The organism is Streptomyces sp. NPDC049597 (assembly GCF_040675505.1).
Taxonomy (GTDB): domain Bacteria; phylum Actinomycetota; class Actinomycetes; order Streptomycetales; family Streptomycetaceae; genus Streptomyces.
Genome location: NZ_JBFAOY010000005.1, coordinates 1 through 57,671, shown reverse-complemented (window position 1 = coordinate 57,671; position 57,671 = coordinate 1). Strand labels below are relative to the sequence as shown.

Annotated in this window: 52 protein-coding genes (1 of these 52 running past the window's edge); 21 read left to right on the top strand and 31 right to left on the bottom strand. The window is 72.5% G+C overall.

Going from position 1 to position 57,671, the window contains the following annotated elements; genetic code table 11:
- On the bottom strand, positions 1-2,155 hold the beginning of the coding sequence (gltB, locus tag AB0K02_RS08420; RefSeq protein WP_365991565.1) for a glutamate synthase large subunit. 2,405 nt of this gene lie to the left of the window's left edge; 2,155 of the gene's 4,560 nt are visible here — the first part of the coding sequence; the start codon lies at positions 2,153-2,155; the stop codon falls past the left edge of the window.
- Positions 2,156-2,574: 419 nt separating this feature from the next.
- Positions 2,575-3,303 (bottom strand): VIT1/CCC1 transporter family protein, encoded by a 729-nt coding sequence (locus AB0K02_RS08415; protein WP_365991564.1) that lies wholly within the window; start codon positions 3,301-3,303, stop codon positions 2,575-2,577.
- A 219-nt stretch (positions 3,304-3,522) separates the two neighbouring features.
- Here AB0K02_RS08415 and AB0K02_RS08410 point away from each other — a divergent pair, with 219 nt between their 5' ends.
- From AB0K02_RS08410 to AB0K02_RS08380, 7 genes are all read left to right on the top strand, one after another.
- A complete protein-coding gene (locus AB0K02_RS08410) occupies positions 3,523-4,575 on the top strand; it encodes an ADP-ribosylglycohydrolase family protein (RefSeq protein ID WP_365991563.1) in 1,053 nt (350 codons plus the stop codon).
- A 494-nt stretch (positions 4,576-5,069) separates the two neighbouring features.
- Positions 5,070-6,317 carry an ADP-ribosylglycohydrolase family protein gene (locus AB0K02_RS08405; protein ID WP_365991756.1) on the top strand — a complete coding sequence of 416 codons (1,248 nt, stop codon included), beginning with the start codon at positions 5,070-5,072 and terminating at the stop codon, positions 6,315-6,317.
- Between the two features lie 75 nt (positions 6,318-6,392).
- Positions 6,393-7,607 carry an ADP-ribosylglycohydrolase family protein gene (locus AB0K02_RS08400; RefSeq protein ID WP_365991562.1) on the top strand — a complete coding sequence of 405 codons (1,215 nt, stop codon included), beginning with the start codon at positions 6,393-6,395 and terminating at the stop codon, positions 7,605-7,607.
- Positions 7,604-9,124, top strand: a complete 1,521-nt coding sequence (locus AB0K02_RS08395) for an ADP-ribosylglycohydrolase family protein (protein WP_365991561.1) — start codon at positions 7,604-7,606, stop codon at positions 9,122-9,124. Before AB0K02_RS08400 ends, AB0K02_RS08395 begins: the two co-directional genes overlap by 4 nt.
- Entirely contained in the window at positions 9,121-10,008 is an 888-nt protein-coding gene (gene rbsK, locus AB0K02_RS08390) for a ribokinase (RefSeq protein WP_365991560.1), read from the top strand. The genes AB0K02_RS08395 and rbsK overlap by 4 nt, the downstream gene beginning before the upstream one ends.
- Positions 10,005-11,219: a CoA transferase gene (locus AB0K02_RS08385; protein WP_365991559.1), complete on the top strand. Its 1,215-nt coding sequence runs from the start codon at positions 10,005-10,007 to the stop codon at positions 11,217-11,219. Before rbsK ends, AB0K02_RS08385 begins: the two co-directional genes overlap by 4 nt.
- The gene (locus AB0K02_RS08380) at positions 11,216-12,019 is read left to right on the top strand and encodes an aldolase/citrate lyase family protein (protein WP_365991558.1); all 804 of its coding nucleotides are present in this window, start codon (positions 11,216-11,218) and stop codon (positions 12,017-12,019) included. Before AB0K02_RS08385 ends, AB0K02_RS08380 begins: the two co-directional genes overlap by 4 nt.
- A gap of 88 nt (positions 12,020-12,107) precedes the next feature.
- Here AB0K02_RS08380 and lgt read toward each other — a convergent pair whose 3' ends face one another.
- From lgt to hisI, 11 genes are all read right to left on the bottom strand, one after another.
- On the bottom strand, positions 12,108-13,115 hold the full coding sequence (gene lgt / locus AB0K02_RS08375; RefSeq protein WP_365991557.1) for a prolipoprotein diacylglyceryl transferase: 1,008 nt from the start codon (positions 13,113-13,115) through the stop codon (positions 12,108-12,110).
- Between the two features lie 108 nt (positions 13,116-13,223).
- On the bottom strand, positions 13,224-14,072 hold the full coding sequence (locus AB0K02_RS08370) for a thioredoxin domain-containing protein (protein WP_365991556.1): 849 nt from the start codon (positions 14,070-14,072) through the stop codon (positions 13,224-13,226).
- A gap of 63 nt (positions 14,073-14,135) precedes the next feature.
- Entirely contained in the window at positions 14,136-14,951 is an 816-nt protein-coding gene (gene trpA, locus AB0K02_RS08365) for a tryptophan synthase subunit alpha (protein ID WP_365991555.1), read from the bottom strand.
- A complete protein-coding gene (trpB, locus tag AB0K02_RS08360) occupies positions 14,948-16,240 on the bottom strand; it encodes a tryptophan synthase subunit beta (RefSeq protein WP_365991554.1) in 1,293 nt (430 codons plus the stop codon). The genes trpA and trpB overlap by 4 nt, the downstream gene beginning before the upstream one ends.
- A 248-nt stretch (positions 16,241-16,488) precedes the next feature.
- The gene (locus AB0K02_RS08355; protein WP_365991553.1) at positions 16,489-16,752 is read right to left on the bottom strand and encodes a hypothetical protein; all 264 of its coding nucleotides are present in this window, start codon (positions 16,750-16,752) and stop codon (positions 16,489-16,491) included.
- 7 nt (positions 16,753-16,759) lie between these two features.
- Positions 16,760-17,569, bottom strand: a complete 810-nt coding sequence (gene trpC / locus AB0K02_RS08350) for an indole-3-glycerol phosphate synthase TrpC (protein ID WP_365991552.1) — start codon at positions 17,567-17,569, stop codon at positions 16,760-16,762.
- Between the two features lie 112 nt (positions 17,570-17,681).
- The gene (locus AB0K02_RS08345; RefSeq protein ID WP_365991755.1) at positions 17,682-18,107 is read right to left on the bottom strand and encodes a DUF2752 domain-containing protein; all 426 of its coding nucleotides are present in this window, start codon (positions 18,105-18,107) and stop codon (positions 17,682-17,684) included.
- 621 nt (positions 18,108-18,728) lie between these two features.
- Entirely contained in the window at positions 18,729-18,983 is a 255-nt protein-coding gene (locus AB0K02_RS08340) for an HGxxPAAW family protein (protein WP_365991551.1), read from the bottom strand.
- A 103-nt stretch (positions 18,984-19,086) separates the two neighbouring features.
- Entirely contained in the window at positions 19,087-19,725 is a 639-nt protein-coding gene (locus AB0K02_RS08335; RefSeq protein ID WP_365991550.1) for a TIGR02234 family membrane protein, read from the bottom strand.
- Between the two features lie 14 nt (positions 19,726-19,739).
- Positions 19,740-21,236 (bottom strand): anthranilate synthase component I, encoded by a 1,497-nt coding sequence (locus tag AB0K02_RS08330; RefSeq protein ID WP_365991549.1) that lies wholly within the window; start codon positions 21,234-21,236, stop codon positions 19,740-19,742.
- An 11-nt stretch (positions 21,237-21,247) separates the two neighbouring features.
- Complete coding sequence (gene hisI, locus AB0K02_RS08325) at positions 21,248-21,613, bottom strand: phosphoribosyl-AMP cyclohydrolase (RefSeq protein WP_365991548.1); 366 nt, start codon at positions 21,611-21,613, stop codon at positions 21,248-21,250.
- Between the two features lie 83 nt (positions 21,614-21,696).
- On the opposite strand from hisI, the gene AB0K02_RS08320 reads away from it, so the two are divergent.
- A complete protein-coding gene (locus AB0K02_RS08320) occupies positions 21,697-22,329 on the top strand; it encodes a TIGR03085 family metal-binding protein (RefSeq protein WP_365991547.1) in 633 nt (210 codons plus the stop codon).
- A 123-nt stretch (positions 22,330-22,452) separates the two neighbouring features.
- On the opposite strand, the gene hisF is transcribed toward AB0K02_RS08320, so the two are convergent.
- The 8 genes from hisF to hisD are packed head-to-tail and all read right to left on the bottom strand — an operon-like array spanning position 22,453 to position 28,215.
- A complete protein-coding gene (gene hisF, locus AB0K02_RS08315; RefSeq protein WP_365991546.1) occupies positions 22,453-23,208 on the bottom strand; it encodes an imidazole glycerol phosphate synthase subunit HisF in 756 nt (251 codons plus the stop codon).
- Complete coding sequence (locus tag AB0K02_RS08310; protein WP_365991545.1) at positions 23,205-23,618, bottom strand: RidA family protein; 414 nt, start codon at positions 23,616-23,618, stop codon at positions 23,205-23,207. The genes hisF and AB0K02_RS08310 overlap by 4 nt, the downstream gene beginning before the upstream one ends.
- Positions 23,615-24,349: a bifunctional 1-(5-phosphoribosyl)-5-((5-phosphoribosylamino)methylideneamino)imidazole-4-carboxamide isomerase/phosphoribosylanthranilate isomerase PriA gene (gene priA / locus AB0K02_RS08305; RefSeq protein WP_365991544.1), complete on the bottom strand. Its 735-nt coding sequence runs from the start codon at positions 24,347-24,349 to the stop codon at positions 23,615-23,617. The genes AB0K02_RS08310 and priA overlap by 4 nt, the downstream gene beginning before the upstream one ends.
- On the bottom strand, positions 24,349-24,990 hold the full coding sequence (hisH, locus tag AB0K02_RS08300; RefSeq protein WP_365991543.1) for an imidazole glycerol phosphate synthase subunit HisH: 642 nt from the start codon (positions 24,988-24,990) through the stop codon (positions 24,349-24,351). The genes priA and hisH overlap by 1 nt, the downstream gene beginning before the upstream one ends.
- Positions 24,991-24,994: 4 nt before the next feature.
- Positions 24,995-25,162: a hypothetical protein gene (locus AB0K02_RS08295; RefSeq protein ID WP_365991542.1), complete on the bottom strand. Its 168-nt coding sequence runs from the start codon at positions 25,160-25,162 to the stop codon at positions 24,995-24,997.
- Between the two features lie 4 nt (positions 25,163-25,166).
- Entirely contained in the window at positions 25,167-25,760 is a 594-nt protein-coding gene (hisB, locus tag AB0K02_RS08290; RefSeq protein ID WP_177148749.1) for an imidazoleglycerol-phosphate dehydratase HisB, read from the bottom strand.
- On the bottom strand, positions 25,757-26,896 hold the full coding sequence (locus AB0K02_RS08285; RefSeq protein ID WP_365991541.1) for a histidinol-phosphate transaminase: 1,140 nt from the start codon (positions 26,894-26,896) through the stop codon (positions 25,757-25,759). Before AB0K02_RS08285 ends, hisB begins: the two co-directional genes overlap by 4 nt.
- Positions 26,893-28,215, bottom strand: coding sequence for a histidinol dehydrogenase (hisD, locus tag AB0K02_RS08280; RefSeq protein WP_365991540.1), 1,323 nt, complete (start codon positions 28,213-28,215; stop codon positions 26,893-26,895). Before hisD ends, AB0K02_RS08285 begins: the two co-directional genes overlap by 4 nt.
- Positions 28,216-28,418: 203 nt before the next feature.
- Between hisD and AB0K02_RS08275 the strand changes: the two genes are divergently transcribed.
- From AB0K02_RS08275 to ybaK, 4 genes are all read left to right on the top strand, one after another.
- Positions 28,419-30,020: an oxidoreductase gene (locus tag AB0K02_RS08275; RefSeq protein ID WP_365991538.1), complete on the top strand. Its 1,602-nt coding sequence runs from the start codon at positions 28,419-28,421 to the stop codon at positions 30,018-30,020.
- 111 nt (positions 30,021-30,131) lie between these two features.
- Positions 30,132-31,163 (top strand): hypothetical protein, encoded by a 1,032-nt coding sequence (locus AB0K02_RS08270; RefSeq protein ID WP_365991537.1) that lies wholly within the window; start codon positions 30,132-30,134, stop codon positions 31,161-31,163.
- A gap of 5 nt (positions 31,164-31,168) precedes the next feature.
- Positions 31,169-31,909 (top strand): LON peptidase substrate-binding domain-containing protein, encoded by a 741-nt coding sequence (locus AB0K02_RS08265; RefSeq protein WP_365991536.1) that lies wholly within the window; start codon positions 31,169-31,171, stop codon positions 31,907-31,909.
- A 17-nt stretch (positions 31,910-31,926) separates the two neighbouring features.
- Positions 31,927-32,433: a Cys-tRNA(Pro) deacylase gene (ybaK, locus tag AB0K02_RS08260; RefSeq protein WP_365991535.1), complete on the top strand. Its 507-nt coding sequence runs from the start codon at positions 31,927-31,929 to the stop codon at positions 32,431-32,433.
- Positions 32,434-33,176: 743 nt separating this feature from the next.
- Here the strand turns inward: ybaK and AB0K02_RS08255 are convergent.
- From AB0K02_RS08255 to AB0K02_RS08240, 4 genes are read right to left on the bottom strand one after another with little or no spacing between them, the layout of a single operon-like run.
- The gene (locus AB0K02_RS08255; protein ID WP_365991534.1) at positions 33,177-33,851 is read right to left on the bottom strand and encodes an ABC transporter permease; all 675 of its coding nucleotides are present in this window, start codon (positions 33,849-33,851) and stop codon (positions 33,177-33,179) included.
- Positions 33,852-33,885: 34 nt separating this feature from the next.
- Positions 33,886-34,671, bottom strand: a complete 786-nt coding sequence (locus AB0K02_RS08250) for an ABC transporter permease (protein WP_365991754.1) — start codon at positions 34,669-34,671, stop codon at positions 33,886-33,888.
- A 29-nt stretch (positions 34,672-34,700) separates the two neighbouring features.
- Complete coding sequence (locus AB0K02_RS08245) at positions 34,701-35,675, bottom strand: ABC transporter ATP-binding protein (RefSeq protein ID WP_365991753.1); 975 nt, start codon at positions 35,673-35,675, stop codon at positions 34,701-34,703.
- A gap of 20 nt (positions 35,676-35,695) precedes the next feature.
- The gene (locus tag AB0K02_RS08240) at positions 35,696-36,970 is read right to left on the bottom strand and encodes an NYN domain-containing protein (protein WP_365991533.1); all 1,275 of its coding nucleotides are present in this window, start codon (positions 36,968-36,970) and stop codon (positions 35,696-35,698) included.
- 313 nt (positions 36,971-37,283) lie between these two features.
- Here AB0K02_RS08240 and AB0K02_RS08235 point away from each other — a divergent pair, with 313 nt between their 5' ends.
- Positions 37,284-37,454 carry a hypothetical protein gene (locus tag AB0K02_RS08235; protein WP_365991532.1) on the top strand — a complete coding sequence of 57 codons (171 nt, stop codon included), beginning with the start codon at positions 37,284-37,286 and terminating at the stop codon, positions 37,452-37,454.
- Between the two features lie 70 nt (positions 37,455-37,524).
- Here AB0K02_RS08235 and dnaE read toward each other — a convergent pair whose 3' ends face one another.
- Entirely contained in the window at positions 37,525-41,064 is a 3,540-nt protein-coding gene (gene dnaE / locus AB0K02_RS08230; RefSeq protein ID WP_365991531.1) for a DNA polymerase III subunit alpha, read from the bottom strand.
- Between the two features lie 179 nt (positions 41,065-41,243).
- On the opposite strand from dnaE, the gene AB0K02_RS08225 reads away from it, so the two are divergent.
- The 5 genes from AB0K02_RS08225 (at position 41,244) to AB0K02_RS08205 (ending at position 47,258) form a co-directional block, all read left to right on the top strand.
- Entirely contained in the window at positions 41,244-42,602 is a 1,359-nt protein-coding gene (locus tag AB0K02_RS08225) for a DUF2252 domain-containing protein (RefSeq protein WP_365991530.1), read from the top strand.
- 37 nt (positions 42,603-42,639) lie between these two features.
- Complete coding sequence (locus AB0K02_RS08220) at positions 42,640-43,329, top strand: hypothetical protein (RefSeq protein WP_365991529.1); 690 nt, start codon at positions 42,640-42,642, stop codon at positions 43,327-43,329.
- A 62-nt stretch (positions 43,330-43,391) separates the two neighbouring features.
- On the top strand, positions 43,392-44,207 hold the full coding sequence (locus tag AB0K02_RS08215) for a DsbA family protein (RefSeq protein WP_365991528.1): 816 nt from the start codon (positions 43,392-43,394) through the stop codon (positions 44,205-44,207).
- A 101-nt stretch (positions 44,208-44,308) separates the two neighbouring features.
- A complete protein-coding gene (locus AB0K02_RS08210) occupies positions 44,309-45,955 on the top strand; it encodes an alkaline phosphatase D family protein (protein WP_365991527.1) in 1,647 nt (548 codons plus the stop codon).
- Positions 45,956-46,250: 295 nt separating this feature from the next.
- Positions 46,251-47,258 (top strand): zinc metalloprotease, encoded by a 1,008-nt coding sequence (locus tag AB0K02_RS08205; RefSeq protein WP_365991526.1) that lies wholly within the window; start codon positions 46,251-46,253, stop codon positions 47,256-47,258.
- 65 nt (positions 47,259-47,323) lie between these two features.
- Here the strand turns inward: AB0K02_RS08205 and AB0K02_RS08200 are convergent, their stop codons facing one another.
- Positions 47,324-47,893, bottom strand: coding sequence for a dienelactone hydrolase family protein (locus AB0K02_RS08200; protein WP_365991525.1), 570 nt, complete (start codon positions 47,891-47,893; stop codon positions 47,324-47,326).
- Positions 47,894-47,937: 44 nt separating this feature from the next.
- Between AB0K02_RS08200 and AB0K02_RS08195 the strand changes: the two genes are divergently transcribed.
- Entirely contained in the window at positions 47,938-49,071 is a 1,134-nt protein-coding gene (locus AB0K02_RS08195; RefSeq protein WP_365991524.1) for a mechanosensitive ion channel domain-containing protein, read from the top strand.
- A gap of 73 nt (positions 49,072-49,144) precedes the next feature.
- Positions 49,145-49,663, top strand: coding sequence for a class I SAM-dependent methyltransferase (locus AB0K02_RS08190; RefSeq protein WP_365991523.1), 519 nt, complete (start codon positions 49,145-49,147; stop codon positions 49,661-49,663).
- A gap of 127 nt (positions 49,664-49,790) precedes the next feature.
- Here AB0K02_RS08190 and AB0K02_RS08185 read toward each other — a convergent pair whose 3' ends face one another.
- The 4 genes from AB0K02_RS08185 to AB0K02_RS08170 all read right to left on the bottom strand — a co-directional run bounded on the left by AB0K02_RS08185 (position 49,791) and on the right by AB0K02_RS08170 (position 53,529).
- A complete protein-coding gene (locus AB0K02_RS08185; RefSeq protein WP_365991522.1) occupies positions 49,791-50,270 on the bottom strand; it encodes a GNAT family N-acetyltransferase in 480 nt (159 codons plus the stop codon).
- A complete protein-coding gene (locus AB0K02_RS08180; RefSeq protein ID WP_365991521.1) occupies positions 50,267-51,208 on the bottom strand; it encodes an RluA family pseudouridine synthase in 942 nt (313 codons plus the stop codon). The genes AB0K02_RS08185 and AB0K02_RS08180 overlap by 4 nt, the downstream gene beginning before the upstream one ends.
- Before the next feature lie 17 nt (positions 51,209-51,225).
- Positions 51,226-51,786 carry a signal peptidase II gene (lspA, locus tag AB0K02_RS08175; protein WP_365991520.1) on the bottom strand — a complete coding sequence of 187 codons (561 nt, stop codon included), beginning with the start codon at positions 51,784-51,786 and terminating at the stop codon, positions 51,226-51,228.
- Between the two features lie 72 nt (positions 51,787-51,858).
- Complete coding sequence (locus AB0K02_RS08170) at positions 51,859-53,529, bottom strand: TraR/DksA C4-type zinc finger protein (protein WP_365991519.1); 1,671 nt, start codon at positions 53,527-53,529, stop codon at positions 51,859-51,861.
- 550 nt (positions 53,530-54,079) lie between these two features.
- Between AB0K02_RS08170 and ileS the strand changes: the two genes are divergently transcribed.
- A complete protein-coding gene (gene ileS / locus AB0K02_RS08165) occupies positions 54,080-57,223 on the top strand; it encodes an isoleucine--tRNA ligase (RefSeq protein ID WP_365991518.1) in 3,144 nt (1,047 codons plus the stop codon).
- The last annotated feature ends 448 nt before the right edge of the window (positions 57,224-57,671 follow it).

Genomic DNA, 57,671 nt, shown 5'->3' with positions numbered 1-57,671 from the left:
GGGCGTAGATCAGGTTGCGGATGGCCTTCTCGGGCTCGATGCCCTCGATGAACGTACCGGCGCGCAGCAGGTCCTCGACGGACTCCATGGCCAGGTACGGGTTGACCGCGGCGGCGCCGTAGCCGATGAGCAGCGCGACGTGGTGCACCTCGCGGACGTCGCCGGCCTCGACCAGCAGGCCCACCTGGGTGCGCTGCTTGGTGCGGATGAGGTGGTGGTGCACGGCGGAGGTGAGCAGCAGCGACGGGATCGGCGCGTGCTCGGCGTCCGAGTGCCGGTCGGAGAGCACGATCAGGCGCGCGCCGTTCTCGATGGCGGCGTCCGCCTCGGCGCAGATCTCCTCGATCCGCGCGGCCAGCGCGTCGCCGCCGCCGGAGACCCGGTAGAGGCCGGCGAGCGTGGCGGCGGTCATGCCCGGCATGTCGCCGTCGGCGTTGATGTGGATGAGCTTGGCCAGCTCGTCGTTGTCGATCACCGGGAAGGGCAGGGTGACGCTGCGGCAGGACGCGGCGGTCGGCTCCAGCAGGTTGCCCTGGGGGCCGAGCGAGGAGTGCAGCGAGGTGACGAGCTCCTCGCGGATGGCGTCCAGCGGCGGGTTGGTGACCTGCGCGAACAGCTGGGTGAAGTAGTCGAACAGCAGCCGCGGGCGCTCGGAGAGAGCCGCGATCGGCGAGTCGGTGCCCATGGAGCCGATCGGCTCGGCGCCGGAGCGGGCCATCGGGGCGAGGAGGACGCGCAGCTCCTCCTCGGTGTAGCCGAAGGTCTGCTGGCGGCGGGTGACCGAGGCGTGGGTGTGGACGATGTGCTCGCGCTCGGGGAGGTCCTCGAGCTCGATCTCGCCGGCCTCCAGCCACTCGGCGTAGGGGGCCTCGGCGGCGAGGGCGGACTTGATCTCGTCGTCCTCGATGATGCGGTGCTCGGCGGTGTCGACGAGGAACATCCTGCCGGGCTGCAGGCGGCCCTTGCGGACGACCTTCGCGGGGTCGATGTCCAGCACGCCCACCTCGGACGACAGGACCACGAGTCCGTCGTCGGTGACCCAGTACCGTCCGGGGCGCAGACCGTTGCGGTCCAGCACGGCGCCCACCTGCGTGCCGTCGGTGAAGGTGACGCAGGCCGGTCCGTCCCAGGGCTCCATCATCGTGGAGTGGTACTGGTAGAAGGCGCGCCGGGCCGGGTCCATGGAGTCGTGGTTCTCCCACGCCTCGGGGACCATCATCAGCACGGAGTGCGGCAGCGAGCGCCCGCCGAGGTGGAGCAGCTCGAGGACCTCGTCGAACGAGGCGGAGTCGGAGGCGTCGGGGGTGCAGACCGGGAAGATCCGGTCCAGGGCGCCCTCGCCGAACAGGCCGGTCGCGAGCTGCGACTCACGGGCGCGCATCCAGTTGCGGTTGCCCTTGACCGTGTTGATCTCGCCGTTGTGCGCGACGAAGCGGTACGGGTGGGCCAGCGGCCAGCTCGGGAAGGTGTTGGTGGAGAACCGGGAGTGGACGAGCGCGACGGCGGTGGCGCAGCGCCGGTCGGACAGGTCCGGGAAGAAGGGCTCCAGCTGGCCGGTGGTCAGCATGCCCTTGTAGACGATCGTGCGGGCGGAGAGGGAGGGGAAGTACACCCCGGCCTCGCGCTCCGAGCGCTTGCGCAGCACGAAGGCCTTGCGGTCCAGCGCGATGCCGCTGCTGGTGCCGTCGGCGACGAAGAGCTGGCGGAAGGCGGGCATGGTGGCGCGGGCGCCGTTGCCGAGGAGGTCGGGCGTGACGGGGACCTCACGCCAGCCGAGGACGTTCAGGCCCTCTTCGGCGGCGATCGTCTCGATCCGCGAGACGGCCTGTGCGGAGCCGTCGGCGGGGAGGAAGGCGATGCCGACGGCGTAGGAGCCGGCCTCGGGGAGGTCGAATCCCGCGACCTCGCGCAGGAAGGCGTCCGGGACCTGCATCAGGATGCCCGCGCCGTCGCCGGAGTCCGGCTCGGATCCGGTGGCGCCGCGGTGCTCGAGGTTCCGCAGTACGGTCAGCGCCTGCTCGACCAGCTCATGGCTGGCTACACCGGTGAGGGTGGCCACGAACCCGACACCGCAGGCGTCGTGTTCGTTACGGGGGTCGTACATCCCCTGGGGGGCGGGGCGACCGTCCATGGGCGACCAGGCGTCGGAACGCATCGGCTCTCCCGTCGTCGTCGTGGCATGTGCAGTGCCGAGGGACGACGTTGGCCCTCCGCGAAATTTCGTGCAGGTTACATGATGGAGTGCTTCTCGGAAAGCGGATAGGTCATTCCAGCATGCGGACACCGCGCCAAGCGGTGAGGGGTGGGTCACAGCCGAATGGACCGGACAGATCGGGATTCGGAGGACCATCGCAAAAGCGGGCTTCGTTGCCCGCAGCGCCTACGGCTCATGCCCCGGGATTACGACATCGAAACCACCGGGTAACGGCTACTTATGTGCTGCCATGCATAGTGTCTCACCCCGAGCCCCGTTCGAGGAGAGGACATACGTCACAGGGTCCGCGACGGAGCCCGAAAATGCCACCGCACCGGCCCTTGACTTGGGCCGGTGCGGATGCTTCCGCGCGGGCGGGGTCAGACCGCGCCGCCGATGAGCATGCCCAGACCGTACGTGACGGCCGCGGCGGCGCCGCCCAGTGCGAGCTGGCGCAGCCCGCTGTACCACCAGCTGCGTGCGGTGACCCGGGCGACCAGCGCGCCGCAGGCGAAGAGCCCCACGAGGGCGACGAGCACCGCCGGCCACAGGGCGCTCGCACCGAGCAGGTACGGCAGGACCGGCAGCAGCGCGCCGAGCGCGAACGAGCCGAAGGACGAGACGGCGGCGACGGCGGGCGAGGGCAGGTCGTCGGGGTCGATGCCCAGCTCCTCGCGGGCGTGGATCTCCAGGGCCTGGTCGGGGTCCCGGGAGAGCTGCATCGCCACCTCGCGGGCGAGTGCGGGCTCGACGCCGCGGGCGACGTAGAGCGCGGCGAGCTCTTCCATCTCGTCGATCGGGTGCTTGCGCAACTCCCGCCGTTCCACGTCGAGTTCGGCCTGGACGAGCTCCCGCTGCGAGGCGACGGAGGTGTACTCGCCGGCGGCCATCGAGAACGCTCCCGCCGCGAGTCCGGCCAGCCCCGTGATGACGATGGTCTGCTGCGAGACCGCTCCGCCCGCGACGCCGGTCATCAGGGCGAGGTTGGACACGAGCCCGTCCATCGCGCCGAACACCGCCGGGCGCAGCCAGCCGCCGTTCACGTCACGGTGCGTGTGGTTGTCACGGTGCGCCTCGTGAAGTGCGGCCTCGGTTTCGATGATGGACACAGCTCTCCCCTCTCCGGCAGCGGACCCGGCGGACCCGCGCCCCCTGAAGTCCCTCGAAAATACGCACGATGTAAGGGGCGCGCCAGCAAGGCAGGCTTTACTAACCTGGGCCGGGAGAGTGCGGCAAGCCGGGTGACAGAAACGTTTCTCTGGCTGTTTCACGGGCCGCGCGTGGCAGACATCCGGGAACAGGCTCGCGCGCGCGAAAGGGCCCCTTCCATGGAGTTGCTGACCGAGTCGTATACGGCCGCCCCGGCGGCCACGGGCGAGGCGGCCGCCGCCGCTGCTCCCGCGGCGGACCTGCACGACCGGGCACGGGGCGCACTGCTCGGTCTCGCGGTCGGCGACGCGCTCGGCGCGCCCGCCGAGAATCTGCGGCCCTCCGAGATCCGCCGCCGCTGGGGCCGGATCGAGGGCTTCGTCAGCGACGACCCCGCGGGCACGGACGACACCGAGTACGCGATCTTCTCGGGCCTGCTCCTCGCCCGGCACGGCTCGGAGCTGACCGTCGCGCACGTCGAGTCGGCCTGGCACGAGTGGATCGCGGACCTGGACGAGGGCCCCTTCCGCGGGGCCGGCTTCAGCGAGCGGGGCACGCTGGAGAACCTCCGCCGCGGCCTCGCCGCTCCGATCTCGGCACAGCACCGGCACGCGTGGAGCGACGGGCTGGCGATGCGGGCGGCGCCGTTCGGCGTCTTCGCCGCGGGGCAGCCCGAGGAGGCGGCCCGGCTGGTGACGATCGACGGCAGCGTCAGCCACGACGGCGAAGGCATCTACGGCGGCCGGGCGGTCGCGGCCGGGGTCGCGGCGGCGATGGGCGGGGCGGGCCCGGCCGGGGTGATCGGGGCGGCGCTCTCGGTGGTCCCCATGGATTCGTGGACGGCCCGCTCGATGCGCCGCGCGGTGGTGGCGGCGGGCCGCGCGTACCCGGACGTGCTGTCCATGGAACGGGCGATCCGCTCGACGGTGGTGATCGGCGGCTACCCCTGGACCGACCTGGCCCCGGAGGCGGTGGGCCTGGCCTTCGGCGCGTTCGCGGCGGCGCGGGGGGACTTCCGCCGCTCGGTGCTCACGGCGGTGAACATGGGCCGCGACGCGGACACGACGGCGGCGGTCGCGGGCGCGCTGGCGGGAGCGGTCGCCGGAGCCGGGGCGATCCCGGAAGCGTGGTCGTCGGCGATCGGCCCGGTCCGCGGCACCTGCCTCCCCTCGATGCGCGGCCACCACGTCCTGGACGTGGCAACGCTCCTGACCCCGCCCCCGGCCCGATGAACCCCCGGCCCGACAGCCCACCCGGCACACGACGGGCCCGGGCCCCCGGGGACCGTATGGGCGAGGACGGCGCGTCGGCCACCAACCCCCTGGCCCCTGGGAGCCCTCTCGGCACGGACGCGCCACGAGCGGCGGACGCGGCACACGAGCCACGAGCGACCGACAACGCGCCGCCGACCACACAGACCGCACATCCGGGCGCCGGGCACCGGCTCAACACGGACACGCCACCACCGGCAGACGCGGCACACGAGCCACGAGCGACCGACAACGCGCCGCCGACCACACACACCACGCGCCCAGGGGCCGGGCACCGGCTCAGCACGGACACGCCACCACCGGCGGACGCGGCACACGAGCCACGAGCGACCGACAACGCGCCGCCGACGACACAGACCGCACATCCGGGCGCCGGGCGCCGGCCCGGTGAGGGCCCGGCGGGGAGGCAGCGGGCATCCGGCGGCTCCCTCGACACGCACGCGGCCGAAGGCACGCTGCCGGCCGCGCACCGAGCGCACGACCTGGTGCCCACGGGCCCGCTCGGTGCGGGCCCGGCGGGGCGGCAACGGGGGACCGGGGGCTCGCCTCCGGTTCCGGGAAGGGACCAGGTGGGGGAAAGCCGCGCGACACCGCACGCCACCAGCACCTCCCCGCGCCCCGTCGAAGGGCTGCTCCTCGGGCTCGCCGCCGGTGACGCCGCCGGCTGGCCCGCCGCCCGGCACCGCGCCGGCCGCATGCCCGAGTGGACTCGCCGGCTCACCCGCGAGCTCGACACCTTCGCCGAGCACAACGCCACCACCACCCTCCCCGTCCCCATCGCCCTCAACCAGCCCCCCGAGCCCCTGCGGCTCGGCCCCTCCGACGACGCCGAGTGGGCCGCCTTCGCCGCTGGGACCGTGCTCACCGCCCGCGGTGACCGCTTCCGCGGGCTCGCCCCCGGCCGCCGCCTGCGCGCCGCCGTGGACCTGGCCTGGAACGCCCTCGCCGGCCAGGTCGCCGCCGCAGCCGAGCGCGCCCCCGAGGTCGAGTCCGCCGTGCTCCCCCTGCGCGCCCGGATCTCCGTACGCGCCGGACTGGGCAACCTCGCGACCGGACTGCGCCCGCCCGCCACCGGTCACGACAACCCGCACTACTTCGACGACGCGGCCTGCGTACGGGCCGCCGTACTGGCCGTCGTGCACCCCGGCGACCCGGTCGCGGCCGCCGAGCTCGCCGAGTTCGACGCCCGCTACACCCAGGACGGCGACGGCGTGCACGGCGCCCGCGCCATGGCCGCCGCCGTCGCCGCGGCGCTCGGCGGCGCGTGCGTCGACGACACGGTCGGGGCCGCACTCGCCCAGCTACCAGAGTCCACCGAGATCGGCCGCAACGCGCGCCACGCGGTGGGACTCGCCCACGAGACCTGCGGCGCGTTCGAGCTCGTACCGCTGTTGGAGCATCAGATCGTCGACCATGTCTACAGCTACGGCATCGCCGCGGCCGAGACCGTGCCCGTCGCGCTCGCCGTCACCACCGCCTCCCGCGGCCGGGTGGCCGAGGCCGTGCCAGCCGCGGCCTGTCTCTCCCGCGTGGCCGACTCCGCCCCCGCCCTGGCCGGCGCGCTCACCGGAGTGCTCGGCGGCGGCGACTGCGTACCCGGCACGTGGCGCGACACCTGCCGCACCCTGGCGGGCTGCGCCCTGCCGTACCTCGCCGGCACCGACCTCGTCGAACTCGCCGGCCGGCTCGACGACGTGCTGTAGGGCAGCCGAGGGGCCACGGCCGCATCCGGGCGCGCGGTGCTCCGCCAACCGCCGCACCAGGTGGACAATCCCGACATGACGACAGCGACGGCGAACACGACGACCGCGACGAGCGCGACCCCGGCAGACCGGACGACTCCCCCGCCCCCCTCACTCGACGACCGGTTCACGGGCAGCCTCGTCGGCGCCGCTGTCGGCGACGCGCTCGGCGGCGCCGTCGAGGGCTACAGCCCCGAGCAGATCGTCGAACGCCACGGCGGCCGCGTCGAGGGCATCGTCGGCCCCTGGAACGGCGACGAGTGGCGCACCGCCCGCCCGCTCGCCCCGTACCACAAGGGCAACGGCCACATCACCGACGACACGTTGATGACCCACGCCCTGGTCCGCGTCTACGCCACCGTCCGCGACCATCTCGACGCCTACGCCGTCGCCGACCACCTCGTCCCGGACCTGATCTCCCACACCCGCTGGATTCCCGAACTCGAAGCCGAGACCCTCCCCCTGCACCGGGTCTTCCTCGCCGAGAAGTGGATCGTCCACCGCCTGCACTACGGGCACAACGACCCGCGCGAGGCGGGCGTCGGCAACATCGTCAACTGCGGCGCCGCGATGTACATGGCCCCCGTCGGCCTCGTGAACGCCGCCGATCCGACGGCGGCTTACCACGAGGCCCTCGACATCGCCGGCGCGCACCAGTCCTCGTACGGCCGCGAGGCGGCGGGGGTCTTCGCGGCGGCGGTCGCCGCGGCCTGCCTGCCGGAGGCGACACCCGCCACGGTGGTCGACGCGGCGCTCGCCCTCGCCAAGGACGGCACCCAGGCCGCCATCGAGGCGGTCGCCGAAACCGCCGCCGGGCACTCGGACTTCGAGTCGGCGCTCGGCCCTCTGCGGGCGGCGGTGGCTCCGTTCGACACCGTCGGCCCCGACTACCGCTCCCCCTCCCTGGGCGCCCGGAGGCCGTCTCGTCTGCACGCGATCGAGGAGCTGCCGATCGCCCTCGGCATGCTGCTGGTCTGCGACGGCGACGTCCGCCGTACGGTCCTGGCCTGCGTCAACTACGGCCGCGACTGCGACTCCACCGCGACCATGGCGGGCGCGATCGCGGGCGCGCTGCACGGCGAGGCGGCGGTGCCGCGGGAGTGGGCGGAGCGGGTCGCCGAGGCCAGCCGCGTGGACCTGCACGCCCCCGCCCTGGAGCTGACGGCCGTGGCCCGTGAGATCCACCGCCGGGACCTGGCACGCCGTCGTGCCCACGAGGCGGCGTTCGCCGAGCTGACGGACGCGCGATGACCGGTCTGCTGCGTCTGACCTGGGTGCAGCCCGAGGACCTCGTCGGGCACGAGCTGCGGCAGGCGGAACAGGACGGCCGTGACGCGACGGCCGTCCGCGACCGCTGGCTGGCCGCCGGCGGCATGCTCGCCCCGCCCCGCGCGGGCGCCTCCCCGGCCCCGCGCCCGGAACTGCGGACGCTCGCGGAAGCGCTGCTCGACGAACTGGCCTTGCTCCCCTCGCCGTTGGCGGACGACGAGCCGACGGACTGGCCCTCGATCGTCGCGGCCTGCCCGGACTGGCCCGCATCCCAGCCACGAGGCCCCGCGTCCCCTCCGTCAGGTTCCGCACCCCGCCCGGCAGGCCCCGCGTTCCCTCCGTCAGGTTCCGCACCCCACCCGGCAGACTCCGCAACCCACCCGGCGGGCCCTTCGGCACGCGGCACCGACGGGCCCACGTCCGCCGGGGCAGCGCGCACGGCCGTGAACGAGCACGCCCTGCACGCCGCCTGGCTCGGCCGGGCCGTCGGATGCCTGCTGGGAAAACCGGTCGAGAAGCTGCCCCTGCACGCCATCCGCGCCATCGGCCGCGCCACCGGCAACTGGCCGCTCACCACCTGGTTCACCGCCAGGGGCCTGCCCGCCGAACTCGCCGCCGCTCACCCGTGGAACCGGCGCAGCGCCGCCACCTCACTCGCCGAGAACATCGACGGCATGCCCGAGGACGACGACCTGAACCACCCCCTCCTCGCGCTGGTGCTCCTGCGGCGCCACGGCCGTGCGTTCACCACGGCGCAGCTCGGCACCCTGTGGCTGGACGAGCTGCCCGCCGGCCGGACCTTCACCGCCGAGCGCGTCGCCTACCGCAATCTGCTCTCCGGCATCGAGCCCCCGCTCACCGCGACCTTCCGCAACCCCTTCCGCGAATGGATCGGCGCCGCGATCCGGGCCGACGCGCACGGCTGGACCAACCCCGGCGATCCCGCCGCCGCGGCCGAGCAGGTCTACCGCGACGCCGTCCTCACCCACACCGCGAACGGCGTGTACAGCGCGATGTTCGTCGCCGCCGCCATCGCCGCGGCAGCGGGCGGCACCGCCGACGTGCACGAGGCGATCGCCACCGGCCTGACCGTCGTCCCGCCCCGCTCCCGACTCGCGCACGCCGTACGGTTCGGCGTCCGGGCAGCCCGTGCGGAAGCCGACTTCGACCGTGCCGTCGACCTCGTCCACGCCGCCTACGGCTCGTACCACTGGGTGCACGCCCTGCCCAACGCGGCTCTGCTCGCCGCCGCCCTCACCCACGCCGACGGCGACTTCACCGGCTCCGTCTGCCGTGCCGTCTCCGGCGGGCTCGACACCGACTCGAACGGTGCGACGGCCGGCTCCCTCACCGGGCTGCTCACCGGTCACCCCGACCGGCTGCCGCACCGCTGGACGGCCCCGCTGAAGAACCGGCTGTCCACGTCCGTCCCCGGATTCGACGGCATCGGCTTCGACACCCTCGCCCGTCTCACGCTGAAGGAGGCACTCCGCCCATGACCGGCATCGTGGTTCTCGGCAGCACCAACATGGACCTCGTGGCCTACGTCGCGCAGGCCCCGAAGCGTGGAGAGACCGTCACGGGACGGGAGTTCCGTACGATCCCCGGCGGCAAGGGGGCGAACCAGGCCGTGGCCGCCGCCCGCGCGGGCGGCGACGTCAGCATGATCGGCGCCGTGGGCTCCGACGAGTTCGGCGCGGTGCTCCGTCACACCCTCGACGCGTCCGGCGTCGACATCGACCTGCTGCGCACTGCCGAGGGCCCCTCCGGCACCGCGCACATCGTCGTCGACGACGACGGCGGGAACTCCATCGTCGTCATCCCCGGCGCCAACGGCACCGTGACCGGTCTCACCCCGGGCGACGAAGCCCTCATCGCCACCGCCGGCATCCTCCTCCTGCAACTCGAACTTCCGCTCAGCGCCGTGCTCGACGGCGCCGAGGCCGCTCACCGGCATGCCGTACGCACCGTGCTCACCCCCTCTCCCGTACAGCCGCTGCCGCCCGGACTCCTCGCCGCCACCGATCTGCTGGTCCCCAACGAACACGAGGCGGCCCGGCTCACCGGAGTCACGGACCCGCGCGGGGCCGCGAAGGCCCTGCTGCGGCAGGTCCCCGAGGTCGTCATCACCCTCGGCCCGGCGGGCTGCCTGTACGCCGCCCGCGACGCCGAACCCGTCATCGTCCCCGCACCGCAGGTCGCCGCCGTGGACACCACCGCGGCGGGCGACACCTTCGTCGGCGCCCTCGCCGTCGCCCTCGGGGAAGGCAAACCGGTCCCCGAGGCCCTGGCGTGGGCCTCCTCTGCCGCCGCCCTGTCCGTCCAACGCCCAGGAGCGTCCACCTCCATGCCGTACCGCCCCGAGATCGACGCCGCCTCATGACCCCGCCCCCCACCCAGGACACGCCACCCGCCCCCCTGACCGGCCTCCGCGTCCTCGACCTGGCCACCCTCTTCGCCGGTCCGCTGTGCGCCACCCTGCTCGGCGACTTCGGCGCCGAGGTCATCAAGGTCGAGCACCCCACCCGCCCCGATCCCTCCCGCGGCCACGGTCCCGCCAAGGACGGCGTCGGGCTGTGGTGGAAGGTCCTCGGCCGCAACAAGCGCAACGTCACCCTCGACCTGTCCACCGCCGGCGGGCGGGCCACGCTGCTGCGGCTCGCGAGGACCGCCGACGTGGTCGTCGAGAACTTCCGGCCGGGCACCCTGGAGAAGTGGGGCCTCGGCTGGGAGGAACTGAACGAGGCCAACCCCCGTCTCGTCCTGACCCGGGTCACGGGCTTCGGCCAGTTCGGGCCATACTCCCGCCGGCCCGGCTTCGGAACGCTCGCGGAGGCGATGAGCGGGTTCGCCGCCGCCACGGGCGAGCCCGACGGCCCGCCCACCCTGCCGCCCTTCGGCCTCGCCGACTCGGTCGCCGCGCTCGCCACCGCCTACGCCGTGATGACCGCGCTCGCCGCCCGCACCACCACCGGCCGTGGCCAGGTCGTCGACATGGCCATCATCGAACCGATCCTCGCCGTGCTCGGACCCCAGCTGCTCTGGTACGACCAACTCGGCTACGTCCAGCCGCGCACCGGCAACCGCTCCCGCAACAACGCGCCCCGCAACATCTACCGCACGGCCGACGGCAGTTGGCTCGCCGTCTCGACCTCCGCCCAGTCCGTCGCCGAACGGGTCATGCACCTGGTCGGCCGTCCCGAGCTGATCGACGCGCCCTGGTTCGCCACGGGCAGCGGCCGAGCCGAGCACGCCGATGTGCTGGACGCGGCGGTCGGCGGATGGATCGCCCAGCACACCCGCGCCGACGCCGTGGCCGCCTTCGAGAAGGCCGAGGCGGCGATCGCCCCGGTCTACGACATCCGCGACATCGTGGCCGACCCGCAGTACCAGGCGCTCGGGACGATCACCGAGGTCCCCGACCCGGAACTCGGCCCGCTGCGTATGCAGAACGTCCTCTTCCGGCTCTCCGACACCCCCGGCGCCATCCGCTGGGCCGGCCGGCCGCACGGCGCCGACACCGAGGAGGTCCTCGCCGAACTGGGCCTCACCCCGGCCGACATCACCGCACTCCGCACCGAAGGAGCGCTATGACCTTCCCCCTGACCTGGCTGTATGCCCCCGGTGACCGCCCCGACGTCGTCCACAAGGCCATCGCCTCCGGCGCGGACGTCGTCATCGTCGACCTCGAGGACGCGGTGGCCCAGGGCCGCAAGGACTACGCCCTCGCCGCCACGGCCGAACTGCTCGCCTCCCACCTGCCCCTGCCTGTCCATGTCCGCATCAACTCCCCCCTGGACGTCGAGGCCCTCGCAGGGCTGCCTGGTCTGACAGCTCTGCGTGTCCCCAAGGTCGCATACGCCACTGACATCCAGCAGATCGCGGCCGCGGCACCGGGCGTTCCCCTGTACGCGCTGCTGGAGTCGGCGCTCGCCGTCGAGCACGCGTACGCCATCGCCACGGCCCACGACGCGGTCCGGGGCATCGCGCTCGGCGAGTCCGATCTCCGCGCCGACCTCGGCGTACGCGGTGACACCGGCCTGGACTGGCCGCGCACCCGTGCGGTGGTCGCGGCCCGGGCGGCCGGGCTCGCGCCGCCGACGCAGTCCGTGTTCCCGGACATCCTCGACCTCGACGCGCTGCACGCCTCGTGCGCCCACGGCCGTTCCATCGGCTTCCTGGGGCGCGCGGCCATCCATCCCCGTCAGCTGCCGGTCATCGAGCGCGCGTACCGGCCGACGCCCCAGGAGATCGAGGCAGCCGAGGAGATCGTGAAGGCTGCCGCGTCGGACGAGGGCGCGATGGCCCTGCCGGACGGACGGTTCGTCGACGCGGCGGTCGTGGCGGCGGCGCAGCGCACGCTCGACCTCGCGGCACGTGACTGGGAGTTCTGACGGCCCGCGCCACGGTCCGGCCGGCAGCCGGGGAACGCGAAGACCGCCGGAGGCGTCGCCTCCGGCGGTCTTCGTCATGGGTCGGTCGTCAGCCCTTGCCGGCCGACTTGGCGTCCGCGTCCGCACTCGCGGGGTCCTCGCCGTCCGGCGCCTCGGCGGCGTCCGTGGGCGTGTCCTGCACCGCGTCGTCGGTGGCGTCGTGCGCCTGCGAGTCGTCGGCTCCCGACGCGTCGGCGTGCGCGGACTCGGGACCGGCGTCCGCCGACGGCTTGGCCAGGTCCACCGCGCCCGGCTCCACGATCTCCTCGCGGCCCGGGCGCAGCCGGGCCGAGACCACCATGTAGACGACGGCCAGCAGGAAGACCACGATCGAGGTCCACACGTTGAGCCGCAGACCCAGCACGTGGTGCGCCTCGTCGACCCGCATGTACTCGATCCAGCCGCGGCCCACGCAGTACGAGGCGACGTAGAGCGCGAACGCCCGGCCGTGGCCCAGCTTGAAGCGGCGGTCGGCCCAGATGACGAGCAGCGCGACGCCGACGCACCACAGGGACTCGTAGAGGAACGTCGGGTGGTAGAGGCCGGCCTCGCGGTTCGGCCCCTCGGTGATCTTCAGGGCCCAGGGGACGTCGGTCTTCCTGCCGTACAGCTCCTGGTTGAACCAGTTGCCCCAGCGGCCGATGGCCTGCGCGAAGGCGATCGCGGGTGCGAGGGCGTCGGCCCACGCCGGAAGCGGGATGCCCCGGCGGCGGCAGCCGATCCAGGCGCCGACGGCGCCGAGCGCGATCGCGCCCCAGATCCCGAGGCCGCCTTCCCAGATCTTGAAGGCGTCGACCCAGTTCTCACCCTCGCTGAAGTACAGCTGGTAGTCGGTGATCACGTGGTAGAGCCGGCCGCCGACGAGGCCGAAGGGCACGGCCCACACGGCGATGTCGGCGACGGTGCCGGCCTTGCCGCCCCGGGCGATCCAGCGCTTGTTGCCGAACCAGACGGCTACGAAGACGCCGATGATGATGCAGAAGGCATAGCCGCGTAGCGGAAGCGGTCCGAGATGGATCACTCCGGTCGACGGGCTGGGAATGTAGGCGATGTCCATGGCAGCACCGACGCTACCGTGCCGGGTGGGACGTACGGCAACCCACCCGGCAACGTCTGGGTAACGAGCGCGCGCCTCCGCTTGTGCGCACGGGCCCGACGGAGGCGGTCAGGAGGCCGACGCGCCGGGGGACGCGCCCGTGGGCGCCGTGGGCCGCTGGGTGCCGGGCTTCTTGCCCTCGTTGGCCTCCTCGACCCACTTCTTGAAGTTGGCCACGGAGATCTGCTCCTTGCCCTTCGTCGGGAAGATCGACTCCCCGTTGAGCTGCACGGTGGGTGTGCCGCGGAAGCCGCCCTTCTGGAAGGCCTCGTTGGACTTGCGGACCCAGCTGTCGTGCTTGCCGTCCTCCACGCAGCTGCGGAAGGCGGGCGTGTCCAGGCCCCGGACCTTGTCGGCGAGCTCGATGAGCCTCTCGTTCTGCGCGAAGGCGTCGTCCGGCTCCGGCGGCTGGTTGACGAACAGCACGTCGTGGTAGGCGGTGAACTTCCCGGCGTCCTGGGCGCAGGCCGCCGCGTTCGCCGCGCGCAGCGAGCCACTGCCGCCCATGTTGCCGTCGATGAGGGTGGCGAGGTGGTACTCGACTCTGATCTCGCCGGCCTTCTCCAGCTCGTGGATCGTGTCGCGAAGGGCGTTCTCGAACTGGGCGCAGGCCGGGCAGCGGAAGTCCTCCCACACCGTCAGCGTGGAGGGCGCGTCGCTCGCGCCGACCGGGATCGCGAGCTGCTCCTCGCCCTGCGCACCGCTCGGCGCGGAGAGCGGACCGGTCTCCGCCGAGCCGCCCTCGTCCTTGCCGCTGTTCGCCGCGATCAGGCCGACGACGGCGGCCAGGCCGAGGACCCCGACCACGGCCGCGGCCACGATCAAGGTCCGCCTGCGCCTGTCGCGCGCCCGGTCCCGTGCCCGTTCCTGCTGGAGCCGCTCGCGTGCGGTCCGCTTACGTTCTTGGTTCTCGCTCACACACCGCAAACGAACCGGGGAGGCGTCGGCTCGCCTCCCCGGTCCCACATCCACCCGTACGAGCTACGCGCTGCCGCGGACTCCCCGGGCGAGCTCGCCCGCCAGTTCCCGCACGGCGTCGACGGCCGCCGTCTCGTCCGGCGCGTCGAGCATGCGCTTGACGAAGGCGGAGCCGACGATCACTCCGTCGGCGAAGGAGGCGACCTCGGCGGCCTGCTGCGGGTTGGAGACGCCCAGTCCCACGCAGACGGGCAGGTCCGTGGTGGCGCGGGTGCGTGTCACCAGGTCCTGGGCCTGGGCGCCGACCGACTCACGGGTGCCCGTGACGCCCATCAGGGAGGCCGCGTAGACGAAGCCGGAACCGGCCGAAGTGATCTTGGCGAGGCGCTCGTCCTTGCTGCTCGGCGCGACGACGAAGACGGTGGCGAGGCCGTGCTTCTCGGCGTGCTCCCTCCACAGGCCCGCCTCCTCGAACGGCAGGTCGGGCAGGATGCACCCGGCGCCGCCCGCCTCGGCGAGCTCGGCGGTGAACCGCTCCACGCCGTACCGGTCGATCGGGTTCCAGTACGTCATCACGAGCACCGGCTTGCCCGTGGCGGCGTGGGCCTCGCGGACCGTGCGCATCACGTCGGCGATCCGGACCCCGCCGCGCAGGGCGATGTCGTCGGCGGTCTGGATGACCGGCCCGTCGAGGACCGGGTCGCTGTGCGGCAGGCCGACCTCGACGACGTCGGCGCCGCCGTCGAACGCGGCCTTGACCGCCTCGATGCCGATGTCGACGGTCGGGAAGCCGGCGGGCAGGTACGCGATGAGCGCCGCCCGGTTCTCGTTCCTCGCCGCCGCGAGCGTGTCGCTCAGAAGCCGGATGTTGCCGCTCACTTCGCGTCCCCCTGGATCTCGGCGGCGCCGTTGTCGGCGGAGGCGTCGGCCTCGACCTGGGCGTCGGTGTCGTACAGCCCGAAGTAACGGGCGGCGGTGTCCATGTCCTTGTCGCCGCGGCCGGACAGGTTGACCACGATCAGTCCGTCCTTGCCGAGTTCGCGGCCGACCTCGAGGGCGCCGGCCAGCGCGTGCGCCGACTCGATGGCCGGGATGATGCCCTCGGTGCGGGACAGCAGCCGCAGCGCCTGCATGGCGGCGTCGTCCGTGACCGCGCGGTACTCGCCGCGGCCGGTGTCCTTGAGGTACGAGTGCTCGGGGCCGATCCCCGGGTAGTCGAGCCCGGCCGAGATCGAGTACGGCTCGGTGATCTGGCCCTCGTCGTCCTGGAGGACGTAGGAGCGGGAGCCGTGCAGGATGCCGGGCTCGCCCGCGGTGAGGGTGGCCGCGTGCTCCCCGGTCTCGATGCCGTGCCCGGCGGGCTCGCAGCCGATCAGGCGGACGTCCGCGTCGGGGATGAAGGCGTGGAAGAGGCCGATGGCGTTCGACCCGCCGCCGACGCAGGCGACCGCGGCGTCGGGGAGGCGGCCGGCGCGCTGAAGGATCTGGCGCCGGGTCTCGACACCGATGACCCGGTGGAAGTCGCGCACCATCGCCGGGAAGGGGTGCGGGCCCGCGACGGTGCCGAAGAGGTAGTGGGTGTGGTCGACGTTGGCGACCCAGTCGCGGAACGCCTCGTTGATGGCGTCCTTGAGGGTGCGGCTGCCGGACTTCACGGCGACGACCTCGGCGCCGAGCATCCGCATGCGGGCGACGTTGAGCGCCTGCCGCCGGGTGTCGATCTCGCCCATGTAGATGGTGCACTCGAGCCCGAACAGCGCACACGCGGTGGCCGTGGCCACCCCGTGCTGACCGGCGCCGGTCTCGGCGATGACGCGGGTCTTGCCCATGCGCCGGGTGAGCAGGGCCTGACCCAGCACGTTGTTGATCTTGTGCGAGCCGGTGTGGTTGAGGTCCTCGCGCTTGAGGAAGACGCGCGCGCCGCCGGCGTGCTCGGCGAAGCGCGGCACCTCGGTGAGGGCGCTGGGGCGGCCGGTGTAGTTGACCATGAGTTCGCCGAGCTCGGCGGCGAAGGCGGGGTCGGACTTGGCCTTCTCGTACTCGACCGCGACCTCGTCGACGGCGGCGACGAGGGCCTCGGGGATGAACTTCCCGCCGAAGTCGCCGAAGTAGCCGGCGGGGCTGGGGACGTGACCCTCGGGGTCGGGGATGAAGTAGTCGCTGGACATGGCGACGCTGCTCCTTGTTTCGGGGCGTTTCGGGGCGCGCGGCCCCGGGACGTGTCGGGTGGGATGCGGCTGCGTGGCGCTGCGGCGGGCCGTGTCCCTCCCCGCCCTTCCCGACCGGGGCAGGCCCCGGACCCCGTACCGCGCTCGGCGCGGCGTCCTCGATGTCCCCGGGGCTCGCCCTGGGGACCCCCGGACGGACTGCACGGCAGCCCCGTCCGAGGCGCGGGATCAGGGGGCGGCGCCCCCGGTCAGCGGGAAGGGGCGGGGACGGGAAGGGAACCCCGCCCACGCGCCCCGCGCCATCGCATCCCGTTGACCTGACCGGGCTCGTCGCCGATGACGTACCGCACCCGCCGTCCGTGCACCCGCCGCGCCGGTGCCCGGCAGCCGCGCGGCCGGCAGCCGCGGGCCAGGCGCGCGTACGGGCCGCACGCCGGTGTCGCCGCCGCGGGCAGGCCGACGGCGCCCGGACGCGGGCCCGGGGTCGAACGGCGGTGGCGGACGGCGGTCATCGGGCGGTCAGCCCCGCCCGTGCCGCAGCGCGGGGTGGGCGCCCGCGGCCACCAGGTCGGCGACGGCCGACTTGGGGTCGCGGCCGGTGACCAGGGACTCGCCGACGAGGACGGCGTCCGCGCCCGCGTTGGCGTAGGCGATCAGGTCGTGCGGACCGCGCACGCCCGACTCGGCGACCTTGACGATGTGCGCCGGAATCTCGGGGGCGACCCGCTCGAAGGTGGAACGGTCGACCTTCAGCGTCTTCAGGTCGCGGGCGTTGACACCGATGATCTTGGCGCCGGCGTCGACGGCACGCTCGACCTCTTCCTCGTCGTGCACCTCGACCAGCGGCGTGAGGCCGATGGACTCGGCACGCTCGATCAGGGAGACCAGCGCCTCCTGCTCCAGCGCGGCCACGATCAGCAGCGCCAGGTCGGCGCCGTACGCCCGGGCCTCCCACAGCTGGTACGCGGTGACGATGAAGTCCTTGCGCAGCACCGGGATGTCGACCTTGGCCCGCACGGCCTCCAGGTCGGCGAGCGATCCGCCGAAGCGGCGCTGCTCGGTGAGCACGGAAATGACGGCGGCGCCGCCCGCCTCGTAGTCCGCGGCGAGTCCCGCCGGGTCGGCGATCGCGGCGAGCGCGCCCTTGGAGGGGCTGGAGCGCTTGACCTCGCAGATCACCTTGACGCCCTCACCGCGCAGGGCGGCGACGCCGTCCTTGGCCGCCGGAGCCTTGGCGGCGCGCTCCTTGAGCTCGTCGAGGCTGACACGCGCCTGCCGCTCGGCCATGTCGGCGCGCACACCTTCGATGATCTCGTCGAGCACACTCACGCGAGCGGCCCCCTTCCGGGACGGTGATGGTTGAGGATCAGCCAACTCGATGGTATCCGCAGGAGCGCCCGGGGTCCTCATCCGGTCGGCCGCTGTCCCACTACCTGGGACTTCATGGGGCGAGCGCCGATCCGAACGGCAGGTTCCGCACGACGCTGAAGATCAGCAGGACCCCGCCGATGACCCACCACCAACCGGGGGCGAGACCGATCCGCAGCGGCCTGCCCTGAACGGCGCGGACCAGCCACAGGACCCATACGACGGCGAAGACGGCGTAGCCGACGACGGCGGCGGCGTTGGCGCCGAGGGCGGTGCCCAGATCGCCGTGGACGAAGGCGTGGGCGCTGCGCAGACCGCCGCAGCCGGGGCAGTAGAGGCCGGTGAAGCGGAGGAGGGGGCAGACGGGGTAGTGACCGGGCTCGTTGGGGTCGACGGTGCCGACGTAGGCGAAGGCGGCGGCGGCGCCGGTGAGCACCGCGAGGGGCACGGCCACGCGCCGCGCCGTCCCGCGCGGTGCGGGACGGCCGCCCGCGGGCACCGCGCCCGGTCCCCAGTGCGCCGCACCGGCCCCCGCGCGCTCGGGCCAGGTGCCGGGCGCGGTCGCGTACCCGTGCGCGGCACGGCCCCCGGCGCCCGTGGCCGGTGCGGCGGTTCCCGACTGTGCGACCGCCCCGTGGCCGGGGGCGGGAAGGACTCCGGCCCCCGCATGCGGTGCGTCCGGTCCCGACGGGGCGTGGCCATCGGGTGCCGTCACCGGCGGCCGGCCCGCGAGCCCCGCCGCATCCCGCTCCGGCATCCGCCCGTCCGCGGCATCCGCGCGCCCGGCAGAACACACCGATGCGTCCGGGCCTGAAGGGGCATGGCCATCGTGTGCCGTCACCGGCGGCCGGCCCGCGAGCCCCGCCGCATCCCGCTCCGGCATCCGCCCGTCCGCGGCATCCGCGCGCCCGGCAGAACACACCGGTGCGTCCGGGCCGTGGCCGGCCGGCGACGCGCCGGCGGCCGCGGATGCGTCGCCCGTCGGTGCCTGGGGAGCCGGGCGGGGCAGGGGGCCGGGGGACGGGGGCGTCGGGGTCATCTGGTGATTCTCGCCGTTCCAGCACAACGGCGCAGCCCGGTCGTGCCGTGCTGCGCCGTTTCCTCCCGGATCGTCACCGCGTCACGCGGTCGCCCTCTCCTGCGCGGCGGCGCGGGCGCGGGCCTGGACCACCTCGTCCGGCTCCTGCGGCGTGCCGAGGCCGGCCATCTTCATGGCGCCGCCCGCGATCGCGCCGAGCGCGATGAGGGCCGAACCGGCCCAGAAGCCGACCGGGTTGTCCGCCACCATGAAGACGCCTGCGACGCAGAAGCCGATGAAGGAGATGGTGACGCCGGTCCAGGCGGCCGGGGTGTGTCCGTGGCTGCTGCCCGCCATGAGTTGCTCCTCGTTTGTGATGCGCTGTCGTGAGCTGGTGCTCGTGCTGAGCCGGACGCTCGCAGTCATTGTCCCGTACGACAACACGCGCGGTGAGCTGGGGTCACCCTTCGCGCGTCGGGTCCTCGCCGCGGTCCAGGGCCTTCCAGAGGTCCTCGGGCCGGTCGGGGTCCACGGCGGCCGCCTTGCGGGGACGCGGTGTGCCGTCGCGCTCGTAGCGGCCGGACATGGCGGGCCACCGCCTGCCGTACCGCAGCGCCAGGACACCGGCGAGCAGGATCAGCAGGCCGCCGGCCGCGGTCACGTAGGGCCAGGCCGTGTGGGTGAGCGCGTCGACCGTCGCGGCGGCGTCGCCCGTGGTGCGCGCCGCCTTCTCGTCGAGCGCGTCGCGATCGGACGCGCCCAGCAGCGACGCCAGCGCCGCACCCGCGCCGCTGAGCGCCAGGAGCCCGGAGACGACGAAGCGGCCTGCGCCACGGACGGCGAACACGGCGACGAGGGCGGCGAGTCCGACGATCGCGAGCGCGGTGGGCACGCCCGTGACGTCCCCGCCGTCGGCGTCGAGCGCAACGGTCCCGCCGCCGACCGAGGCGCGGCCCTCCGCCCAGATCCGCCCGGCGGCGAGCAGGACGACGGTCGCGCCGACGGCGCCGAGGAGCAGGGCCGCGGCGAGGCTGCGGCGGCTGCCGCTGGTGGCGGCCGCCGCGGCGGCGCGTGGCTGGGGTACGGGTACGGCACTCACGCGTCCACTATCCCTTACCGCCCCGACGCGCCGTTCAGCCGGTTGGCGGTGTGGACGGCGCGCAGCACGGCCGCCGCCTTGTTGCGGCACTCGGTGTCCTCGGCGACCGGGTCGGAGTCGGCGACGACACCCGCTCCGGCCTGGACGTACGCCGTGCCGTCGCGCAGCAGCGCGGTCCTGATGGCGATGGCGGTGTCGGAGTCGCCCGCGAAGTCCAGGTAGCCGACGGCGCCGCCGTACAGCCCGCGGCGCGAGGGCTCCAGCTCGTCGATGATCTGCATGGCGCGGGGCTTGGGCGCCCCGGACAGGGTGCCCGCGGGGAAGCAGGCGGTGAGGACGTCGAAGGCGGTACGGCCCTCGGCGACCCTGCCGGTCACGGTGGAGACGATGTGCATGACGTGGGAGTACCGCTCGATCGACATGAAGTCGACGACCTCGACGCTGCCGGGCGCGCAGACGCGGCCCAGGTCGTTGCGGCCGAGGTCCACGAGCATCAGGTGCTCGGCGCGCTCCTTGGGGTCGGCGAGCAACTCCTCGGCGAGGTCGTGGTCCTCCTGCGGGGTGGCGCCGCGCGGGCGGGTGCCGGCGATCGGGTGGAGCATGGCGTGCCCGTCCTCGACCTTGACCAGCGCCTCGGGGCTGGAGCCGACGACGTCGAACCCCTCGAAGCGGAAGAGGTACATGTACGGCGACGGGTTGGTGGCCCGCAGGACCCGGTAGACGTCCAGCGCGCTCGCGGCGCACGGCGTCTCGAACCGCTGGGAGGGCACGACCTGGAACGCCTCGCCGGCCCGGATGCGCTCCTTGATGTCCTCGACGGCGTCCTGGTAGTCCCGGCCTCCCCACAGCGCCGAGAACTCGGGCAGCTCCGAGGGCGGCAGGGCGGCGGGCGCGGAGGCGAGCGGCCGGGCGAGGTCGGCCTCCATGGCGTCGAGGCGGGCGACGGCGTTCGCGTACGCCTCGTCGACCCCGGTGGCGAGGCAGTTGTGGTTGATGGCGTTGGCGATCAGCAGGACGCTGCCGTCCCAGTGGTCCATGACCGCGAGGTCCGAGGTGAGCAGCATGGTCAGCTCGGGCAGCTTCAGGTCGTCGCGCTCACCGGGGCCGATCTTCTCGAGCCTGCGCACGATGTCGTAGCCGAGGTAGCCGACCATGCCGCCGGTGAAGGGGGGCATGCCCGACGCGAGGTCGCGCGGGGTGTGGAGCGTCTGCACGGTCTCGCGCAGGGCGGCGAGCGGGTCGCCGTCCGTGGGGACGCCGACGGGCGGGACGCCGAGCCAGTGCGCCTGGCCGTCGCGGACGGTGAGCGTGGCGTCGGAGCGTACGCCGATGAACGAGTAGCGCGACCAGGAGCGGCCGTTCTCCGCGGACTCCAGGAGGAACGTGCCGGGACGCTCGGCGGCGAGCTTGCGGTAGAGCCCGACGGGTGTGTCGCCGTCCGCGAGCAGGCGACGGCTGACGGGGATGACACGGCGGTCGGCGGCCAGCTTGCGGAAGGTCTCGAGATCCATGGCGGCAGACCCTACTCGCCGAGGGGCAGGACGTCGGCGTCGAAGCAGGTCCGGGCGCCGGTGTGGCAGGCGGCGCCGACCTGGTCGACCTTGACGAGCACGGTGTCGGCGTCGCAGTCCAGGGCGACGGACTTCACGTGCTGCACGTGGCCGGACGTGTCGCCCTTGACCCAGTACTCCCGGCGGCTGCGGGACCAGTAGGTGCAGCGGCCGGTGGTCAGGGTTCGGTGCAGTGCCTCGTCGTCCATCCAGCCGAGCATCAGCACCTCACCGGTGTCGTACTGCTGGGCGATGGCGGGGAGGAGGCCGTCGGCGCTGCGCTTGAGGCGGGCGGCGATGGCGGGGTCGAGGCCACTGGCGGGGACACTGCTGGTCATGGGCCCATTGTGCCGTGCCGCGGGGCGGCCCGGACGGTGCGTCCACTGGGCGGACCCGGCGGGACGGCCGTACGCTGGCGGGCATGTCGACCCATGCGAAGCGCGAACGACTTCTGCTCGCCGATGTGTTGGAGGCGGCGGGGCCGGAGGCCGCGACCCTGTGCCACGGCTGGACGACACGGGAGCTGGCGGCGCACGTGGTGATGCGCGAGCGCAGGCCGGACGCCGCCGGCGGAATCCTGATCAAGGCGCTCAAGGACCGTGCGGAGCGGATCCTGGCGGAGTTCGCGGCCAAGCCGTACGACGAGCTGGTCCAGCTGATCCGTACGGGACCGCCGCGGATGTCGCCGTACGCCATCAAGCCGGTCGACGAGGCGGCGAACACGATCGAGTTCTTCGTCCACGCCGAGGACGTGCGGCGGGCGCAGCCGGACTGGGCGCCGCGCGATCTGGACAAGGTCTTCGAGAACGTGCTGTGGTCGCGCCTGGAGAAGGGCGCGCGGCTGCTCGGGCGCAGGTCGCCGGTGGGGCTGGTGCTGCGCCGGCCGGACGGTCAGACGGCGGTGGCGCATCGCGGTACGCCCGTGGTGACGGTGACCGGGGAGCCCGGCGAGCTGACGCTGTTCGCCTTCGGCCGCCAGGACGCGACGCGGGTGGACCTGGAGGGCGACAAGGACGCGATCGCGCGGGTCCGCGAGGCGCAGCTCGGGGTCTAGACCCCGGAAGCGGTTGTGGTGCGCGTCCGGCCCGCCGCGGAGCCACAGCACGTACCGGAGCGCAGTGACGCAGACATGCCGAAGGGGTCCCGGGACGTTCTCCCGGGACCCCTTCGGTCGGGGTCAGCGGACCGGGTGGCCCGCCGCCCGCAGGGTGTCCTTGACCTGGGAGATCCGCAGGTCTCCGAAGTGGAACACGGAGGCGGCGAGCACCGCGTCCGCGCCCGCGTCGACGGCCGGAGCGAAGTCGGCCAGCTTGCCGGCGCCGCCGGACGCGATCACCGGGACCGTGACGTGCTTCCGCACGGCCGCGATCATCTCGGTGTCGTAGCCGTCCTTGGTGCCGTCGGCGTCCATCGAGTTGAGCAGGATCTCACCGGCGCCCAGTTCGGCGGCCCGGTGCGCCCACTCGACGGCGTCGATGCCGGTGCCCTTGCGGCCGCCGTGCGTGGTGACCTCGAACGTCCCCGCCGCGGTCCGCCGCGCGTCGACGGACAGCACCAGCACCTGGCGGCCGAACCGCTCGGCGATCTCGCGGATCAGCTCCGGGCGGGCGATCGCCGCGGTGTTGACGCCGACCTTGTCCGCGCCCGCGCGCAGCAGCTTGTCGACGTCATCGGCGCTGCGCACGCCGCCGCCGACGGTGAGCGGGATGAAGACCTGTTCGGCGGTGCGGCGCACCACGTCGTAGGTGGTCTCCCGGTTTCCGGACGAGGCCGTGATGTCGAGGAAGGTGAGCTCGTCGGCGCCTTCGGCGTCGTACAGCTTGGCCATCTCGACGGGGTCGCCCGCGTCGCGCAGGTTCTGGAAGTTGACGCCCTTGACGACCCGGCCGGCGTCGACGTCCAGGCAGGGGATCACGCGGACCGCGAGGGTCATGCGGCACCTCCTTCGGTGGTGGTGGGCCGGTACGCCTCGACCTCGACCTCGACGACCAGCGAGGGGTCGACGAAGCCGGAGACGATGAGCATCGACGCGGCCGGACGGACCGCGCCGAACAGCTCCTTGTGCGCGCGGCCCACTTCGTCCACGTCCCGGGCGTGGGTGATGTACATACGGGTGCGCACGACGTCCTCGGCGCCGAGGCCGAGTTCCTTCAGGGCGTCGAGCGCCACCCCGAACGCGGTCATCGTCTGCTCGAACGGTCCGCCCGCGGAGATCTCGCCGCCGGCGACGGAGGTGCAGCCGGAGACGAGGACCAGGCCGTTCGGCAGCTGGACGGCGCGGGAGTAGCCGAAGGACTCCTCCCACGGCCCACCCGAGCCGATCCGGCGTACGGCTTGCGTCATGCGGACACCGCCGCCAGCGCTTCTTCCAGCGTGAACGCCTTGGCGTACAGCGCCTTTCCGACGATCGCGCCCTCGACGCCCTCGGGCACCAGCGACGCGAGCGCGCGCAGGTCGTCGAGGGAGGAGACACCGCCCGAGGCGACGACGGGCTTGTCGGTCGCGGCGCAGACGTTCCGCAGCAGCTCCAGGTTGGGGCCCTGGAGCGTGCCGTCCTTGGCGATGTCGGTGACCACGTACCGGGCGCAGCCCTCGGAGTCGAGGCGGGCCAGGGTCTCGTAGAGGTCGCCGCCGTCGCGGGTCCAGCCGCGGCCGCGCAGGGTGGTGCCCCGCACGTCGAGGCCCACCGCGATCCTGTCGCCGTGCTCGGCGATGACCTTGGCGACCCATTCCGGGGTCTCCAGCGCGGCGGTGCCCAGGTTGACGCGCCGGCAGCCGGTGGCGAGCGCGGCCGCGAGGGAGGCGTCGTCGCGGATGCCGCCGGACAGCTCGACCTTGACGCCGTGAGCCGACAGGCTCCCTGCGACCTCGGCGATCAGGTCGCGGTTGTCGCCGGTGCCGAAGGCGGCGTCCAGGTCGACGAGGTGCAGCCACTCGGCGCCCGCGCGCTGCCAGGCCAGGGCGGCCTCCAGCGGGGAGCCGTAGGAGGTCTCCGTACCGGACTCGCCATGGACGAGGCGGACGGCCTGGCCGTCGCGGACGTCGACTGCGGGGAGGAGTTCAAGCTTCGGCATCAGAGCGTCTCGATCCAATTGGTCAGCAGCTGGGCACCGGCGTCGCCGGACTTCTCGGGGTGGAACTGGGTGGCCCACAGCGCGCCGTTCTCGACGGCGGCGACGAAGGGCTCGCCGTGCGTGGCCCAGGTGACCTTGGGCGCGCGCATGGCGGCGTTGGCGGCCTCGAAGTTCCACTCGTGCACCGCGTAGGAGTGCACGAAGTAGAACCGCGCGTCGTCCTCGACTCCGGCGAAGAGCTCGCTGTCCGCGGGCGCCTCGACGGTGTTCCAGCCCATGTGGGGCACGACCGGGGCCTTCAGCGGTCCGACGGTGCCGGGCCACTCGTCGAGGCCGTCGGTCTCGACGCCGTGCTCGATGCCGCGCGCGAACAGGATCTGCATGCCGACGCAGATGCCCATGACGGGCCGGCCGCCGGAGAGCCGTCGGTCGACGATCCAGTGGCCGCGGGCCTGGGTCAGGCCCTCCATGCAGGCGGCGAAGGCGCCGACGCCCGGGACGAGGAGCCCTTCGGCGTTCATGGCCTTGTCGTAGTCACGGGTGATCTCGACGTCCGCGCCGACGCGCGCGAGCGCGCGCTCGGCGGAACGGACGTTGCCGAAGCCGTAGTCGAAGACGACGACCTTCTTCTGTGCGCTCACGCTGCTACCCCCAGATTCCCTGAATCCGCAGAACGCCGGCGACCAGGCACATCGCGGAGGCCGCGGTCAGCAGCACGATGGGGCCCTTGGGCATCTTCTGTTTGGAGAAGGAGTAGACGCCGCCGGCGAGGAACAGCCCGACGACGATGAGGATGGTGGACAGACCGGTCATCTTCTTAGAGCGCGCCCTTCGTGGAGGGAAGGATGCCGGCGGCGCGCGGGTCGCGCTCCGAGGCGTAGCGCAGCGCACGGGCGAGGGCCTTGAACTGGCACTCGACGATGTGGTGCGCGTTGCGCCCGTACGGGACGTGGACGTGCAGGGCGATCTGCGCCTGGGCGACGAAGGACTCCAGGATGTGCCGGGTCATCGTCGTGTCGTAGGTGCCGATCATCGGCGCCATGTTCTCCGGCTCGGTGTGCACCAGGTACGGGCGGCCCGAGAGGTCCACGGTGACCTGCGCGAGGGACTCGTCCAGCGGCACGGTGCAGTTGCCGAAGCGGTAGATGCCGACCTTGTCGCCGAGGGCCTGCTTGAAGGCGGCGCCGAGGGCGAGGGCGGTGTCCTCGATGGTGTGGTGGGTGTCGATGTGCAGGTCGCCGTCGGTCTTGACGGTCAGGTCGAACAGGCCGTGCCTGCCGAGCTGGTCGAGCATGTGGTCGAAGAAGCCGACGCCGGTGGCGACGTCGACCTTGCCGGTGCCGTCGAGGTCTATCTCGACGACGACCGAGGTCTCCTTGGTGGTGCGCTCGACCCGTCCAGTGCGGCTCATGAGCTCTGCTCCTTCTTCAGTGCGCGAACCGCATCGAGGAACGCGTCGTTCTCTTCGGGCGTACCGGCGGTGACCCGCAGTCGCCCCGGTACGCCGTTGTCACGGACCAGCACGCCGTGGTCGAGGATCTTCTGCCACATCGCCTGCGCGCCGCCCTCGCCGTCGAAGCGCCCGAACTGCACGAAGTTGGCGTCGGATTCGGTGACTTCGTAGCCGATGGCGCGCAGCTCCGCGACCAGCCGGTCCCGCTCGGTCTTCAGCTGCTCGACGTACCCGAGGAGCGTATCGGTGTGCTCCAGGGCGGCCAGCGCGGTGGCCTGGGTGACGGCCGACAGGTGGTAGGGCAGGCGCACCAGCTGGACGGCGTCGACCACCGCGGGGTGCGCGGCGAGGTAGCCGAGGCGCAGCCCGGCCGCGCCGAACGCCTTCGACATGGTGCGCGAGACGACCAGGTTCGGCCGGCCCTCGATGAGCGGCAGCAGCGAGGGGTGGTGGCTGAACTCCACGTACGCCTCGTCCACCACGACGAGGGAGGGCTTGGCCTCCTGCGCGGCCTCGTACAGCGCGAGGACGGTGTCGGCGTCGACAGCGGTGCCGGTGGGGTTGTTGGGCGTGGTGACGAAGACGACGTCCGGCCGGTGCTCGGCGATGGCGGCCCGCGCCCTGCCGACGTCGATGGTGAAGTCCTCGCTGCGGGGGCCGGAGATCCAGCCCGTGCCCGTGCCGCGGGAGATCAGCTCGTGCATGGAGTACGACGGCTCGAAGCCGATGGCGACCCGCCCCGGACCGGCGAAGGTCTGCAGCAGCTGCTGGATGACCTCGTTGGAGCCGTTGGCTGCCCACACGTTGGCGAGCGCGACCTCGTGGCCGGTCGTGCGGGTGAGGTAGCGCGCCAGCTCGGTGCGCAGCTCGACCGCGTCCCGGTCGGGGTAGCGGTTCAGCCCGCGTGCGGCCTCGCGCACCCGCTCGGCGATCCGCTCGACGAGCGGCTCGGGGAGCGGGTAGGGGTTCTCGTTGGTGTTCAGCCGGACGGGGACGTCGAGCTGGGGCGCGCCGTAGGGGGACTTGCCGCGCAGCTCGTCCCGGATCGGCAGGTCGTCCCAGGGGGACGAGGAGGTGTTTGCGATGTCGGTCACTGTCCCGGCACCTTCCAGTCGAACCTCGCCTTGAGGGCGGCGCCGTGCGCGGGCAGGTCCTCCGCCTCGGCCAGCGTCACCACGTGGTGGGCGACCTCGGCGAGCGCGTCGCGCGTGTAGTCCACGATGTGGATGCCGCGCAGGAACGACTGCACGGACAGGCCCGAGGAGTGGCAGGCGCAGCCGCCGGTGGGCAGGACGTGGTTGGAGCCGGCGGCGTAGTCGCCGAGCGACACGGGCGCCCACGGGCCGACGAAGATCGCGCCCGCGTTGCGGACACGGGCCGCGACGTCGGCGGCGCCGGCGGTCTGGATCTCCAGGTGCTCGGCGCCGTACGCGTCGACGACCTTGAGGCCGTCCTCGACCGAGGAGACGAGGACGATCGCGGACTGCCTGCCGGCCAGCGCGGGCCTGATCCGGTCCTCGACGTGCTTGGTGGCGGCGACCTGCGGCTCCAGCTCGCGCTCGACCGCGGCGGCGAGCTCCTCGGAGTCGGTGACGAGCACGGCCGCGGCCAGCGGGTCGTGCTCGGCCTGGCTGATCAGGTCGGCGGCGACGTGCGCCGGGTCGGCGGTCGAGTCGGCGAGGATCGCGATCTCGGTGGGACCGGCCTCGGCGTCGATGCCGATGCGGCCGGTGAAGTACCGCTTGGCCGCGGCGACCCAGATGTTGCCGGGGCCGGTCACCATGTTGGCCGCGGGGCAGGACTCGGTGCCGTACGCGAACATCGCGACGGCGGTGGCGCCGCCCGCCGCGTAGACCTCGTCGACGCCGAGCAGCGCGCAGGCCGCGAGGATGGTGGGGTGCGGAAGGCCGCCGAACTCCTTCTGCGCGGGGGACGCCAGCGCGAGGGACGGGACGCCGGCCTCCTGCGCGGGCACCACGTTCATGATCACGGAGGAGGGGTAGACGGACCGGCCGCCGGGGGCGTAGAGCCCGACGCGGTCGACGGGGACCCACTTCTCGGTGACGGTGCCGCCGGGGACGACCTGCGTGGTGTGGTCCTTGCGGCGCTGGGCGCGGTGGACGATCCTGGCGCGCCGGATCGACTCCTCCAGGGCGGCCCTGACCTCGGGGTCGAGCTCGGCCAGCGCCCGGGTGAGGGCGGCGGCCGGCACGCGCACCTGGTCGAGGACGACCCCGTCGAACCTCTCCGCGTACTCGATCAGCGCCGCGTCGCCCCGATGATGCACGTCCTCGCAGATCGGCCGCACCTTCTCCAGGGCGGCTTCCACGTCGAAATCGGCACGGGGCAGCAGGTCGCGCAGAGCGCCGCCCTCCGGGAGGGCGTCGCCGCGCAGATCGATTCGAGAGATCACGGAACCAATTCTCTCAGACCGGATCCGGCGGTTGTTTTCCGTATCAGTCACTGATACGGGTGCGCCCGTCACCGCGCCCCCACCGTTCCCGTAGGCCGAAAACAGCCACCCCAGCTCATCTCCGGCCGACCCTCACCACTAGCGTTCAGGCCGTCACTGAGCGGGAAGAACAGCTGTACGAGCCAACGAGCGGAGGAGCGGCAGTGACCGAGCCGCTTGACGACGGGCCCCCGGAGGGACTGAGCCCGACCGAGCAGAACATGTGGAACGCCTTCAGGAACGGCAGCGCCTACGACCTCAGCGACACCGATCCCCTGCTGAACGACCCGTTCTCGCCGCACCCCTGGGGCCCCGAGCGCAGCGTGCGCGCGTCCGTCGTGGCGCGGCTGCTGCTGAGCGGTCCGTCCGCGCGGCCGGGCCGGGTCGCCGCGCTCAAGCTGCGCGGCGTCCAGATCACCGGCACGCTCAAGCTCGCCGGCGGCAGCATCGGCCCCTACGTCGAGCTCAACGGCTGCCGCTTCGAGAACGAGCTGCTGATGCCCGAGGCGCACTTCACCACCGTGCGCCTGGTCGGCTGCGCGATCCCGCGCATCGAGGCGGCCCGGCTGCGCACGGAGGGCGATCTGCACATGCCGCGCTGCCGGGTGGAGCACGGCATCCGGCTCACCGACGCGCAGATCGGCACGGACCTGCTGCTCAACCAGATCCATGTGCGCCCGGACCGCCGCGGGCGTGCCATCACCGCGGACGGTTTGTCGGTCGCCCAGGACTTACAGGCCGAACTGATCGAGACCTACGGGGAGTTCAGCCTGCGCGGCGCGAAGATCGGCGTCTCGCTCAGTCTGCGCGGCAGCCGGCTGCGGGCGGCCGCCGAGCGGCGCGCGCTGAACGCCCCGCAGCTGAGCGTCGAGCGCACGCTGTACATGACGGGCGCCTGGGTGAGCCTCGCCACCGGCAACCAGGGCGCCACTCCCCCGTTCGGGATCAACACCGCGGGCGCGGCGGTGCGCGGCTCGCGGCTGCAGCCCTTCGAGTGCTACGGCGGGGTGCGCCTGGACGACGGGCGGTTCGGCGACGCGGTCGACCTGAACCGCGCGCGGTTCGTGCTGAGCCCGCACGAGGAGCTGTCACTGCGCCGGATCACGACGCCGGAGCTGCGGTTCAACGCGGAGCGCCCCGAGGAGGGCCGGGTCGTGCTGAACGGCGCCAAGGTGGTGACGCTGATCGACCTGGCGGCGAGCTGGCCGGGGCCCGGCGGTCTGGCGATGGGCGGCTTCGTCTACGAAAACCTCGTCCCCTACGAGGAGTTCCCGCTGTCGCGCCGGCTGGAGTGGGTGACCTCGGCGACACCGGAGTACTCCCCGGAGCCGTACGAACGGCTCGCGACCGTGCTGCGCAACAGCGGCGAGGACGCGGACGCCCGCGAGGTGCTGCTCGCCAAGCAGCGCCGGCGGCGGGAGACGCTGCCGCTGGCCGCGAAGCTGTGGGGCTACCTCCAGGACTGGACGGTGGCGTACGGCTACCGGCCCGGCCGGGCGGCGCTGTGGATGGCGGTGCTGTGGGCGGCCGGCGCAATCGCCTTCGCGCACGTGGCCCCGGATCCGATCAAGAAGGAGGAGCACCCGGAATGGAATCCGGCTCTGTATGCGCTGGATCTGCTCATTCCGGTGATCAATCTCGGCCAGGACGGCTATTGGAGACTTGACGAGCGCTGGCAATGGGCTTCGGCGGCACTGGTGCTTCTCGGGTGGATTCTGGCGACCACGGTGGCGGCGGGAGCCTCCCGTCTGCTGCGGCGCGGATAAAGCCCGGAGCAGCGTTTCTTTACCCTGTCTTGACCGGCTCCCGGGCAACCTTTCCGCCGCTACCAAAGATTCACAGGCGTGCTCTGGCGCGGCGCTCACCTGCGGTTTTCAATGGTCCGCACCATGTCATTCCTTCGCGCCCTGACCCGCACCGCGCGCGTGATCCGTCATACGCCCGGACTGTCCGACGGCCTCGTGTCCGACGACGCGGTACTGCTCGACGCCCCCGACGAGCGGCTCGCTCCCGCGCTCGTCGCGGCCGCCGAGGGCGAGTACGAAGGGGCCGCGAAGCTGCTCGCGACCACACGGGAATCGGCCGAATGGGAGAACCGCGACCGGTACGTGTCGCGGCTCGCCGCGTTCGCCAGGAACCGGGACGAATGGCTCGGCAGCTGGCTGGGCGCGTGCCCCCGCGACGCGGACGCCCTGCTCGTGAAGGCGCAGCTCGCGGTCGCACGGGCGTGGGAGTCGCCGGCCCGCGCCGAGCGGCTGCGCGAGGTCGGCCCGCTGATCGACGCGGCGGCGGACGCCGAACCGAACGACCCCGTGCCGTGGCGCATCGCGCTGGACCACGCCCGCGGGACGCACGCGACGCACACGGCGTTCGAGTCCCTGTGGGAGCGGGCCATCCGCCGGTCGTCGCACCACTACGGCTGCCATGTGGCGGCGCTGCAGTACCTGTCCGCCCAGTGGTACGGCTCGCACCGCGAGTGCTTCGACTTCGCCGAGGACGCGGCGGCCGACGCGCTGCCGGGTTCGCTGGTCCAGGCGCTGCCGGTCCGGGCGGCGTTCGCCCAGCTGCTGACCGGCGAGCCGACCACGTCGGTCCAGGACGACCGGATCGACGCGGCGGCGGACCTCGCCATCGCGCTGTCCGCCGGCTACGCGGCCGGGGACCCGTGGCCCGCCGAGGTCCGCAACCTGCTCACCTACGTGCTCGTGGCGCGCGGGCGGTGGGCGGACGCGCTGGCGCAGTTCCGGCTGATCGGCCCCTGCGCGACCTCCTTCCCCTGGACGTCGGTGACGGACGATCCGCTGGGGCAGTTCCTGCGGGCGCGGGACGGGGTGCGGATCGAAGTCGCGTCCACGATGCCGCTGCGCGGGCGGGGGCGCGGGGCCCGCACGCGCGCCCATTACTCTTGACCGCTGTGACCACCGTTCGCCTCCCCCTCTTCCCGCTGAACTCGGTGCTTTTCCCTGGGCTCGTGCTGCCCCTGAACGTCTTCGAGGAGCGTTATCGCGCCATGATGCGCGAACTGCTGAAGACGGACGAGGAGGAGCCGAGGCGTTTCGCCGTCGTCGCGATCCGGGACGGGCGGGAGGTCGCGCCGACGGCGCCCGGCATGCCCGACCCCACGACGGTCCTCGAGCGCGGACCCGCGGCCGGTTTCGGGTCCGACCCGATCCAGGCGTTCCACCGGGTGGGCTGCGTCGCGGACGCGGCGACGATCCGGGAGCGGGAGGACGGCAGCTTCGAGGTCCTGGCGACCGGTACCACCCGCGTGCGGCTGCTGTCGGTGGACGCGAGCGGTCCGTTCCTGACGGCGGAGCTGGAGGAACTCCCCGAGGAGCCGGGGGAGGGCGCCGGCGCGCTCGCGGAGGGCGTGCTGCGGGCCTTCCGCAACTACCAGCAGCGGCTGGCGGGTGCGCGTGAGCGGACGCTCTCGACGGGGGCGGAGCTGCCGGACGAGCCCTCGGTGGTGTCGTACCTGGTCGCCGCGGCGGCCGTGCTGGACACGCCCACCAAGCAGCGGCTGCTCCAGGCGCCGGACACGGCGACGCGGCTGCGCGAGGAACTGAAGCTGCTGCGGGGGGAGACGGCGGTGCTGCGGCACCTTCCGTCGTTGCCGATGGTGGACCTCACGAGGCAGCCGACGAGCCCCAACTGACGGGAGGGACCACCCAGGTGGCGAAGAAGCAGAAGAAGCAGTCGGGCGGCACGGGTGGCACTCCGGCGACGGTCGCCCTGACGGCCGCGGGCACGCCGTTCACGCTCCACGCGTACGACCACGACCCGTCGACGCCGTCGTACGGCGAGGAGGCGGCTCAGGCGCTCGGTGTCGCGGCCGACCGCGTGTTCAAGACCCTCGTCGCGGACGTGGACGGCGCCCTGACGGTGGCGGTGGTCCCGGTCGCGGGCCAGCTCGACCTGAAGGCCCTGGCGGCGGCGGTGGGCGGCAAGCGCGCGACGATGGCGGACCCGGCGGCGGCGGAACGCACGACCGGATACGTGCGCGGCGGCATCTCGCCCCTGGGCCAGCGCAAGCGCCTCCCGACGGTCCTGGACGCGTCGGCATCGTCCCACGAGACGATCTGCATCTCGGCGGGCCGCCGCGGGCTGGAGGTCGAGCTGTCCCCCAAGGCGCTGGCCGACCTGACGTCGGCGACCGTGGCCCCGATCGGGCGCGCGTAGGCTTCTCGGAGCCTTGCACCCCTCTCGTCGGGGCTCCGCCCCGAACCCCGCGCCTCAATCGCCGGCGGGGCTGGGTTTCCCGCCCCGGGCGGCCACGGTCAGCGGGGGCGGATTTCGCTGCGCGTCAGCCCGTGCGCGGCCCTGTGCACCGGCCGGTTCCGTCCCGAGGGGCGCCGGAGGCGGGGACGGGGCCGCTCGGACCAGGGCGGGGGCGGGGCCAAGCCCCCGAGGCCCTGCCCGCGCGGGCAGGATGCCCGGTCCATGCCGAAAGCCAGCCGGTGCTCGCATGGCGCAGGCCCGCCCGACGGGGCGGAAGATGCGCCCGCGCCCGTCAGGGCGCCGGATGCCGGGGTCCGAGGCGAAGCCCCGAGCACGTCCCCGGCTCGGACGCAGACCACCCTGCACGGGCGCGGAACGAAGCCCGAGCCCCCACCCACCCGGGCAGCCGAAGCCCAGCCGCGCCGACAGGGCGCAGGCCGCCCGGACGAGGCACAGGGCAGGTCCGGGCGGATGCGCCACGGCCGCCAGGGCGCCGGGCGACGGGTCGGGGGTGGAACCCCCCGGTTCGAGAAGGGACGGCCGCCGCGCCCGCCAGGGCGCCGGGCGACGAGGCCGGGGGTGGAACCCCCGGTTCGAGAAGGGACGGCCGCCACCGCCGCCAGCGAGCCGGGCGACGGGTCGGGGGTAGAACCCCCGAGTTCGGGAGGGGCGGACGCCGCGCCCGCCAAGGCGCCGCGGGGAACTCAGTCCGAGCTCGGCCACGCCCCGTGCGGGTGCTCCGGCTCCGGGTCATGCGGTGCGAAAAGGCTCGTCAGCCCCAGGTGCACCGCCATCGCCGCCAACGGCCACGCCAGCAGCGCGTTCTTCGCGCCCAGTTGCAGATACGCCTCGAAGGTCACGCCCTCGCCCACCTGGCGCGCGTGTTCCACCACGTCCTGCGTCGGGCCGAACCAGACGCCCACGCCCCAGCCGAGCAGCGAGGCCAGCAGGCCGCCGAGCGCGAGGGCAAGCACCATGACGATTCCGCCGCGGCGGCGGTACAGGAAGGCGGCCGCCGCGCTCAGCGCACCCAGCCCGGCCGCCAGCAGCACAAACGTTCCGTCCGCGCCTATGGCCTCCTCGCCCTCCGTGTCCTTGAGGAAGACCCCGCTCTCGTTGGAGATCAGCGGCACCCGCGGCGCCAGCCACAGCCACAGCAGCCCGAGCACCGCACCGAGCACCGTCACGGCCACCAGCACCACGGCGCCGTCCTTGAGGTCCTTCCTCAGGTCGTCCGTGCCCGGCCCGTCCTTCGGGGCCGGCCCGTCGCCCGTCCAGCTCGCCCCCGCGGGGACAGGGCCGGTGGGCGGCGCCTGCCAGGGGTTGTCGCCCGAGGGCTGCTGGTTCGGCCGGTGAGGAGGAGTCAGCGGTGCGGTCACACCGCCATCGTGCCAGGCCCGCCCGAGTGACGCCTCACCGGACTGCCGCCCGCCGGTACGCCCACGTCGCCACCGCCAGCGACACCACGCCGACGGCCGCGCAGACCGCCAGGTCGATGCCGACCGCCGCCCAGTCGGGACGTGCGTCGAAGGTACGGGCGAGGGCCTCGACGCCGTACGTGGAGGGCAGCAGGTCGCGCGCGTACGAGATCGGTTCCGGCAGCCGGTCGGCCGGGAGCACCCCCAGCAGCAGCGCCGCCGACATGCCCAGCTGGCCGAGCAGCGTGGCCAGCTCCTGGCGTGGGGCGAGGAGGCCGAGGGCCGCGCCCAGTCCGGCGAGTGCCGCGCCGGACAGCGGGATCACCGCGGCCAGCACCCACAGGTGCGTCAGCGGCAGCTGGAAGAGCACGCTGCCCGCGACCGCCGTCACCACGGTGCCCGGCACGGTGAAGGAGGCGTACGCCCCCGCCGCCCCGAGCACCACCGCCGCGGGCGGCACCGGCAGCGTGGCGTAGTGGTCGAGGCCGCCCCCCGCACGCAGCTGCCCGAAGTACTGGGCGAGCAGGTTCAGCGCGACGAAGGCCACGACGAGCACGCTCGCGCCGGCGACGACCGCTCTCGCCTCACTGCCGCCGTCGACGACCCCGCGCATCAGGACCATGATCCCGACGGACTGGAAGGTCGCCACGAACAGCAGCGGGATCCGGGCGACCCGCGCCCGGGACAGCTGCGCGCGGTACACCGCGGCGAGCGCCGGCAGCAGTCGCGCCCGTGGCGCGAGCGGCGCGGCCTCCTGTGGGGCGGGGGCAGCCCCGCGCACGGTCCTCGCCGATGCGGCGGAGATGATGCTCACGCCTTGACCAGCCCCTTCGTCGCGTTCCCGCCGAGTGCCAAGTACACGTCCTCCAGGCTCGGGGTGGCAAGCGTGAAGTCGTCGAGCGCCGCGAACGCCGCGCCGCCCGTCACCGCGGCGACCGCGGCCCGCGCCTCCTCCGGCGCGAGGCGCAGCACCCAGCGGCGGCCCGACTCCTGTGCGAAGTCCTGCAGCGCGGCGACCTCGGGAACGTCCAGCGGCGCCCGCTCGCGCCACACGAGTTCGACGCGGACCTCGCCCGCGACCCGCTCCTTGAGCCCGGAGGGGGTGTCGCAGGCGATGACGCGCCCGTGGTCGAGGACGGCGACGCGGTCGAGGACGGTCTCGGCCTCGATGACGTTGTGGGTGACGAGGAGCACGGTCGCGCCGTGCTCGGCGCGACGGCGGTCGACCGCCGCCCACACGGCGCGCCGGGCGACGGGGTCCATGCCGGTCGTCGGCTCGTCGAGGACGAGGACGGGCCGCTCGCCGACGAGGGTCGCCGCGAAACAGGCGAGCCGCCGCTGGCCGCCGGACAGCTTCTTGAGGGGCCGCGCGGCGAGGGCGGTGAGTCCGAGCTCGTCCAGGACGGCGTCCCGTGCGTCGCGTGCCTGCCGTACGGTCAGCCCGCGCAGCCGCCCGGTGGTCTCGGCGGCGAGGGCGACGGTCAGTTCGTCGAGGGCGGTGGACTCCTGGCCGAGGTAGCCGACGAGCCGGGCCGCCCGCTCGGGGTGGCGCACCAGGTCGTGGCCGAGGAGCTCGACACTGCCGGAGTCGGGGCGCATGAGCCCGGTGAGCTGGCGGACGAGGGTGGACTTGCCCGCGCCGTTGGGTCCGAGCAGCCCGAAGATCTCGCCGCGCCGGACGTCGAGACTGATCCCGTCGGTGGCCCGCACCTCGGGTGTCCCGGGGGTGCCCCTCCTGCCGCGCGCGGCGGGGTACGTCTTGACCAGGTCCCGCACCACGCACACCGTATTCACGAGGTACGAGACTACGGGGTCCGGCCGCCCCGGATGCCCTCGGGCCCCGACTGCTCCCCCGTCGGGGCGTGCTCGGCGGCCGTTCTCACGTCGATCTCGCGCCAGAATCCGGCGCGGATGGCATAGCGGTCGTGCTCGTCGATCTGGTCGTCCTTGTGGGCGAGAAGTCCGAAACGCGCCGCGTAGCGGAGCAGTTCGCCGTCGATGCGGTGCGGGATGCGCGGGTACATGCTGGACAGGTTCTGCACGTGGCCCGCCTCGGGCAGCCGCTCCATCCAGCGGCGGGCGAAGACCTGGCCCACCTCGAAGGGGTCGCCGCCGACGGTGGTGATGTCCTCCTCGCGGTCGGCCCAGCGCTGCTCGGCGCTGGTGAGCTGGGCCAGGGTGGGCAGGGACGCGCTCTCGGGCGGCTCGCCGACGGCTCCTCCTTGTCCGGAGCGGTCGATCCAGCCCTTGTCGGAGGACCAGCGCAGGGTGGCGTTCGCCGGGGTGGTCGGCGCGTGGTGCTGGCCGGGGGCGCGCAGCGCCGCGAGGTCCTTGGGCGTGGGCACGCCCTTGGAGGGGGTGGGCGCGGGTGCGGTGGCGGCGTCGGCGGACGCGGTCGGTGTGCCGTTGCGCGGGGTGGTGTCGGGGGCGCGCTCGGCGGAGGCGGCGAGCGCCGACTCGGGCAGCGGCGCGGACAGGATGGCGGCGATCTCGGGGCGGGGCACGGGGGCCGGAGCGCAGATGCCGGTCAGTTCCTTGGCCCGTACGGCCCGGGTGATCCAGGCCCGGTCGAGCACGCGGCGTTCGTCGGCCTCGGCGACGAGGTCCTCGGACTGGTTGTAGTCGCCGTCGGCGGCCTGGACGGCCCACAGGTGGACGGCGACGCCGTGTTCCTTCGCGGACATGAGTCCCGGCAGGAGGTCGCCGTCGCCGGTGACGAGCACCACGTCGGAGCAGGCGCGGTTGCGGGCCAGTTCGGTGAGTTCGGCGTGCATGGCCGCGTCGACGCCCTTCTGGGCCCAGCGGCCGTCGCTGCGGGTCAGGGCGCCCAGCCGGACGGTGACGCGCGGCATCACGCGCAGTCTGCGGTGCTCGGGCTGGGGCACCCGGTCGGGGGCGCCGTCGAACCAGTAGATGCGGAGCAGCGGGCGTTCGGTGTCGGCCTCGGCGAGGTCGCGCAGGCCCTGGACGAGGGCGGAGTGATCGACGGTGATCCGCGACCGCGCCGGTTCTCCGGCGAGAAGGCTCGCGGCGGCGCCCAGCAGATATCCGGCGTCCACCAGGACGACGCAGCGGTCCACGCGTTCCACCCTCTTTCGGGGACTCTCTCGGCGACGTTCCCAAGAGCCCTTCCGCGATCACCGCTCTCGTGGTGGTCGTCGGGAACTCGGAGGTCGGGAAAGGTCCGGATCGGGGATTGTTCCGGGTTTCCTTCGAGTCTGCCCGACTGCCGCAGGGTTGACGGCCGGAACTCGATCATCGGCGTGGCGGATCGCTCGAGTCCTGGAATCCGGCGGGCGATTACCGTCCGCAATGATCCAAAATGCGCGGGTTATTCGCCTATGTGAGCCTGACAACGGCCCTGGCCCCTAGAGTCCACAGGAGGCACCCACCATGGCCAAGAACAAGAACCGTGAGCGCAGTCAGAAGTCCTCGCCGGCGGAACGCGGCCAGCAGGAGGCCACCAAGTCGTCCATGGAGGCGCAGGCCGAGCAGCGCGCGACGCAGGTCACGCCGTCCGATGTCGCCCACAAGGGCCGGCAGAAGCGCTTCGGTCACAACTGACGGACGTGATCCGGCAGAAGGGGCGCGCCCGTGACGACGGGCGCGCCCCTTCTGCGTGCCGGCAGGCGGTTCAGCCGGCCAGGCAGGACGGGCCGAGCAGCACCTTGAGGTCGCCGAAGAGAGCCGGATCGGGCTGGACCCGGTGCCGGTCGAGCCGGAGCACGGTGGTCTTGCGCGGGCCCTGGAGCTTGATCCGCACCTCGGTGTTGCCCTTGTGGTGGCTGAGGATCTCGCCGAGACGGCTGACCATGGGCGGGGTGACCTTGACGGTCGGGATGGTCACGACGACCGGCGCGTTGGTCCCGGCCGAGGACAGGTCGGGGACCATCAGCTCCATGGCGACGAGCCGTGGGACGTCCTCCCGCTTGTCGAGCCGCCCCTTGACGAAGACCACGGTGTCCTCGACGAGCTGCGTGGACACGAGCTGGTACGTCGCCGGGAAGAACATGCACTCGATGGAGCCGGCGAGGTCCTCGACGGTGGCGATCGCCCAGGCGTTGCCCTGCTTGGTCATCTTGCGCTGCAGGCCGGAGATGATGCCGCCGATCGTGACGACCGCGCCGTCCGCGTGCTCGCCGCCGGTCAGCTGGGAGATCGCCGCGTCCGTCTTGTCGGACAGGACGTGCTCGATGCCGAACAGCGGGTGGTCGGACACGTAGAGGCCGAGCATCTCGCGCTCCTGAGCGAGCAGGTAGGACTTCTCCCACTCGACGTCGGAGAACTCGACGTCGAGTCCGAAGCCGGGCTCGCTGCTCTCCTCCTCGCCCATGCCGCCGAAGAGGTCGAACTGCCCCTCGGCCTCCTTGCGCTTGACCGCCACCACGTTGTCGATCATCGGCTCGTGGTGGGCGACCAGGCCCTTGCGGGTGTGGCCCATGGTGTCGAAGGCGCCGGCCTTGATCAGCGACTCGATGGTGCGCTTGTTGCAGACGACGGCCTCGACCTTGTCGAGGAAGTCGGGGAAGGAGCTGTACTTCCCCTTGGCCTTACGGGTCTTGATGATCGACTCCACCACGTTGGTGCCGACGTTGCGCACGGCGGTGAGGCCGAAGAGGATCACGTCGTCGCCCTGGGCGGCGAAGTTGGACATGGACTCGTTGACGTTGGGCGGCAGGACCTTGATGCCCATGCGCCGGCACTCGTTCAGATAGACGGCCGACTTGTCCTTGTCGTCCTTGACCGAGGTGAGCAGCGCCGCCATGTACTCGGCGGGGTGGTTGGCCTTGAGGTACGCCGTCCAGTAGGAGACGAGTCCGTACGCGGCCGAGTGGGCCTTGTTGAAGGCGTATCCGGCGAAGGGGACCAGCACGTCCCACAGGGCCTGGATGGCCTCGTCGCTGTAGCCGTTCTTCCGGGCGCCGGCCTGGAAGATGGTGAAGTTCTTCGCCAGTTCGTCGGGCTTCTTCTTGCCCATGACGCGGCGGAGGATGTCGGCCTCGCCGAGCGAGTACCCGGCGATGATCTGGGCGGCCTTCTGGACCTGCTCCTGGTAGACGATCAGGCCGTAGGTGACGTCCAGGACCTCCCTGAGCGGCTCCTCCAGCTCCTTGTGGATCGGCGTGATCTCCTGCTGCTTGTTCTTGCGCAGGGCGTAGTTGGTGTGCGAGTTCATGCCCATCGGGCCCGGGCGGTAGAGCGCGGACACGGCGGAGATGTCTTCGAAGTTGTCGGGCTTCATCAGCCGCAGCAGGGACCGCATGGGGCCGCCGTCGAACTGGAAGACGCCGAGGGTGTCACCGCGCTGCAGCAGCTCGAAGGTCGTGGGGTCGTCGAGCGGCAGGGCGAGCAGATCGATGTCGATGCCCTTGTTGGACTTCACCATCTTGACGGCGTCGTCCATGATCGTCAGGTTGCGCAGGCCGAGGAAGTCCATCTTCAGCAGGCCGAGTGACTCGCAGCTCGGGTAGTCCCACTGGGTGATGGTGACGCCGTCGGTGTGCCTGACCCACACAGGGACGTGCTCGGTAATGGTCTCGCTGGACATGATCACGCCGGCGGCGTGCACGCCCATCTGCCGGACCAGGCCCTCGACGCCCTTGGCGGTGTCGATGACCTTCTTCACGTCCGGCTCGTTCTCGTACATCCCGCGGATCTCGCCGGCCTCGCTGTAGCGGGGGTGCGAGGGGTCGGTGATGCCGTTGAGGTCGATGCCCTTGCCGAGGACGTCGGCGGGCATGGCCTTGGTGAGCCGGTCGCCCATCGCGTACGGGTAGCCCAGCACGCGGGCGGAGTCCTTGATCGCGTTCTTCGCCTTGATCTTGCCGTACGTGCCGATCATGGCGACCTTGTCGGCGCCGTACTTCTCGGTCACGTACCTGATCACCTCGACGCGCCGGCGCTCGTCGAAGTCGATGTCGACATCGGGCATGGACACGCGCTCGGGGTTGAGGAAGCGCTCGAAGATCAGACCGTGCGGGATGGGGTCGAGGTCGGTGATGCCCATCGCGTACGCGACGATCGAACCGGCCGCGGAGCCTCGGCCCGGGCCCACCGCGATGCCCTGGTTCTTGGCCCACATGATGAAGTCGGCGACGACGAGGAAGTACCCGGGGAACCCCATCTGGATGATGACGTCCATCTCGTAGTCCGCCTGGCGCTGGCGGTCCTCGGGGATGCCGTCCGGGAAGCGGCGGTGCATGCCGCGCTGGACTTCCTCCTTGAACCAGGTGACCTCGGTGTGGCCCTCGGGGATGTCGAACTTCGGCATGAGGTCGCGCTTCTCGAACATGCCGGTGGTGTCGACCTGCTCGGCCACCAGGAGGGTGTTGCGGCAGCCCTCCTGCCAGGCGTCCGAGGAGTCGATCGCGTACATCTCGTCGGTCGACTTCAGGTAGTAGCCGGTGCCGTCGAACTTGAAGCGGTCGGGATCCGAGAGGTTCTTGCCGGTCTGGATGCACAGCAGCGCGTCATGGGCGCCGGCCTCGTGGGCGTACGTGTAGTGCGAGTCGTTGGTGACCAGCGGCGGGATGCCGAGCTTCTTGCCGATCTCCAGCAGTCCGTCGCGGACGCGGCGCTCGATCTCGATGCCGTGGTCCATCAGCTCCAGGAAGTACCGGTCCTTGCCGAAGATGTCCTGGTACTCGGAGGCGGACTTGAGGGCCTCGTCGAACTGGCCGAGGCGCAGCCGGGTCTGGAGCTCTCCGGAGGGGCAGCCGGTGGAGGCGATCAGGCCCTCGGACCACTGGGAGATGGTCTCCTTGTCCATACGCGGCCACTTCTGCAGCCAGCCCTCCGCGTACGCGTCGGAGGAGAGGCGGAAGAGGTTGTGCAGGCCGGTCGCGTCGGCCGCCCAGATGGTCTTGTGGGTGTAACCACCGGAACCGGAGACGTCGTCCCGCTTCTGGTGCGGCTGGCCCCAGAGGATCTTGCGCTTGTTCCGCCGGGACTCGGGGGCGACATAGGCCTCGATGCCGATGATCGGGGTGACCCCGGCCTTCTTCGCGGAGTGGAAGAAGTCGTACGCCCCGTGGAGGTTGCCGTGGTCGGACATGGCGATGTGGGTCATGCCCATCTCGTTGCACGCCTCGAACATGTCCTTCAGCCGCGCGGCACCGTCCAGCAGCGAGTACTGGGTGTGGACGTGGAGGTGCGTGAAGGGCGGCTTGGTCACGGCGGCGGGCCTCCGGGCTGCGGTCTTCCTGGGGGGCGACCCCCAGACCCCCGCTTTGGGGGACAGCGTGGAAGTCTACGTCCCGGCACTGACACTCCGCGGGCACTCCTTCGTACCGTCATGCGTTGGACGGGGCGGAAAAGCTGTCCCGTTTGTCATGTACCAGGAGGCACTCCGCGATGCCGGTCCCGCAGCCCACCGCCGAACAGCGCGGCGAGGAGATCCTCGCCGTCTTCGACACCGCTTTCGGCGAGCTCCTGGCCGCCGACCCGGCCGCCTTCAGGGTCAAGTTCCGCAAGATGGCGGCCTCCGCCTTCGCGTTCTACCGGGGCACGGCCTGCCTGTTCTACAGCGACCTGGAGGGCGAGCGCGCCGGGCGCGAGGGCGGGGACATCAGCAGCGGGCCCTTCCTGGACGAGCGCACCGGCCGGGTGTGGATCCACGGCGATCTCCACGCGGAGAACTTCGGCACCTACATGGACGCCAACGGCCGCCTGATCTTCAACGTCAACGACTTCGACGAGGCCTACGTCGGCCCCTTCACCTGGGACCTCAAGCGCCTGGCCGCCTCGCTCGCCCTGATCGGCTACACCAAGGCGCTCAGCGACGAGCAGATCACCGACCTCGTGCGGATCTGTGCCGCCGCCTACCGCGAGCGCATCCACGCCCTCGCGACCGGCGCGAAGCACGACGAGGTCCCGCCCTTCACCCTCGACACCGCCGACGGCCCCCTGCTCGGGGCGCTGCGCACGGCGCGCTCGCTCACCCGGTTCTCGCTGCTGGACTCGATGACGGAGATCCGCGACTTCGAGCGCCGGTTCGCCTCGGGCGGCGGCTCGATCGAGCTGGACGCGGCCACGCGCTACAAGGTGCTCGCCGCCTTCGACGGCTACCTGGAGACGCTGCCGGAGTCGAGCCTGACCCGGCCCGACTCCTACCGGGTCAAGGACGTGGTCGGCCGGCGCGGCATCGGCATCGGCTCGGCCGGCCTCCCGTCGTACAACATCCTTCTGGAGGGCAACAGCGACGCCCTGGAGAACGATGTCGTGATCTACATGAAGCAGGCGCAGACGCCGGCCGTCTCCCGGCACATCACCGACCCCGCCGTCCGCGACTACTTCCAGCACGAGGGCCACCGCACGGTGATCTCGCAGCGCGCGCTCCAGGACCACGCCGACCCGTGGCTGGGCTGGACGGAGCTGGACGGCTCGGGCCAGCTGGTCGCCGAGGTCTCCCCGTACGCCGTGGACCTGGACTGGTCGGACATCGACGATCCGGCGGAGATCGCAGCCGTCGTCGCCGACCTCGGCCGGGCGACGGCGACGATGCACGCGGCGGCGGACGACGAGAGCGGGCACTCGCTGGTGCCGTTCTCCACCGAGCGCGCCATCGACGCGGCGATCGCGGCGGACGAGGACGGCTTCGGCGACCTGCTGGTCTCCTTCGCGCACGACTACGGCGCCCGGGCACGCGCCGACCACCAGATCTTCGTGGACCTGTTCCGCAACGGCAGGATCCCTGGCCTGCGGGTTCTTTAGGGATCTCTTACAGGAGGGCGTGGCACACTCACCGGCGATGGACATATCAGGGACGCGGCTCAGAGCGCTGCGGGCGGCGGTCTTCACGGCACTGGTCGTGACGCTGTCGACCGCTTCCCACGTGCTGCTCTCCAAGGCCCCGCTGCCGCTGGCCACCGCCGGCGCGCTCGCGGCCGCCGTCTTCGCCGTCGCCTACGCGCTGTCGGGGCGGGAACGCGGTTTCGGGCGGATCGCCGCTCTGCTGATCCCGCTGGAGCTGGCCGCCGACACGGTCTTCACCGCGGGCCAGCACGCGTGTTACGGAGCCGCCGGCGGCCCGGTCACCGGGTCACTGCGCTCGGTCGGCCTCGACGTGCTGTGCGGCGGCGTCGGCGTCCGGCTGCCGGGCGTCGCGCCGGGCGCGGAGGCAGGCGGCCTCGGTGGCGTGCTGGACTCGCCCGACCCCGCCGTGCCCTGGCTGCTGCTCGCCGCCCACGTGTCGGTGGGGCTGCTCGCCGCGGCCTGGCTGCGGCGGGGCGAGGCGGCGCTCGCCGCCGTGCTGCGCTCGGTGGGGGCCTTCGCCTTCCGCCCGCTGCTGCTCGCGGTCGCCGCGCTCTGCGGCACGGAGAGCGCTCCGCGCACGACGGACCGCCGGGGGCACCGTGAGCCCCGCGCCTCCTCTGCGCGCCTGTTGGTGCACTCCGTCGGACGGAGGGGACCCCCGCGTCCGGTCGCGCTCTGCGCGTGAAACGCGCTCTGCGCCCCGGCCGGAAGTCCCCTTCGTCCCCCGTCCCCATGGAGTGAATGATCATGAGCAAGCGCAACAGCCAGGCCAGCAAGGCGGCGGCCCGTGAGCGGCTGCGCCTGGAGCGCGAGCGCCAGGCCAAGAAGGACAAGCTGCGCCGGCAGCTGATCGTCGCCGGCACGGGTGTGCTGGTCCTGGCGATCGCAGGCGGTGTCGGCTTCGGCATCATGCAGGCCAACAAGCCGTCCCACTGGGAGGCGGCCGCGGACGCGACCGACGTGACCGCCCCGAAGAACACCGAGGGCAAGAACGGCACGACCGTCGTCATCGGCAAGGCGGACGCGAAGAAGACGCTGGAGCTGTACGAGGACGCCCGCTGCCCGGTCTGCGCGACCTTCGAGCAGGCGGTCGGCGCGACGGTCGGGAAGGACGTCGACGCCGGCAAGTACAAGATCAAGTACGTCGGCGCCACCTTCATCGACGACGCCACCAACGGCGAGGGCTCCAAGAACGCGCTGAGCGCGCTCGGCGCGGCGCTGAACGTGAGCCCCGACGCCTTCCTCGCGTACAAGTCGGCGCTGTACTCGGCCGAGTTCCACCCGGAGGAGAACGACGACAAGTTCGCCGACGACTCCTACCTCCTCGAGGTCGCCGACTCGGTGCCCGCGCTGAAGAACAACAGCGAGTTCAGGAAGAACGTCGAGGACGGCACCTTCGACGCCTGGGCGATGAAGATGTCGAAGACGTTCGACGACAGCGGCGTGCGCGGCACGCCGACGCTGAAGATGGACGGCAAGAAGATCACCGCCGAGGGCAGTGACAACGCGCCCATGACGGTGGAGCAGTTCACGACCGCGATCGACAAGGCCCTCAAGGGCTGAGCGCACCCGCGGCGGGCCGCGGCTGACCGTTCCCGAACGGGCGGGCGAACTTTCCGTGTTCGCCCGCCCGTTCGGCTTACCGATCAGTAGTCTGATCGGCCGTGACCAGTCGAATCTCCTCAACTCCCAGCCGCCGCACGGTCGTCAAGGCCGCTGCCGCCACCGCTGTCACCGCTCCCGCACTCGTGGTCGCAGCGGCCCCCGCCACCGCGGCGGACCAGACCCCTTCCTTCCTCCACGGCGTCGCGTCCGGCGACCCGCTGCCCGACGGCGTCCTGCTGTGGACGCGCGTCACGCCGAGCACGGACGCCGTGCCCGGATCCGGCAGGGGCGCGGACACGCGGGTGGACTGGGAGGTCGCGGAGGACAAGGACTTCGGGCGGATCGTCGCCCGGGGCAGCGACACCTCCCGGGCCGCCTCGGACCACACCGTCAAGGCCGACGTCCGGGGTCTGCGCCCGGCCAGCACGTACTGGTTCCGGTTCAGGGCCGGTTCCGCCGTCTCCCCGGTCGGCCGCACACGTACGGCTCCGGCCGCCGGCGCCGCCGCGGCCGGCGTGCGGTTCGGCGTGGTCTCGTGCGCCAACTGGGAGGCCGGCTGGTTCTCCGCGTACCGCCATCTCGCCGCCCGCCCGGACCTCGACGCGGTCCTGCATCTCGGCGACTACATCTACGAGTACGGCACGGGCGGCTATCCGGCGGAGGAGTACGTCGTGCGGCGGCACGAGCCGAGACACGAGATCACCCGCCTCGCCGACTACCGCCTGCGGCACGCCACGTACAAGACCGACGCCGATCTGCAGGCGCTCCACGCCGCGCATCCGGTGATCGCGATATGGGACGACCACGAGTTCGCCAACGACGCCTGGTCGGGCGGTGCGGAGAACCACACGCCGGACGCCGAGGGCGCGTGGGCGGAGCGGGTGGCGGCGGCCAAGCAGGCCTATTTCGAGTGGATGCCGGTGCGCGCGTCCACGGAGGGCACCGTGTACCGCAGGCTGCGTTTCGGCAAGCTGGCCGATCTGCACCTGCTGGACCTCCGCTCGTTCCGCTCGCAGCAGTCGGGCAGGGGCAGCGGCGACGTGGACGACCCGGACCGCACGCTCACCGGCCGGGCACAGCTGGACTGGCTGAAGGCGGGCCTGGCGTCCTCCGACGCCGCCTGGAAGCTGGTCGGCACCTCGGTGATGATCTCGCCGGTCGCCTTCGGCTCCCTGCCGGCGCATCTGCTCGGGCCGCTCGCCGAGCTGCTGGGGCTGCCGCGGGAAGGACTGGCGATCAACGTCGACCAGTGGGACGGCTACACGGACGACCGCAAGGAGCTGCTGACCCACCTGACGCAGCGCAACATCCGGAACACCGTTTTCCTCACAGGCGACATCCACATGGCCTGGGCCAACGACGTACCGGTCAGGGCCGCCACGTACCCGGTGTCCGCGTCCGCGGCGACCGAGTTCGTGGTGACGTCGGTGACCTCGGACAACCTGGACGACCTCCTCCATGTGGCGCCGGGCACGGTCTCGCTGGTCGCGCAGGGCGCGATCCGGGCCGCCAACCGCCATGTGAAGTGGGTGGACATGGACGCGCACGGCTACGGGGTCCTGGACGTGACCGCCGAGCGGACGCAGATGGACTACTACACCATCTCGGACCGCACGCACCGTGACGCGACGTCGTCGTGGTCGCGCTCCTACCGCACCGTCAGCGGAACACAGAAGGTCGAGCGCGTGAATCAGCCGGTGCGCTGACGTAGCCGAGGGGCTGTTTTCAGCCACTCGTCACACGGTTAACAGAAGATCACATCGCTACGACGGGTGGCGTGTTCCGCACCATGAATGCGGACACACCACCCGTCGTCGTCACTCACATGGTTACCTGCTGATCTCACAGGCCGGACATGACCGAAACTTTTCTACCCGATGTCCGTAATCAACCCACGATTGATTGGGCTTGATCGATCCTCATCAAGATCTGACATGCACCCGTAATCTCCCCGCGGTGGCCAGGAAAGGCCCCCACCACAACCCCCCGCGAGGAGACGTCATGCGTGCTCTTGCCCGTATATCCCCCCGTCTGCGCCACCGCGCAGTCGGTACGGCGATCATGGCCGGAACCCTGGCCATCGCGCCGCTCTCCGCCCCCGGCAGCGCCGCCGCCCCCAAGTCGGCCGTCACCGCCGCGGCTTCCGCCGAGGAGTGCGTCGAGGACACGCACGAGCACGAGAGCGCCACGGCGCGCGAGACGCGCCCCGGTGCCGGCCACGTCAACGAGCCCAACGAGGTCACCGAGGCCAAGGCGAAGGCCATGGACGCGGACCTGAAGAAGAGACTGGAGGCGGCGCGCACCAACGCCCGCGGCCTGTCCGCCACCGCCGCGGTGAACATCCCGGTCTACTTCCACGTCATCCACGACGGTGACAAGGGCAAGCTGACCAGCGCCCAGATCAGCAGCCAGATGGCGGTCCTCAACTCGGCGTTCGCCGGCCAGGGCACCGGCAACGTCGACTCCGGCTTCCAGTTCACCCTGGCCGGCACCGACTACTCCAACAACCCGTCCTGGTACAACCTGGCGTCCGGCTCCACCGCCGAGAAGGAGATGAAGTCCACGCTCCGCCAGGGCGGCGCCGGCGCGCTCAACTTCTACACCGCCAACCTCAGCGGCGGCCTGCTCGGCTGGGCGACCTTCCCGTCCTCGTACAACTCCAACCCGTCGATGGACGGTGTGGTCGTGCTCGACGCCTCGCTGCCCGGCGGCACCGCCACCAACTACGACGAGGGCGACACCGCCACCCACGAGGTCGGCCACTGGATGGGCCTGTACCACACCTTCCAGGGCGGCTGCAATGGCAACGGCGACTACGTGAGCGACACCCCGGCCGAGAAGAGCCCCGCGTACCAGTGCCCCACCGGCCGTGACACCTGCCTCAGCAAGCCCGGTGCGGACCCGGTCCACAACTTCATGGACTACACGTACGACGCGTGCATGTACCAGTTCACCTCGGGCCAGGTGCAGCGCATGAAGGACCACTGGACGGCGTACCGCGCCGGCTGACACCTCCGGCGCACGGGCACGGTGCGGCTGGTCCGCCGCACCGTGCCCGACGCCGGGTCAGGTCGTCAGAGTGTGTCGAGGAAGCCGAGGGCGGTCCGCCAGGTCCGCTCTGCGGCTTCCTCGTCGTAGTCGGGCAGATCGGCGTCCGTGTACAGGTGGCCCGCACCCGCGTAGCGGTGGATCTCCACGTCCGCGCCCGCCCGTTGCATCCTCAGGTACCAGGTGTTCAGCCAGTCCTCGGGCTCGAAGGGATCGGGGTCCGCGACGTGCAGCTGGACGGGCAGGCCGTCCGCGGACGCGTCCTCCGCGATGTCGGAGGTGCCGTGGAGCAGCAGCAGCCCGCGCGCCTTCTCGTCGCCCAGCGCCAGGTTCTGCGCGATCGCGCCGCCGAGCGAGAAGCCTGCGTAGACCAGCCCCTGGTCGGAATGGGGCGCGGCGGCGTGGATCGCCCGCCGCAGCAGCTCGTCCGTGCCGAACCTCTCCCTGAGCTCCCTGCCCTCCTCCACGGTCTCGGCGGTTTGCCCGTCGAACAGGTCGGGCACGCGAACCTCGTGCCCGGCGGCACGCAGCCGGTCGGCGGCCGCGTGCACCGCCGCCCGCAGACCGAAGGACGAATGGAAAAGGATGATGTTCATCCGGCCATCCTCCCAGCCGCCTTCGCCTCACGGAGTCAGGAGACATGGAGAACGTACTGCGCCCGTTGACCGTCGTCGGCGGATCGGTGGTTCTGACGCTGTTCGTCGGCTGGGCCGTCGACCGGCTGCTGCGCCGCGTGGACGACCGCCACCCCGAGACCCCGCTGTGGGGCATGCTGCGCCGCTGCCGCCTGCCGTTGCAGGTCGTGCTCCTCGGCGGACTGCTGCGCGCGTCGTACGGCGAGATCCACCAGCCGCTCGTACGGGAGCGCAGCGCGGGCATCGGGCACATCCTGTCCCTGGTGCTGATCGGGGCCAGCGCGTGGCTGGTGACCCGGATCGTGTCCGCGGCCGTGGAGTCGACGTACGCCCGCTACGCGTCCTCGACGAGGGACCCGGCACGCGTCCGCCGGGTGCGCACGCAGGTCACGCTGATCATGCGCATCGTCACCGCGGTCGTGGCCGTCGTGGCCGTGGCCGCGATGCTGCTGACCTTCCCCGGCATGGAGAAGGTGGGCACCTCGATGCTGGCCTCCGCGGGCATCATCGGCATCGTCGCGGGCGTGGCCGCGCAGTCGACGCTCGGCAACCTGTTCGCCGGCTTCCAGATCGCGTTCGGCGACATGGTGCGCATCGGCGACACCGTGGTGGTCGACGGCGAGTGGGGCGTCGTCGAGGAGGTGACCCTCACCTTCCTGGCCGTGCGGACCTGGGACGAGCGGCGGATCACGATGCCCGTGTCGTACTTCACCAGCAAGCCGTTCGAGAACTGGTCCCGCGGCGGCGCGCAGATGACGGGCACCGTCTTCTTCCACCTGGACCACTCGGCGCCGGTGGCGCTGATGCGGGAGAAGCTGCGGGAGATCCTGGAGGACTGCTCCGCCTGGGACCGCCGCGACTGGAGCCTCGCCGTCACGGACACCACGCCCAGCACGATCCAGGTACGGGCGGTGGTGACGGCGAAGGACGCCGACGACATCTGGACGGCCCGGTGCACGGTGCGCGAGCAGATGGTGGCCTGGCTGTGCGAGAAGCACCCGTACGCGCTGCCGCGCATCGCGACGTCGGCGGCCTCGCTGCCGCCGTCGGGCCAGTGGCCCGCGCACTCCTCCTCCGCACCGGTGCCCGGCCCCGTCCCCGCCCAGGAGGACAACACCCCGCGCACGGGCCGCGGCTGACGCCCCGCCCCCTGCCGCGCCGCTCGTGGCGCGGCGGCTGTCCCCGCGGCGGGGACGTCCCTACCCTGGGCGCGTGACCTCTGTGCCGCAGCGCCTCGCCTGGGCGGTCGAACAGCTGGACGTACGGCCGGACGACCGGGTGCTCGAGATCGGCTGCGGCCCCGGCGTCGCGCTCGATCTGGTCGCCGGGCGGCTGACCACCGGCACCGTCACCGCGATCGACCGCTCGGCGCACGCCGTCGACGCGGCCCGCCGGCGCAACCGCGCGCACATCGCGGACGGCCGCGCCGAGGTGCGGCAGCTCGCACTCGCCGAACTGCCGCCCGACGGCGACCGGTTCGACAAGATCTTCGCGGTGAACGTCAACGTCTTCTGGACCTCCCCCGCCGACCGCGAAGTGGCCCTGCTGCGCGGCCTGCTGGCCCCGGGCGGCACGCTGTCGCTGTTCTACGAGCCCCCGGCGCACGGCAGGGCGCGCGAGCTGGAGGGCATCCTCCTGCCCAAGCTCACCTGGCCGGGTGCGACCACGGTGATCTCGACGGGCCGGACGGAGGGGTCCACGCTGCTCGGTGTCCAGGTCACCGTCGACTGACGAGGCCGGGCCCGGCGCCGCGCGGACTGTGCACCGCCAGATGCCCCAGCACCCGAACCTCGAGGATCAACTCCCGCCGCTGACACGGGGACCGGCCGGACCGGCCGGCCGGCTCCGCCGCCGGTGCTCACGAACGCAGGTCGCGCCGCATGGACCGGTGCGGTATCCCGGCGTCCAGGAACTCGGCGCCGTACGCCTCGTAGCCGAGCCGCTCGTAGAAGCCGAGCGCATGGGTCTGGGCGTGCAGGTCGACCGCGGCGAGGCCCCGTTCCCGCGCCGCGCCCTCGATGGCGCGCACCAGCGCCACGCCCACGCCGAGCCCGCGCGCCTCCCTGGTCACCGCGAGCCGCCCGAGCGAGCCGACCGCAAGGTCGCCGCCGGTCCGGTCGGCGGCGGCCGCGCCGTGCAGCAGCCGGCCGGTGCCCAGCGGCACGCCGTCCGCACGGACCGCGAGGACGTGGACGGTTCCGGCGTCCTCGGCGTCGTGGGCGTCGTACTCGATGTCCTCGGGCACGCGCTGCTCGGCGACGAAGACCTCCTTGCGGACGGCGAAGCACGCCTCACGGTCCTCGGGGCCGGCCGCGACCCGCACGGTGTACGCGGTCACGCGCTCTCCGCGGCGATCGTGTCCAGGGCCTGCTGGAGGTCGTCCGGGTAGTTGCTCGCGAACTCGACCCACTGTCCGTCCGAGGGGTGCTCGAACCCGAGCCGCACCGCGTGCAGCCACTGACGGGTCAGCCGGAGGCGCTTGGCCATCGTGGGGTCGGCGCCGTACGTCAGGTCGCCGACGCAGGGGTGGCGGTGCGCCGCCATGTGCACCCGGATCTGGTGCGTGCGGCCGGTCTCCAGCTTGATGTCCAGCAGCGACGCCGCCCGGAACGCCTCGAGGAGGTCGTAGTGCGTCACCGACGGCTTGCCCTCCGCCGTGACCGCCCACTTGTAGTCCAGGTTGGGGTGCCGGCCGATGGGGGCGTCGATGGTGCCGCTCAGCGGGTCGGGATGGCCCTGCACGAGCGCGTGGTAGCGCTTGTCGACCGTCCGGTCCCGGAACTGCTGCTTGAGCAGCGTGTACGCCCGCTCCGACTTGGCGACCACCATCAGCCCGGAGGTGCCGACGTCGAGCCGGTGCACGATGCCCTGGCGCTCGGCGGCGCCCGATGTGGAGATGCGGTAGCCGGCCGCGGCGAGCCCGCCGATCACGGTGGTCCCGGTCCAGCCGGGGCTCGGGTGCGCGGCCACGCCGACCGGCTTCACGATCACCACGATGTCGTCGTCGTCGTGCACGATCTCCATGCCCTCGACGGGCTCGGCCACGATCTGCACCGGCGCGGGCGCCTGCGGCATCTCCACCTCGAGCCAGGCGCCGCCGCGCACCCGCTCGGACTTGCCGACGACCGATCCGTCGACCTGCACCTTCCCGGCGGCGGCGAGCTCGGCCGCCTTCGTACGGGAGAACCCGAACATACGGGAGATGGCGGCGTCGACGCGCTCGCCCTCCAGGCCGTCGGGTACGGGCAGGGTGCGGATCTCGGGAAGGGTACTCACCCGTCGAGTATGCCTTGTCAGTCCTTGTGGACGGTCCCGTCGGGGTCCAGGCCCCGGAACGACAGCAGCACGATGAGGACACCGCCGCAGACGATCGCGGAGTCGGCGAGGTTGAAGACGGCGAAGTGCGCCGGCGCGATGAAGTCGACGACCGCGCCCTCGAAGACGCCGGGCGAGCGGAAGATCCGGTCGGTGAGGTTGCCGAGCGCACCGCCGAGCAGCAGGCCGAGCGCGATCGCCCAGGGCAGGCTGTACAGCTTGCGCGCCAGGCGGACGATCACGACGATCACGCTCGCCGCGATGAAGGTGAAGATGATGGTGAAGGCCTCACCCATGCCGAAGGCGGCGCCGGGGTTGCGGACCGCCTCGAACTTCAGCAGATCGCCGATGATCTCGATCGGCGCGTGGTGCTCCAGCTTCTCCACCACGATGATCTTGCTGACCAGGTCCAGCAGATAGGCCACGAGGGCCACTGCGAAGAGCGCGACGACCCTGCGCCTGCCCTGGGGCTGCTCGGCAGGTGCCGCCGCCTCGTCGTCAACATCTGGCGTACCGATGATGCGCTCCGCCTCTGCCACGTGAGTCCCTCAACCTAGGTGCCTGACTGAGGACGAGGGTACGGCACGGGGGTGCGCCGCACGGGCGCGGTGTCAGCTCCGCCGCTCCTGCTTCTGCTTGCACTCGACGCACAGGGTCGCGCGGGGGAACGCCTGCATACGGGCCTTGCCGATCGGCTTGCCGCAGCTCTCGCAAAGACCGTAGGTCCCCGCGTCCAGCCGCTGCAGCGCCCGCTCGGTCTGCTCCAGCATCTCCCGGGCGTTGGCGGCGAGCGCCATCTCGTGCTCGCGCGTGATGTTCTTCGTGCCGGTGTCGGCCTCGTCGTCGCCGGCTCCGTCGCCGGAGTCCCGCATGAGCCCGACGAGCGCGGTCTCGGACGAGGTGATCTCGGCGGTGAGGCGGGCCGCCTCACCCGCGAGCTCCGCCCTCGCCTCGGCGACCTCCTCGGGGGTCCAGGGGTCCTCACCGGGCCGTACCGCCAGCTCACCGGCCGGGGTCGCGGCCGCCGCACGGGCGGTGGGCACCGCCACCGCGCTTCCGGCTCCGCCCGACACCCTGCCCGCAGTCTTCTTCGCTGCCACCGTCCTGGCTCCTGTCTGCTGTACGGCCTCGGCCGCGGATGCGGCTGTCTTCGTGGCCTTCCTGGCCGCCGGCCTCTTGGCGGCGGCCTTCTTCCCCGACTCGTCCCCGCGCCCGCCGGGCTCCTCCCCGACGCCCTTCTCGCCGCCCGTGCCGGCCTGCGCGGCCCTGCCCTTGGCGGCGCCGGCCCCGGTGGTCTTGCGCCGTGCGGCCGTGCCGCCGGACCCCGCGGGCTCCGCGCCTTCAGCGGCTGCCTTGCCGGCCACCGCCGCAGGGTCGTCACCCGCCGGGCCCGCCTGCGCACGCCTGCCCTTGCCCGCACCGGATCCGGCGGCCTTGCGCCGCGCGGCACCGCCCGACGCCGCGGGCTCCGCGCCTTGATCGGCTGCCCGGCTCTTCGCGGCACCGGCGGCCCTGGCGGCCGGTCGGGACGTGGTCGCCTTGGCCTCGGGGGCGGCCTGCGCACGCCGCCCGCGCGCCGCCGACTGCCCGGCGGCGCTCTTCTTGGCCGCGGCCTTCTTGGCGGCCGGACCGGTCGCGGCCGACTCCGCCTCCGCGGCCGCACCCGCGGTGGTCTTCCCGGCCGTGGTCCTGCGCGCCGCCTTCTTGGCGGGGGCCGCCCGCTCCGCGGCCTCACCACCAGCCGCGGCCTTCGCACGCGCGGCCCTCCGCGCCGCCTGCTTGCCGACAGCCTCACCCGCGTCCCCGCCACCAGAAGTGGCCCTCCGGGTCGCGGTCTCGTGCGCCGCCCTCTTGGCGGGGGCCACCCGCTCCGCGACCTCACCACCAGCAGCGGCCTTCGCACGCGCGGCCCTCCGCGCCGCCTGCTTGCCGACAGCCTCACCCGCGTCCCCGCCACCGGTGGCCTTGCCACGGGCCTGCTTCACCGGCTCCGGGGCCGTACGCGGCGCCTTCCCGGCGGCAGTGGCTGCCTTCTTCCCGGCCGACCCGGCCGACGAGCCCTCGTGGGCCTCCGGCGCGGCCCCGGCACGGCGGGTCGCCCGGCCGGCCGAACCGGCCGCGGTCGACCTCTTCCCTTGGGCGACCCCGTCCACGACGGCCCCCACCGGCTCGGGGACGTGCTCCGCGGGGGCCTTCCGGGGCATACGCCCCGCGCGCGCCGCCCGGGACGTGGCGGCGGAACGCGCTGACGCCGTCTTCTCGGCGGTCTTCTTCGCCACCATCACCGCGGCCCCTTCACATATTGTGATCTTGCTCGCGAATCGTGCTGGGACGATAAATCGACACCAGCCCTGCGGCAACGGGGCACGCCGCCGGTTCGGCCCCGCCCCGGGCTGCGAGGAGCCGGGCCTGCATCCGTTGTGCCCAGCTCCCCGCCCCGTAATCCGCTCCAGCGGCACACCCCGCCGCGGAAGCGTCCGTATGGCCATTCGGGTCAATGGCACCACCGCGCGGCGGCGCCGCGAAAAGCGGTCGGCCGCCCCTCGCCGCGGCCCGTACACTGGGCGGAGCGAAAGGCGTGGATGGGGACGAGTAGCGGCGTACGCAGCCATGAGCGACCCGGGGACGGTGAGAGCCCGGGGGCGAGCGCGACGTGAAGCATCACCCCGGAGCCGCCGGAAGAAAGCCAGCAGGCGAGTAGACCCGGCGTCGCGACCCCAATGAGGGGGCGGTGACCCGTGCACCGCCAAGGAGGGTGGTACCGCGGAAGCCGCACGAGCATCGGCTTTCGTCCCTCCGGACGGAACGACGAACAGTCCGCCGGAGGAGACGATGACACCGCCGCAGTACCGCCAGGTGCCCGCTCAGGTAGACCTGCCCGCGCTCGAGCACGCCGTGCTCGACTTCTGGCGCGAGAGCAAGATCTTCGCGAAGAGCCTGGAGCAGTCCGAGGGCCGCCCCGAGTGGGTGTTCTACGAGGGCCCGCCCACGGCCAACGGCATGCCCGGTGCCCACCACATCGAGGCCCGCGTCTTCAAGGACGTCTTCCCCCGCTTCCGCACCATGCGCGGCTACCACGTCGCCCGCAAGGCCGGCTGGGACTGCCACGGTCTGCCCGTCGAGCTCGCCGTCGAGAAGGAGCTCGGCTTCTCCGGCAAGAAGGACATCGAGGCGTACGGCATCGCGGAGTTCAACGCCAAGTGCCGCGAGTCGGTGACCCGCCACACGGACGCGTTCGCGGAGCTCACGACCCGCATGGGCTACTGGGTCGACCTCGACGACGCGTACCGCACGATGGACCCGGACTACGTGCAGTCCGTGTGGTGGTCGCTCAAGGAGATCTTCGACAAGGGCCTGCTGGTCCAGGACCACCGCGTGGCCCCCTGGTGCCCGCGCTGCGGCACTGGCCTGTCGGACCACGAGCTGGCGCAGGGCTACGAGACGGTCGTCGACCCGTCCGTGTTCGTGCGCTTCCCGCTGACCTCCGGCCCGCTCGCGGGCGAGGCCGCGCTGCTGGTCTGGACGACGACCCCGTGGACCCTGGTGTCCAACACGGCCGTCGCCGCGCACCCCTCCGTCACCTACGTCGTCGCGACGAACGGCGAGGAGAAGCTGGTCGTCGCCGAGCCGCTGGTCGAGAAGGCACTCGGCGAGGGCTGGGAGGCCACCGGCCAGACGTTCACCGGCGCGGAGATGGAGCGCTGGACCTACCGGCGCCCCTTCGAGCTCGTGGAGTTCCCCGAGCCGGCGCACTTCGTCGTCAACGCCGAGTACGTGACGACCGAGGACGGTACGGGTCTGGTCCACCAGTCCCCCGCCTTCGGTGAGGACGACCTCAAGGTCTGCCGCTCCTACGGCCTGCCCGTCGTCAACCCGGTCCGCCCCGACGGCACCTTCGAGGAGGACGTCCCGCTGGTCGGCGGCGTCTTCTTCAAGAAGGCGGACGAGGCGCTGACGGCCGACCTCCAGGCCCGGGGGCTGCTCTTCAGGCACATCCCGTACGAGCACAGCTACCCGCACTGCTGGCGCTGCCACACCGCCCTGCTCTACTACGCACAGCCTTCCTGGTACATCCGCACCACCGCGATCAAGGACCGGCTGCTCGCGGAGAACGAGGCGACCAACTGGTTCCCGGACTCGGTCAAGCAGGGCCGGTACGGCGACTGGCTCAACAACAACATCGACTGGGCGCTGTCCCGCAACCGCTACTGGGGCACGCCGCTGCCCGTCTGGCGCTGCGAGGACGACCACCTCACCTGCGTCGGCTCGCTCGCGGAGCTGTCCGAGCTGACCGGCACGGACCAGTCGGGGCTGGACCCGCACCGCCCGTTCATCGACGAGGTGACGTTCGCCTGCTCGCAGGACGGCTGCGGCCGGACGGCGACGCGCGTGCCGGAGGTGATCGACGCCTGGTACGACTCGGGCTCGATGCCGTTCGCGCAGTGGGGCTACCCCTACAAGAACAAGGAGATCTTCGAGAAGCGCTACCCGGCGCAGTTCATCTCGGAGGCGATCGACCAGACGCGTGGGTGGTTCTACACGCTGATGGCCGTCGGCACTCTGGTCTTCGACAAGTCGTCGTACGAGAACGTGGTGTGCCTCGGCCACATCCTCGCCGAGGACGGCCGCAAGATGTCCAAGCACCTGGGCAACATCCTGCAGCCGATCCCGCTGATGGATCAGCACGGCGCGGACGCGGTGCGCTGGTTCATGGCGGCCGGCGGCTCCCCCTGGGCGGCACGCCGCGTCGGCCACGGCACGATCCAGGAGGTGGTGCGCAAGACCCTCCTCACCTACTGGAACACGGTCGCCTTCCAGGCCCTGTACGCCCGTACGTCGAACTGGGCGCCGTCGGCGGCGGATCCGGCCCCGGCCGAGCGCACCGTCCTGGACCGCTGGCTGCTGTCCGAGCTGCACGCGCTGGTGGACCAGGTCACGCAGGCCATGGAGGCGTACGACACCCAGCGCGCCGGCAAGCTGCTGTCCGCGTTCGTCGACGACCTGTCGAACTGGTACGTGCGCCGGTCGCGCCGCCGCTTCTGGCAGGGCGACAAGGCCGCGCTGCGCACGCTGCACGACGTGGTCGAAACCGTGACCCGGCTGATGGCGCCGCTGACCCCGTTCATCACCGAGCGGGTGTGGCAGGACCTGATCGTCCCGGTGACGCCGGACGCCCCCGAGTCGGTGCACCTGTCCTCGTGGCCGGCCGCCGACCTGGAGGCGATCGACCCGACGCTGTCGTCCCAGATGGCGCTGGTGCGCCGACTGGTCGAGCTGGGCCGCGCGACGCGGGCCGAGTCCGGTGTGAAGACCCGCCAGCCGCTGTCCCGCGCCCTGGTGGCCGCGGCCGGTTTCGAGTCCCTCTCCCCCGACCTGCACGCGCAGATCACCGAGGAGCTGAACGTCTCCTCGCTGGCGTCGCTGTCGGAGGTCGGCGGCTCGCTGGTCGACACGACGGCGAAGGCGAACTTCCGCGCCCTCGGCAAGCGCTTCGGCAAGGGCGTGCAGGACGTGGCGAAGGCGGTCGCCGCGGCGGACGCGGCGGCGCTGTCCCTGGCACTGCGCTCGGGCGAGGCCACGCTGGAGGTGGGCGGCGAGACGATCACGCTGTCCCCGGAGGAGGTCATCATCACGGAGACCCCCCGAGAGGGCTGGTCGGTGGCGTCCGACTCGGGCGCGACGGTCGCCCTCGACCTGGAGATCACGCCGGAACTGCGCCGGGCGGGCCTGGCGCGTGACGCGATCCGCCTGATCCAGGAGGCGCGCAAGAACAGCGGCCTGGACGTGGCGGACCGGATCGCGCTGCGGTGGAGCTCGACGGACGCCGAGGTGTCGTCGGCGCTGGCGGACCATGCGTCGCTGATCGCGGACGAGGTGCTGTCGACGGACTTCGCGGAAGGCGAGGCGGACGCGTCGTACGGCTCGCCCTTCGAGGACGAGGGCCTGTCGCTGACGTTCCGCCTGCGGAAGGCGTAGCACACGCAGGCACGTGGAAAGGGCCCGGTCACGCATGTGACCGGCCCTGTTCCTTACCCGCCCTCCCCCACGGCCTCGCGGCCGTGGGGGTGTCCCTGTTCCGCACCAGGGGCTCCGCTCCCGGGACCCTTCCCCCTGCGGGCCCGGGCCTCAGCGCCTCCCTCTCCCTCTTCGGTCCGGACGGTCCGGCGGCCGTGGGTGGGCCCCCGGCGAAGCCGGGGTGAGCGCTCCCCGCGGGGCTTGACCAAGCGGAGCAAGGTCGAACCCGTCCGGAGTCCCAGGGGAGATCGAGGACACCGGGCGGAGCGCGGTACGAGGTCCGGGGCTTGCCCCGGTTCGGGAAAGGGCGAGTAGAGGAAGCGCCCCGCGCACGCACAGCTCCTGCTCCTGGGCGAAGACCTCGTGGTCGGTGTAGTACTCGCCGGACAGCGTGGGGATCAGGCTGGGC

Bases quoted from the DNA above. Each gene is read 5' to 3' on its own strand.
- AB0K02_RS08410 (WP_365991563.1), top strand. From the start codon at position 3,523: ATGGAGTTGCTGACCGAGTCGTATACGGCCGCCCCGGCGGCCACGGGC.
- AB0K02_RS08400 (WP_365991562.1), top strand. From the start codon at position 6,393: ATGACGACAGCGACGGCGAACACGACGACCGCGACGAGCGCGACCCCG.
- AB0K02_RS08395 (WP_365991561.1), top strand. From the start codon at position 7,604: ATGACCGGTCTGCTGCGTCTGACCTGGGTGCAGCCCGAGGACCTCGTC.
- rbsK (WP_365991560.1), top strand. From the start codon at position 9,121: ATGACCGGCATCGTGGTTCTCGGCAGCACCAACATGGACCTCGTGGCC.
- AB0K02_RS08385 (WP_365991559.1), top strand. From the start codon at position 10,005: ATGACCCCGCCCCCCACCCAGGACACGCCACCCGCCCCCCTGACCGGC.
- AB0K02_RS08380 (WP_365991558.1), top strand. From the start codon at position 11,216: ATGACCTTCCCCCTGACCTGGCTGTATGCCCCCGGTGACCGCCCCGAC.
- lgt (WP_365991557.1), bottom strand. From the start codon at position 13,115: ATGGACATCGCCTACATTCCCAGCCCGTCGACCGGAGTGATCCATCTC.
- trpB (WP_365991554.1), bottom strand. From the start codon at position 16,240: ATGTCCAGCGACTACTTCATCCCCGACCCCGAGGGTCACGTCCCCAGC.
- AB0K02_RS08355 (WP_365991553.1), bottom strand. From the start codon at position 16,752: ATGACCGCCGTCCGCCACCGCCGTTCGACCCCGGGCCCGCGTCCGGGC.
- AB0K02_RS08340 (WP_365991551.1), bottom strand. From the start codon at position 18,983: ATGGCGGGCAGCAGCCACGGACACACCCCGGCCGCCTGGACCGGCGTC.
- AB0K02_RS08330 (WP_365991549.1), bottom strand. From the start codon at position 21,236: ATGGATCTCGAGACCTTCCGCAAGCTGGCCGCCGACCGCCGTGTCATC.
- hisI (WP_365991548.1), bottom strand. From the start codon at position 21,613: ATGACCAGCAGTGTCCCCGCCAGTGGCCTCGACCCCGCCATCGCCGCC.
- AB0K02_RS08320 (WP_365991547.1), top strand. From the start codon at position 21,697: ATGTCGACCCATGCGAAGCGCGAACGACTTCTGCTCGCCGATGTGTTG.
- hisF (WP_365991546.1), bottom strand. From the start codon at position 23,208: ATGACCCTCGCGGTCCGCGTGATCCCCTGCCTGGACGTCGACGCCGGC.
- AB0K02_RS08310 (WP_365991545.1), bottom strand. From the start codon at position 23,618: ATGACGCAAGCCGTACGCCGGATCGGCTCGGGTGGGCCGTGGGAGGAG.
- priA (WP_365991544.1), bottom strand. From the start codon at position 24,349: ATGCCGAAGCTTGAACTCCTCCCCGCAGTCGACGTCCGCGACGGCCAG.
- AB0K02_RS08295 (WP_365991542.1), bottom strand. From the start codon at position 25,162: ATGACCGGTCTGTCCACCATCCTCATCGTCGTCGGGCTGTTCCTCGCC.
- hisB (WP_177148749.1), bottom strand. From the start codon at position 25,760: ATGAGCCGCACTGGACGGGTCGAGCGCACCACCAAGGAGACCTCGGTC.
- AB0K02_RS08270 (WP_365991537.1), top strand. From the start codon at position 30,132: ATGGTCCGCACCATGTCATTCCTTCGCGCCCTGACCCGCACCGCGCGC.
- AB0K02_RS08235 (WP_365991532.1), top strand. From the start codon at position 37,284: ATGGCCAAGAACAAGAACCGTGAGCGCAGTCAGAAGTCCTCGCCGGCG.
- AB0K02_RS08225 (WP_365991530.1), top strand. From the start codon at position 41,244: ATGCCGGTCCCGCAGCCCACCGCCGAACAGCGCGGCGAGGAGATCCTC.
- AB0K02_RS08220 (WP_365991529.1), top strand. From the start codon at position 42,640: ATGGACATATCAGGGACGCGGCTCAGAGCGCTGCGGGCGGCGGTCTTC.
- AB0K02_RS08215 (WP_365991528.1), top strand. From the start codon at position 43,392: ATGAGCAAGCGCAACAGCCAGGCCAGCAAGGCGGCGGCCCGTGAGCGG.
- AB0K02_RS08205 (WP_365991526.1), top strand. From the start codon at position 46,251: ATGCGTGCTCTTGCCCGTATATCCCCCCGTCTGCGCCACCGCGCAGTC.
- AB0K02_RS08200 (WP_365991525.1), bottom strand. From the start codon at position 47,893: ATGAACATCATCCTTTTCCATTCGTCCTTCGGTCTGCGGGCGGCGGTG.
- AB0K02_RS08195 (WP_365991524.1), top strand. From the start codon at position 47,938: ATGGAGAACGTACTGCGCCCGTTGACCGTCGTCGGCGGATCGGTGGTT.
- AB0K02_RS08170 (WP_365991519.1), bottom strand. From the start codon at position 53,529: ATGGTGGCGAAGAAGACCGCCGAGAAGACGGCGTCAGCGCGTTCCGCC.
- ileS (WP_365991518.1), top strand. From the start codon at position 54,080: ATGACACCGCCGCAGTACCGCCAGGTGCCCGCTCAGGTAGACCTGCCC.